Origin of the sequence: Bifidobacterium [indicum] DSM 20214 = LMG 11587 (genome assembly GCF_000706765.1) — a bacterium.
Lineage (GTDB): Bacteria > Actinomycetota > Actinomycetes > Actinomycetales > Bifidobacteriaceae > Bombiscardovia > Bombiscardovia coryneformis.
In genome coordinates this window covers 1,095,758-1,153,428 of the sequence record NZ_CP006018.1, presented here as the reverse complement: position 1 = coordinate 1,153,428, position 57,671 = coordinate 1,095,758, and the positions used below count along the sequence as shown (strand labels likewise).

At 61.2% G+C, this 57,671-nt stretch carries 42 protein-coding genes, 1 pseudogene and 2 riboswitches (2 of these 45 running past the window's edge); of the genes and pseudogenes, 26 read left to right on the top strand and 17 right to left on the bottom strand.

Annotation, left to right across the window (positions count from 1 at the left end; all coding sequences use genetic code 11):
• From BINDI_RS04500 to BINDI_RS04485, 4 genes are all read right to left on the bottom strand, one after another.
• A protein-coding gene (locus tag BINDI_RS04500; protein WP_146208235.1) for a hypothetical protein crosses the window boundary here: on the bottom strand, positions 1-268 show its 5' portion. The gene continues 206 nt to the left of window position 1, outside the view; 268 of the gene's 474 nt are visible here — the first part of the coding sequence; it begins with the start codon at positions 266-268; the stop codon falls past the left edge of the window.
• A 53-nt stretch (positions 269-321) separates the two neighbouring features.
• Entirely contained in the window at positions 322-1,287 is a 966-nt protein-coding gene (locus tag BINDI_RS04495; protein WP_033490382.1) for a DUF58 domain-containing protein, read from the bottom strand.
• Positions 1,284-2,357 (bottom strand): AAA family ATPase, encoded by a 1,074-nt coding sequence (locus BINDI_RS04490; RefSeq protein ID WP_033490381.1) that lies wholly within the window; start codon positions 2,355-2,357, stop codon positions 1,284-1,286. The genes BINDI_RS04495 and BINDI_RS04490 overlap by 4 nt, the downstream gene beginning before the upstream one ends.
• Before the next feature lie 75 nt (positions 2,358-2,432).
• Entirely contained in the window at positions 2,433-3,221 is a 789-nt protein-coding gene (locus BINDI_RS04485; RefSeq protein WP_081830794.1) for a uracil-DNA glycosylase, read from the bottom strand.
• A gap of 120 nt (positions 3,222-3,341) precedes the next feature.
• Here BINDI_RS04485 and BINDI_RS04480 point away from each other — a divergent pair, with 120 nt between their 5' ends.
• Positions 3,342-3,968, top strand: coding sequence for a LytR C-terminal domain-containing protein (locus BINDI_RS04480; RefSeq protein WP_052108797.1), 627 nt, complete (start codon positions 3,342-3,344; stop codon positions 3,966-3,968).
• Positions 3,969-4,097: 129 nt separating this feature from the next.
• Here BINDI_RS04480 and BINDI_RS07775 read toward each other — a convergent pair whose 3' ends face one another.
• Positions 4,098-4,379, bottom strand: a complete 282-nt coding sequence (locus BINDI_RS07775) for a hypothetical protein (protein ID WP_052357155.1) — start codon at positions 4,377-4,379, stop codon at positions 4,098-4,100.
• Between the two features lie 244 nt (positions 4,380-4,623).
• Between BINDI_RS07775 and groL the strand changes: the two genes are divergently transcribed.
• On the top strand, positions 4,624-6,240 hold the full coding sequence (groL, locus tag BINDI_RS04470) for a chaperonin GroEL (protein WP_033490376.1): 1,617 nt from the start codon (positions 4,624-4,626) through the stop codon (positions 6,238-6,240).
• A gap of 282 nt (positions 6,241-6,522) precedes the next feature.
• Here the strand turns inward: groL and BINDI_RS04465 are convergent, their stop codons facing one another.
• Positions 6,523-6,816: a WXG100 family type VII secretion target gene (locus BINDI_RS04465; RefSeq protein WP_033490374.1), complete on the bottom strand. Its 294-nt coding sequence runs from the start codon at positions 6,814-6,816 to the stop codon at positions 6,523-6,525.
• 71 nt (positions 6,817-6,887) lie between these two features.
• Here BINDI_RS04465 and BINDI_RS04460 point away from each other — a divergent pair, with 71 nt between their 5' ends.
• The 6 genes and pseudogenes from BINDI_RS04460 (at position 6,888) to BINDI_RS04435 (ending at position 14,982) form a co-directional block, all read left to right on the top strand.
• Positions 6,888-7,817, top strand: a complete 930-nt coding sequence (locus BINDI_RS04460; RefSeq protein WP_052108794.1) for a TPM domain-containing protein — start codon at positions 6,888-6,890, stop codon at positions 7,815-7,817.
• 79 nt (positions 7,818-7,896) lie between these two features.
• Positions 7,897-8,653: pseudogene (locus tag BINDI_RS04455) on the top strand (response regulator transcription factor).
• 18 nt (positions 8,654-8,671) lie between these two features.
• Positions 8,672-10,642 (top strand): sensor histidine kinase, encoded by a 1,971-nt coding sequence (locus BINDI_RS04450; RefSeq protein WP_081830793.1) that lies wholly within the window; start codon positions 8,672-8,674, stop codon positions 10,640-10,642.
• A 96-nt stretch (positions 10,643-10,738) separates the two neighbouring features.
• The gene (locus BINDI_RS04445; protein WP_033490372.1) at positions 10,739-11,128 is read left to right on the top strand and encodes a cold-shock protein; all 390 of its coding nucleotides are present in this window, start codon (positions 10,739-10,741) and stop codon (positions 11,126-11,128) included.
• 70 nt (positions 11,129-11,198) lie between these two features.
• Positions 11,199-12,200 (top strand): DUF3027 domain-containing protein, encoded by a 1,002-nt coding sequence (locus BINDI_RS04440; protein WP_033490371.1) that lies wholly within the window; start codon positions 11,199-11,201, stop codon positions 12,198-12,200.
• A gap of 136 nt (positions 12,201-12,336) precedes the next feature.
• A complete protein-coding gene (locus BINDI_RS04435) occupies positions 12,337-14,982 on the top strand; it encodes an ATP-dependent Clp protease ATP-binding subunit (RefSeq protein ID WP_033490370.1) in 2,646 nt (881 codons plus the stop codon).
• A gap of 136 nt (positions 14,983-15,118) precedes the next feature.
• Here BINDI_RS04435 and BINDI_RS04430 read toward each other — a convergent pair whose 3' ends face one another.
• On the bottom strand, positions 15,119-17,590 hold the full coding sequence (locus tag BINDI_RS04430; RefSeq protein WP_052108792.1) for an energy-coupling factor transporter ATPase: 2,472 nt from the start codon (positions 17,588-17,590) through the stop codon (positions 15,119-15,121).
• 50 nt (positions 17,591-17,640) lie between these two features.
• Positions 17,641-18,273, bottom strand: a complete 633-nt coding sequence (locus BINDI_RS04425; protein WP_033490369.1) for an ECF transporter S component — start codon at positions 18,271-18,273, stop codon at positions 17,641-17,643.
• Positions 18,258-18,392, bottom strand: a riboswitch (FMN riboswitch). It overlaps the preceding gene by 16 nt.
• A 156-nt stretch (positions 18,393-18,548) precedes the next feature.
• Here BINDI_RS04425 and BINDI_RS04420 point away from each other — a divergent pair.
• Complete coding sequence (locus tag BINDI_RS04420; protein ID WP_033490368.1) at positions 18,549-19,547, top strand: glycosyltransferase; 999 nt, start codon at positions 18,549-18,551, stop codon at positions 19,545-19,547.
• Between the two features lie 29 nt (positions 19,548-19,576).
• Here BINDI_RS04420 and BINDI_RS04415 read toward each other — a convergent pair whose 3' ends face one another.
• Together BINDI_RS04415 and BINDI_RS04410 are read right to left on the bottom strand one after the other, a co-directional pair.
• Entirely contained in the window at positions 19,577-20,347 is a 771-nt protein-coding gene (locus tag BINDI_RS04415; protein ID WP_033490367.1) for a histidine phosphatase family protein, read from the bottom strand.
• A 55-nt stretch (positions 20,348-20,402) separates the two neighbouring features.
• Entirely contained in the window at positions 20,403-21,182 is a 780-nt protein-coding gene (locus tag BINDI_RS04410) for a nitroreductase family protein (protein WP_033490931.1), read from the bottom strand.
• Between the two features lie 160 nt (positions 21,183-21,342).
• On the opposite strand from BINDI_RS04410, the gene ppgK reads away from it, so the two are divergent.
• The 4 genes from ppgK to BINDI_RS04390 all read left to right on the top strand — a co-directional run bounded on the left by ppgK (position 21,343) and on the right by BINDI_RS04390 (position 27,209).
• The gene (gene ppgK, locus BINDI_RS04405) at positions 21,343-22,113 is read left to right on the top strand and encodes a polyphosphate--glucose phosphotransferase (protein ID WP_033490366.1); all 771 of its coding nucleotides are present in this window, start codon (positions 21,343-21,345) and stop codon (positions 22,111-22,113) included.
• A gap of 26 nt (positions 22,114-22,139) precedes the next feature.
• Positions 22,140-23,438, top strand: a complete 1,299-nt coding sequence (locus tag BINDI_RS04400) for a pyridoxal phosphate-dependent aminotransferase (RefSeq protein WP_033490930.1) — start codon at positions 22,140-22,142, stop codon at positions 23,436-23,438.
• A gap of 143 nt (positions 23,439-23,581) precedes the next feature.
• Positions 23,582-24,904 (top strand): MFS transporter, encoded by a 1,323-nt coding sequence (locus BINDI_RS04395; protein WP_033490364.1) that lies wholly within the window; start codon positions 23,582-23,584, stop codon positions 24,902-24,904.
• 49 nt (positions 24,905-24,953) lie between these two features.
• The gene (locus tag BINDI_RS04390; protein WP_033490362.1) at positions 24,954-27,209 is read left to right on the top strand and encodes an exo-alpha-(1->6)-L-arabinopyranosidase; all 2,256 of its coding nucleotides are present in this window, start codon (positions 24,954-24,956) and stop codon (positions 27,207-27,209) included.
• Between the two features lie 130 nt (positions 27,210-27,339).
• On the opposite strand, the gene BINDI_RS04385 is transcribed toward BINDI_RS04390, so the two are convergent.
• The gene (locus tag BINDI_RS04385; protein ID WP_052108791.1) at positions 27,340-29,655 is read right to left on the bottom strand and encodes a hypothetical protein; all 2,316 of its coding nucleotides are present in this window, start codon (positions 29,653-29,655) and stop codon (positions 27,340-27,342) included.
• 248 nt (positions 29,656-29,903) lie between these two features.
• Here BINDI_RS04385 and BINDI_RS04380 point away from each other — a divergent pair, with 248 nt between their 5' ends.
• The 3 genes from BINDI_RS04380 to BINDI_RS04370 all read left to right on the top strand — a co-directional run bounded on the left by BINDI_RS04380 (position 29,904) and on the right by BINDI_RS04370 (position 37,067).
• Complete coding sequence (locus tag BINDI_RS04380) at positions 29,904-33,218, top strand: tetratricopeptide repeat protein (RefSeq protein ID WP_437123909.1); 3,315 nt, start codon at positions 29,904-29,906, stop codon at positions 33,216-33,218.
• On the top strand, positions 33,211-35,808 hold the full coding sequence (gene ligA, locus BINDI_RS04375; RefSeq protein ID WP_033490359.1) for an NAD-dependent DNA ligase LigA: 2,598 nt from the start codon (positions 33,211-33,213) through the stop codon (positions 35,806-35,808). The genes BINDI_RS04380 and ligA overlap by 8 nt, the downstream gene beginning before the upstream one ends.
• 71 nt (positions 35,809-35,879) lie before the next feature.
• Positions 35,880-37,067 (top strand): Mrp/NBP35 family ATP-binding protein, encoded by a 1,188-nt coding sequence (locus tag BINDI_RS04370; RefSeq protein WP_081830876.1) that lies wholly within the window; start codon positions 35,880-35,882, stop codon positions 37,065-37,067.
• Positions 37,068-37,188: 121 nt separating this feature from the next.
• Here BINDI_RS04370 and BINDI_RS04365 read toward each other — a convergent pair whose 3' ends face one another.
• The 5 genes from BINDI_RS04365 to BINDI_RS04345 form a co-directional block, all read right to left on the bottom strand.
• Positions 37,189-38,514, bottom strand: a complete 1,326-nt coding sequence (locus BINDI_RS04365) for an MFS transporter (RefSeq protein WP_033490357.1) — start codon at positions 38,512-38,514, stop codon at positions 37,189-37,191.
• 174 nt (positions 38,515-38,688) lie between these two features.
• Complete coding sequence (glnA, locus tag BINDI_RS04360; protein WP_033490355.1) at positions 38,689-40,125, bottom strand: type I glutamate--ammonia ligase; 1,437 nt, start codon at positions 40,123-40,125, stop codon at positions 38,689-38,691.
• 191 nt (positions 40,126-40,316) lie between these two features.
• Complete coding sequence (locus BINDI_RS04355; protein ID WP_033490353.1) at positions 40,317-41,048, bottom strand: DUF4191 domain-containing protein; 732 nt, start codon at positions 41,046-41,048, stop codon at positions 40,317-40,319.
• A 37-nt stretch (positions 41,049-41,085) separates the two neighbouring features.
• Entirely contained in the window at positions 41,086-42,573 is a 1,488-nt protein-coding gene (locus BINDI_RS04350) for a dihydrolipoyl dehydrogenase family protein (RefSeq protein ID WP_081830791.1), read from the bottom strand.
• 189 nt (positions 42,574-42,762) lie between these two features.
• Positions 42,763-43,401: a DUF3043 domain-containing protein gene (locus BINDI_RS04345; protein ID WP_033490351.1), complete on the bottom strand. Its 639-nt coding sequence runs from the start codon at positions 43,399-43,401 to the stop codon at positions 42,763-42,765.
• A gap of 53 nt (positions 43,402-43,454) precedes the next feature.
• Between BINDI_RS04345 and BINDI_RS04340 the strand changes: the two genes are divergently transcribed.
• The 3 genes from BINDI_RS04340 (at position 43,455) to BINDI_RS04330 (ending at position 48,300) form a co-directional block, all read left to right on the top strand.
• A complete protein-coding gene (locus BINDI_RS04340) occupies positions 43,455-44,822 on the top strand; it encodes a dipeptidase (protein ID WP_033490349.1) in 1,368 nt (455 codons plus the stop codon).
• Between the two features lie 19 nt (positions 44,823-44,841).
• Positions 44,842-44,960: riboswitch (TPP riboswitch) on the top strand.
• 50 nt (positions 44,961-45,010) lie between these two features.
• Complete coding sequence (locus BINDI_RS04335; protein ID WP_081830790.1) at positions 45,011-45,697, top strand: ECF transporter S component; 687 nt, start codon at positions 45,011-45,013, stop codon at positions 45,695-45,697.
• Positions 45,694-48,300, top strand: a complete 2,607-nt coding sequence (locus BINDI_RS04330) for an ATP-binding cassette domain-containing protein (protein WP_148301982.1) — start codon at positions 45,694-45,696, stop codon at positions 48,298-48,300. The genes BINDI_RS04335 and BINDI_RS04330 overlap by 4 nt, the downstream gene beginning before the upstream one ends.
• 185 nt (positions 48,301-48,485) lie before the next feature.
• Here the strand turns inward: BINDI_RS04330 and BINDI_RS04325 are convergent, their stop codons facing one another.
• Positions 48,486-49,106, bottom strand: a complete 621-nt coding sequence (locus BINDI_RS04325) for a superoxide dismutase (RefSeq protein WP_033490347.1) — start codon at positions 49,104-49,106, stop codon at positions 48,486-48,488.
• Positions 49,107-49,287: 181 nt separating this feature from the next.
• On the opposite strand from BINDI_RS04325, the gene BINDI_RS04320 reads away from it, so the two are divergent.
• The 7 genes from BINDI_RS04320 to argB form a co-directional block, all read left to right on the top strand.
• Positions 49,288-50,226 (top strand): TrmH family RNA methyltransferase, encoded by a 939-nt coding sequence (locus tag BINDI_RS04320; RefSeq protein WP_033490345.1) that lies wholly within the window; start codon positions 49,288-49,290, stop codon positions 50,224-50,226.
• Positions 50,227-50,285: 59 nt separating this feature from the next.
• Positions 50,286-51,350 carry a phenylalanine--tRNA ligase subunit alpha gene (gene pheS / locus BINDI_RS04315; RefSeq protein ID WP_033490923.1) on the top strand — a complete coding sequence of 355 codons (1,065 nt, stop codon included), beginning with the start codon at positions 50,286-50,288 and terminating at the stop codon, positions 51,348-51,350.
• Positions 51,351-51,356: 6 nt separating this feature from the next.
• Complete coding sequence (gene pheT, locus BINDI_RS04310) at positions 51,357-53,963, top strand: phenylalanine--tRNA ligase subunit beta (protein ID WP_148301981.1); 2,607 nt, start codon at positions 51,357-51,359, stop codon at positions 53,961-53,963.
• Positions 53,964-53,987: 24 nt separating this feature from the next.
• Complete coding sequence (locus BINDI_RS04305) at positions 53,988-54,629, top strand: MFS transporter (protein ID WP_052108788.1); 642 nt, start codon at positions 53,988-53,990, stop codon at positions 54,627-54,629.
• Positions 54,630-54,819: 190 nt separating this feature from the next.
• Positions 54,820-55,896 carry an N-acetyl-gamma-glutamyl-phosphate reductase gene (gene argC / locus BINDI_RS04300; RefSeq protein WP_033490343.1) on the top strand — a complete coding sequence of 359 codons (1,077 nt, stop codon included), beginning with the start codon at positions 54,820-54,822 and terminating at the stop codon, positions 55,894-55,896.
• Complete coding sequence (argJ, locus tag BINDI_RS04295) at positions 55,893-57,062, top strand: bifunctional glutamate N-acetyltransferase/amino-acid acetyltransferase ArgJ (protein ID WP_033490341.1); 1,170 nt, start codon at positions 55,893-55,895, stop codon at positions 57,060-57,062. The genes argC and argJ overlap by 4 nt, the downstream gene beginning before the upstream one ends.
• A 50-nt stretch (positions 57,063-57,112) precedes the next feature.
• Positions 57,113-57,671 carry the 5' portion of an acetylglutamate kinase gene (argB, locus tag BINDI_RS04290; protein WP_033490339.1) on the top strand. It continues 398 nt past the right edge of the window, so 559 of the gene's 957 nt are visible here — the first part of the coding sequence; the start codon lies at positions 57,113-57,115; its stop codon lies off the right edge, out of view.

Here is a 57,671-nt window from a genome sequence, read left to right as displayed (position 1 = left end):
GGCTCCATGCCTGGGAGGCGAACCGGCGGGCTATCCCCGCCAGATCCTTCAAGGCCTGATCCCGTGTTGACTTGCCGGCCTTGTAATCGGTGACGACCTGATCGATTCGGGCCAGGCAGTCCTCCTTGGGGCTGACCTGCACAAGGCTGCTCCTGGATTTTTCCTGTACCTGGCGGAATCGGGGGAGGAATATGGCCAGGGCAATCGTCAGAACGGCAAGGAAGATGCAGATCAGAGTAAGTCCGAGGAGCCATCCGGGCTGTTCCATGGAGGGAAGGGGTTCAAGTTTCTGAGCTGATATCGGTTGGTTCTGCATGGGTGTCACCGGCCCGTCCTCCCAAGTCCTGAAACCAAGCCGGGCCGTCCTGGGGGATTCCCCATGGAAGACGCGGGCAAGGCAACCGACAAAAGATGGATGAACTGATCGAACATGGTCTGACTGGATTCGGCCCTGACCAGTGTGGAACCACTCCGGGCCAGTTCTTGCTTCAGGGCGGCGGCCATGTATTCCCGGTGCACCGCCACCTCCTGCCCGGTACGCTCGGTCTGCAGGAAGGCCGGGACCTTTCGGCCGGTCTGGGCCTCATAGACCGGGCCCGGCCCGCCCTCCGCGCGTAGGGGGTTGAGGAGGCGTACGGAGACCAGGTTGAGCGGGTGGGTCTGGGCCAATCGGTGAATCATGTCCAGATGGTCCCCGTTCAGGGCGGTCTCGTCCGTGGCCAGGACCAGGAGGGAGTGCCTGTCCTGGAGCCTGTTGGCATAGTCCAGGAGAGCCTCGATGTTCCTGCCCGTGCTTTGGCGGTTCAGGAGGGTTCGGTCAAGGGTCTGCTCGAACTGGGCGAATCCTCCGTGGCAGGGTATACGGGTGATGGTGGAGCTGTCGGCCAGGACCAGGCTTACCTCGTCGGATCGTCTCAGCGAGAGTGCCGCAAACATGCAGAGCGCATTGGCTGCGACCTGTATCGCCTGCTCGCCACTGGGGCAGGTGCCGGTCATCTCCCGTCCGACGTCGAGGAGGAGCCAGACCTTGCTGGTCAGCTGTCGCTCCTTGTCGACCACCATGGGCCTGCCTATCTTGGCTGAGGATTTCCAGTCGATCAGCCGGGTTTCATCGCCGGGCTCATAGGCCCGGATTCCGGCCGTATCATACCCATTTCCACGCAACCCCGAGGGGTGTTCCCCCTCGAGGATTCCCATGGCCTTGCGTACGGTGGGTAGGCTCAAGCTGGACCCCAGTGCTTCGATTCGCCGTCTGACCGGGTCCTGGTGTCCGCGGTCACCGATCATGGCACAGGCACCGTTTCCAGGATGGTGTCGATGATGTCATCGCTGCTGATTCCATCGGCCATGGCCTCGAAGGTAAGCAGGATGCGATGGCGGAGGACCTGGTGGGCGAAGCCCTTCAGATCCTCGGGAACGACAAAGTCGCGACCGCTGATCAGGGCCTGGGCCTGTCCGATGCGGATCAGGGCGATTGAGGCTCGGGGGCTGGCACCGAGGCGGACCTTTGAAGAGAGTCCCTGGATGGGCTTGGGGCCGCTGCCTCGACTGGTCGCCACCAGATCGACCGCGTACTGCATGATTGGCTCGGCCACGTGGACACGACGGGCGCTACGACGGAGGAACTCCACGTCGGCGATGGTCAGCCTGCCCTGCTCGTCAGCCAGGGGCATGTCTGTTCCCCTGGAGGTCAGGAGCTGAAGCATCCGTGTTTCCTGGTCCTTGTCGGGGTAGGTCATGACGGCTTTCAGCATGAACCGGTCCATCTGGGCTTCGGGCAGGTTGTATGTGCCCTCCTCCTCGATGGGGTTCTGGGTGGCGATGACCATGAAAGGTTGGGGGAGGGCGATCCGCTGACCGCCGATGGTCGTGGCCCCTTCGGCCATGGCCTCCAGCATTGCCGACTGGGTCTTGGCGTTGGACCGGTTGATTTCGTCCAGCAGGACGAAATTGGCGTGGATGGGTCCCAGCTGGGTGGAGAAGCGCTGATTGGAGAAGTCGTAGACCTGGGTGCCCACCAGATCCGAGGGCATCAGGTCGGGTGTGCACTGGACCCGCTTGAAACTACCCGAGACCGAGGTTGCCAGGGTCTGAGCGGCCGTTGTCTTGGCTAGTCCGGGTACGGACTCGATCAGAATGTGACCCGAGGCGACCAGGGTGGCGATCATGGCCTCACGCAATCCCTCTTGCCCGACCAGGTTCTTGGCGAACCGGGTTCGAATCCGGTCAACCAGCTGCCGGGAGCGTTGCAGGTCGTCACCGCTTACCAGTGGTGTGGCCTGACGCGGTTGAGGCTGCGGCTGGGGTTTAGGCGATTGTTGTGTGCCTGCACTTGGTCTTGGTGGGAATAAAGACATAGGTGCCATGGTAACGGTCTTTCCTGACGAGGGCCGAAAGCCGCATGGAAAGACTCCTGGCCGGGCAGGGTTTGGTCAGGTCAGGGACCAGTCAATCGGACTGGTCCCCATGCTCTCAAGGGCTTGGTTGGCCTTGGAGAAGGGTTTGGATCCGAAGAACCCGTACCGTGCGGACATGGGGCTGGGATGGGGCGATTTGATGATGGCCGCCTTGGTCAGGAGGGGTTCCAGGCTTTGCGCCTGCCTGCCCCAGAGGATGGCCACAAGAGGAAGGGGTCGCCCCTGGGCATCCTGCCGGTCGTTCAGGGCCCTGATGGCCTCATCGGTGATTTCCTCCCAACCCTTGTTGCGGTGGCTGGCGGGTTTGCCCACCTGAACGGTCAGGCATCGGTTCAGGAGCATGACACCCCGTTGGGTCCAAGGGGTCAGATCTCCATTGGAGGGGGTGGGCAGACCCAGGTCGTCGGTCAGCTCCGTATAAATATTGCGCAGTGAACCGGGAATGGGACTGACTGCCGGGTCCACGCAGAAACTGAGACCGACAGGATTGCCGGGGGTGGGGTAGGGGTCCTGGCCGACTATCAGAACCTTGATGGAGTCAAAGGGGATCGTGAATGCACGGAGGATGTTCCTGCTTGCCGGCAGGTATTGGTGCCCCTGTGCCAGTTCCTGGCGCAGGAAATCACCCATGTAGTGGATGTTCGGTTCCACGGGGGCCAGAGCCTTGGCCCAGCCCGGATCGACCAGCTCGCCCAGGGGCTTGCGGCGGGTGTTCCCCTGTCCTTCCTTGACGGCCTGGCGGGTATCTGGCGAACTGGGGACCGACTCGCCCGAAGGGGTTGGAGATGACTGGTCTGTGCTCATGTGGACACTATAACGCGCCTGGGAATCGTATGGACAGGTGGGGTATGCAGGGTCATGACCTGGCTGCTCGCTAAGCTTACATATAATAGTGCCGGTTTCAGGCGAGCAGAGGAGTGTTTCATGGCTAGCATTCAGGCGGGTCAGACCGACAAGTCCCCACAGGGTCAGGATGAATTCGACAATCCGCCCAAGGGGCCTGTGGGTGTGCATCGCGGTCCCAAGTCCCTGTGGATCAGGGCACTGCCATACCTGATTGTGATTCTTCTTGCCGTCGTGTGCGGTGTGGGCGTCTGGGCGGGTGTCAGTGGGTTCCTTCCCTGGCAGCAGCAGAAGCCTGCAACGACCTCTCAGGCCATCAAGAAGCCTTCCATCAGCAGGAAATCGACCTCCACACCGAGCAAGAAGGCAAAGGAAGCCACGCCTGCCCCGTCTTCACCGGTTCAGGAGCCCAGCCAGACGCCCTCCACGCCGGCCCCGGTGATTGACAAGAACACCCGGGTGCTGATTGTCAACGGCACGGGTGTCAGCGGCTATGCGGGGAGCAAGCGCCAGATTCTGGTCAATGCAGGGTATGGTGCGGTCACCGCAAGCAATCCGACAGGAAGTCTGCCCTCGGCCGACGTGGTCTGGTACCAGAACGAGGCCGACAGGGCAACCGCTCAGGATGTGGCTGCCCAGCTGGGTATCGCCCGGGTCGAGCAGCTGGCCGAGGCCGGAAGCCCCGTCGAGGTTGTCCTGATGCGGTAGGTGACCAGCCCTTGCCGTCCGCAGGGTATGGGTTCTCCCGGGCGAGGGTGTCTCACAGTTTGGTACTGCGTGTTTTGCTTTTCTTCCGAGGTTTGCCGTACAATAATTTTGCCGACCAGACAGATGCGGTCAGTCTCGTATCTGCTGTGACGCGGCACCTATGTTAAGGAAGTTAGTTATGGCACAAGGCACTGTGAGAAATTCTTCAGCGCTGGCAAGGGTTACGGATTCATCAACCCCGACGATGGCGGGGAAGATGTCTTCGTCCACTATTCGGCTATTCAGTCGGATGGTTTCAAGACCCTTGATGAGGGAGATAAGGTCGAATATCAGGTTGAGCAGGGCCCGAAGGGCCTTCAGGCAACCGAGGTCGCCAAGATCTGATTGTCGTTCTGAATTCGTCTTTTTCATAAAGGCCCTGGTCTGACTGGGGTCTTTTTTTATGCCGATATTACGGTGGTGGATTCCGGTCGGAGAAGGTGCATTTCTAGCCAGAAGCATATTTGACTATCCGTGTTGGCAGTCGGCGGGTTCGAGTGCTAATCTGCTGAATTAGCACTCGAGGTGTGGGAGTGATAACGAGGCAGCTGACGGTTTCGTCCATTCCGCATCGACGGTGGGTCATATACCTCAAGCCATTACGGAGGAAGCAACGATGGCAAAGATCATTGAGTATGACGAGGAAGCTCGTCAGGGAATGCTGGCCGGTCTGGACAAGCTGGCCGACACCGTCAAGGTCACCCTGGGACCCAAGGGCCGTAACGTGGTTCTGGACAAGTCCTACGGCGCACCGACAATCACCAACGATGGTGTCTCCATCGCCAAGGAGATCGACCTGGAGGATCCTTACGAGCGCATCGGCGCCGAACTGGTCAAGGAAGTTGCCAAGAAGACCGATGACGTTGCAGGTGATGGCACCACCACCGCTACCGTTCTGGCCCAGTCCCTGGTCCACGAGGGTCTGAAGAACGTGGCCGCCGGATCCAACCCGATTGCCCTCCGTCGTGGCATCGAGAAGACCGCTGACGCCATCGTCAAGGAACTGATCGCCCAGTCCAAGGATGTCGAGACCAAGGACCAGATTGCGGCCACCGCAACCATTTCCGCCGGCGACCCCGAGATTGGTGCTGAGATTGCCGAGGCCCTCGACAAGGTGGGCCAGGATGGTGTGGTCACCGTCGAGGACAACAACCGCTTCGGTCTGGACCTGGAGTTCACCGAGGGTATGCGTTTCGACAAGGGGTACATCGCCCCCTACTTCGTCACCAACAATGACGAGCAGACGGCCGTTCTGGACGACCCCTACATTCTGCTGACCTCGGGTAAGGTCTCCAGCCAGCAGGACGTGGTGCACATCGCCGAGCTGGTCATGAAGACCGGCAAGCCCCTGCTGATTGTTGCCGAGGACGTCGATGGTGAGGCTCTGCCCACTCTGATCCTCAACAAGATCCGCGGAACCTTCAACTCCTGCGCTGTCAAGGCTCCCGGCTTTGGCGACCGTCGTAAGGCCATGCTGCAGGATATGGCCATCCTGACGGGCGCACAGGTCGTCTCCGAGGAGCTGGGCCTGAAGCTCGACTCCATCGATATGAGCGTCCTGGGCACCGCCAAGAAGGTCATCGTCTCCAAGGACGAGACCACCATCGTTTCCGGTGGCGGTTCCAAGGACGAGGTGTCCGCCCGCGTGGCCCAGATCCGTTCCGAGATTGAGAACACCGATTCCGATTACGACCGCGAGAAGCTCCAGGAGCGTCTGGCCAAGCTGGCCGGCGGCGTCGCCGTTATCAAGGTCGGTGCGGCAACCGAGGTTGAGGCCAAGGAGCGCAAGCACCGCATCGAAGATGCCGTCCGCAACGCCAAGGCCGCCATCGAGGAGGGCCTGCTGCCCGGCGGTGGTGTCGCTCTGGTCCAGGCTGCTGCCAAGGCCGAGAAGACCGTCAAGCTCGAGGGCGACGAGGCCACCGGTGCCTCCATCGTCTTCCGTGCCATCGAGGCTCCGATCAAGCAGATTGCCGAGAACAGCGGTGTCTCCGGTGACGTAGTCATCAACGAGGTTCGTTCCCTGCCTGCCGGACAGGGCTTCAATGCGGCCAACAACGAGTACCAGGATCTCCTGGAGGCCGGTGTCGCCGACCCCGTCAAGGTGACCCGTTCCGCCCTCCAGAACGCCGCTTCGATCGCCGGGCTCTTCCTGACCACCGAGGCCGTTGTCGCCAACAAGCCTGAGCCCCCGGCACCCGCTGCCCAGCCTCAGGCCGACATGGGCTACTGATAGTCCTCGGGACTTCCTGGCCCTGACCTGACGGCAAGGCCAGGAAGTCCGGATTATCGATACACAACAGACCGCCGCTCCCTTGCAAAAGGGGGCGGCGGTCTGTTGTGTATCGTTGAGCTTCGCTGGGTGATTCGCCTCGACCCATTTCCCGCCGAGTTGGATGTGTCGTGACTTCATTGACGACATGAAGGTTGCCGATAGAACTCAGGGCAGGCGGAGCGTTGAGATCCTGATATCGGATATGCCAGGGCCAGCAAAAGCCAAGGGGTCCTGATCCTTTCAGGAGCTGGCAAAGAGTCGGGTGGCCTGGTCCTCGGTGTCTGCGTAGAGGCTGGATGCTTGGGCCAGGGCCGCTTGAATCCCCTCAAGGGATTCCTCCATCTGTTGTTGGGAGGCTCTCCACTGTTCGGCTACCGTACTGAACTGAGTGGCAGCCCCGCCCCTCCAGACGTTCTGTAGGTTGCCCAGATTGGTATACATACCTGATACTGCATCGCGAATGGAGCCAATCGATGAACTGACCGCTCCGGCGGCGGATTGCATCTCTTCCGAGTCGACTTGAAACTGTGGCATGACTGTCCTTTCCATAGGTAAGTGGTGACGCCTGCAAGACAACGCAAGGAAGAACCACTACTCTGTAACCTATGGCAGTTCAGCACGAAGAATATCTCTCACCCGGCCATGTGGTCGAACGTGGTATCGGCAACATCCTGGATTCACGAAGGGGGCGACCTGCTCGATGTGCTTGCCGGTTTGCCCTCCTTCTCGTCGTGGCCTTGCTTATCTTCCCTCTGGTCGGAGGGGTGGAAGCCGGAGCCGAGGAAGGTCAGACGGACTCAGGGGAGGGGACCGTTTCGGAGCAGATAACCGATACCCAGAACCTTCTTGGCTCCGATGTCGGTTCGGTCACCGATGCCATCAAGTCGACGAAGGAGGAAACAGGGGTATCCGTTCGCCTTCTCTATCTGCCCAGCTTCTATCAGAAAATGAAGCCGGAGGATTGGGCCAAGCAGGTGCTGGCATCCATGAAACCGGCCCCCAACACGGTCCTCCTGGCCGTAGCGTCCCAGGACGGCAAGTTGGTCGTGGCCGTCTCCAACAACTCAGATGAGTGGCTGCGTGACCAGAAGACCGTCGATCAACTCTCCCAGGATGCCCTCGGTCCGATCAGCAAGGCCGGCAATCCCGACTGGGTCGGTTCGGCCAAGGCCCTGATGGATGGAATCTCACGAATCGATGCGCAGCGCAAGCAGCAGCGACAGGTCACCATCATCCTTGTTGTTCTCGCGGTTGTCGTGGTTCTGGGGGTTGGTGCATTCCTGCTGATTCGGAAGAGGCGGAAAAAGTCCGGGAGCGTCGTTGAAGCAAAGCCAGACGTTGATACGGGAAAGAAAGCTGCGAATGACGCAGGTAAAGAGACCGTGTCCAAGGCCGGAACTGAGCGTGATGGCGGGACCGATACCGGGGCCGACACCCCTGACGGCATGAAGAGCGTTGATGCCGGTGATTCGGCCGATGCCAGATTTGCGCCTCGCCGGGAGGACGAGGACAAAACCCGGCCCGGAGCCAAGTAACAGGTCCGCTTCCACGGGTCTTGATGAGGTTTCAGCAGGTTTTCAGATAACCTTCAGGAAAGGGCGGCAATCTTAGGGCATGAGCAAACCAACCGAAGCACGCCTGGTCGTTGTAGATGACGAGCCTTCCATCAGGGATCTTCTGGTGGCCTCCCTCCACTTTGCTGGATTTGAGGTGACCACTGCGGCATCGGGTTCCGAAGCCATCGAGGTCATAGAGAAAACCAAGCCGGACCTGATTGTTCTGGACGTGATGTTGCCCGACATCGATGGTTTCACGGTTACCTCCCGCATTCGCCAGGAGGGGATCGACGCGCCGGTCCTCTTCCTCACCGCCCGGGACGACACCCAGGACAAGGTCATGGGGCTGACCGTGGGCGGGGACGACTACGTCACCAAGCCCTTTAGTCTGGAAGAGGTCGTTGCCAGGATCAAGGCCATCCTTCGCCGCACCAGGGAGCATGAGGAGGATGACCCCATGATCAGGGTGGGAGATCTGGAGATCAATGAGGACTCCCACGATGTGACCCGCGCAGGTCAGCCCATCGGCCTGAGTCCCACCGAGTACAAGTTGCTGCGCTATCTGATGGACAACGAAGGAAGGGTCCTGAGCAAGGCGCAGAATTCTGGATCATGTATGGCAGTATGACTGGGGCGGTGACGCAGCCATCGTCGAGTCCTACATCTCCTACCTGCGCAAGAAGGTGGACGGCATCAAGGTCAAGGATCAGGATGGTCGCCTCCGCAAGGTGACCCCGCTGATTGAAACCAAGCGCGGCATCGGCTATATGATTCGCAGTCCCAAGGATTCAACCTCGCCTCTGACAGGGGACTGAGGCCGAACGGCGGCAGGTATGAAGTCATCAACGTACAGAGCACCCGTCAGACCCGAGGGCGGACAGCAGGGGCAGAGGCGACCACGCCATGATTCACTCCTGGCGGGCATACCCCTGAGTACCAAGTTGGTGGCCTCCATGCTGATTCTTCTCATCGTGGGTACGGTCGGCATCTCGGTGGCCATCTGCCAGATGGCCGATGATTACCTGATGAAGAAGACCGATACCCAGCTGATTCGCCAGGCCAACCTGGGCATTAGGAATGCCACACTTCTCAAGCAGGAGGACCTGAGCAAGAGTGGTCTCGGCCCAACCGATTACTTCCTGCAGATTCGTGACGACCAACTGCAGATCATCGCCGATGACCTCAACCCAATGCAGTTCAACGGGGTTGTTTCCCGGCCCAGGCTGCCTGCCAATGGCACCATGGGGTCGATACCCCTGGGGCAGCCGACCACGGTCCCCGCTTATGTAAAGGTGAATTCGAAGGCATCGCCGGATCGGGATTCCCTCAAACGGGCCGGGGCCTCATGGCGGGTCGTGGCCATGCAGTGGAGACTGCACAGCGACCTGGAGGACACCGATATCAGCGGGGTGCTCTACATCGGTCTGTCCATGAGCGACCAGAATGAGGCCCTTCATGCCCTGACCACCTTCTGCCTGGTCATGTCGGTGATTGTCGTTCTCCTCGGTGGGGTCGTGTCCGCCCTGCTCATCCAATCCACCCTCGTGCCTCTCAAACGTATAGAGAAGACGGCTGCCATGATTGCCGCGGGCAACCTGCATCAGCGCATTCCCAGCTTCCCCGAGAACACCGAAGTCGGATCCCTGGCCGCGTCCCTGAATGTCATGCTGGCCCGGATAGAGCAATCCTTCAATGAGCAGAAGCGGACCACCGAGAAGATGAAACGCTTCGTCTCCGATGCCAGCCACGAGCTGAGAACACCCCTGGCCGCCATCCATGGATATGCCGAACTGTATCGGATGCAGCGCGCCTACCCTGGGGCCCTGGAAAGGGCCGATGAATCAATCAGACATATCGAGGACTCCAGCAGCCGGATGACCGACCTGGTCTCCGACCTCCTCTCCCTGGCCAGACTGGACGAGGGTAGGGGTATCAACACCAACCTTCCGGTCGATATGACCGGCCTGGTGCGGGACTCGGTGGATGATCTGCATGCTCTGGACCCGGAGCGTCAGATCATCTGTGGAACCGTCACGGTGGTGACCGATACTCGCGAGGACCCGTCTTCGCCTCCCGCTCCCAAGGGGCGGGGATCGGCCAAGGGCAAAGGGCGCGCCCGCACAAAGCCGGTCGGTCGTGTCGGGGTGGTCACCTCTCTGTCCCTTCAGGAGGGTCCACTGCCGGGGGTTGAGATTGTGGGAGATCCCAGTCGCCTGCGTCAGGTGGCGACCAACATCGTAGGAAACATCCATCGATACACACCCTCCGATTCGCCGGTCCAGGTATCGATGGGGCTCCTCAACGCGGCCATACCCCCTGAGGCCATGGCCAGGCTGGGGTCTGATGAAACAGGCATGGCGCATTTCCTCGATGCTGTGCAGGTGGCTCAGAACAGTCGTGTGGGCACTCCCTATCTGGTTCTGCGCTTCATCGACCATGGGCCGGGTGTGCCAGCGGAATCCAGGGCGAGGCTCTTCGAACGCTTTTATACGGCAGATCCCTCCCGCGCCAGGGAAAAAGGAGGGACCGGCCTGGGGCTGGCCATCGTCCAGTCCATCGTCAAGGCACATCATGGGCTGATATGCGTGGAGGAGACCCCGGGTGGCGGGCTGACCTTCACCATGGTGATTCCGCAGGGCCAGGTTGAGTCTCTTCGGCAGAACCCGGGTTCGGCCGAGCCGGACAGGTCGGGACGACAGAGCCCGCACTCGCAGGAGTCGGTACGGACCTCTCAGGGGTTGAGGACTCATCCTGAGCCGCCGAAACAGCAGGTTGGAAGCTCGGGCTGTACGCCTTTGACGTGATGGCCCCACATGCACAGGGCATTGGGCTAGACTGGACAGGTATGCAGCAAGGCCGGTAAAACGGCTCGGAATCATCCAGTGAGGAAGTGCCAGACTATGCCCAGTGGGAAAGTGCGTTGGTTTGATGCCAATCGTGGGTTCGGTTTCATCACGGGCGATGAGGGTCAGGACGTTTTCCTTCCTGCCTCAGCCCTTCCTGCCGGCATCTCCACGGTTCGAAAAGGTGCCCGTGTGGACTTCTCTGTTGCCGAGGGGCGCAAGGGGCCCCAGGCCTTGGACCTGAAACTGGTGGGTTCCACACCCTCGATCGTCAAGGCCACCCGGCCCGCCCCGGATGACATGGCCGCCATAGTCGAGGACCTGATCAAGCTGTTGGATTCCGCGGGCAATGGTCTGCGACGACATCATTATCCCGCCCCTGCGGAGTCGAAGAAGCTGGCCACCCTGCTCAGGGCGGTGGCGGACGACTTCGACGTACCTGCGTGAATCACGGCGGGGCAGGAAGAGACATGGGGCGGCCTGGTGCCGGGCCCATCAGAGTATGAAGGTGTGATACATGGCTGAAGTGGATTTTGACCCCGAGGAACTGGCCAGGAGCGTGGCTTTGAGTGTGGCCTCCAAGAGTTCCGAGGTGGGCGATTTCATCACCAGCACCATGCTTGAGGACGGTGTGTACGACTACCGGTTCGACTCCCATATCACCGGGTATGAGGGTTGGCAGTGGTCGGTGACCCTCTATCATGACCAGGATGCCGATACCTGGACCGTTGATGAGTCCTCCCTCATTCCCTCGGCCGAAGCCCTGCAACCGCCCAAGTGGATTCCCTGGAAGGATCGGCTGCTTCCCTCCGACCTGAGCGTGACCGATGCCATGGGGACCGACCCGGATGACCCGAGACTTGTCAAGGGATACGAGGCTCTCCAGGTCGAGGAGCCCTCTGACCGGGAGACGGAATCGGACCCTGAATCGAATCCGGGTCAGGAGACCGCTACCAAGAATGATGAGGGCGGGTCAGGTGCCGTTTTCCGTATCGACGATGAATCCGGCACCGGTCAGTCAACGGCGGAAGGTGAGCCGGATCTGGACGGTGAAGGCAATCCACAGACCTCTCAAGAGGATTTGGAAGAGGTCGTCGACGAGTTGATCCTGAGCCGCCGTCACGTCATGACCGCCGAGGCGCGAGCAGCGACAGCCAAGCGTTGGTATGAGGGGCAGCATGGCCCCAAGTCCCTGTCGACAAGGACGGCCAAGGGCAATGCCTGTGAAACCTGTGGGTTCCTGATTCCCCTCAAGGGGGAGCTGGGCACCATGTTTGCCGTCTGTGCCAATCGGTGGAGCCCCGATGACGGGCGGGTGGTGTCCCTGGACCATGGCTGTGGGGAACACTCGGAGATTCTGCCCCAGGAGGATACCCACCTATGGGTCCAGTCCGAGCCTGCCTTTGATGACCTTCATATTGATGTGGTCCGCCAGAAGCCCCGTGAGGAGCGGCCCGAGGTGGAGCTGATGGAGGAGCTGACCGCCGAAGAGGATGAGGCCGAGTCCGGACTGGAATAGGAATCCCTGGTTGGAACACCTGGGTTAAGGCCTGATATTCCAACGCTTTGCGTTGAGAGCGCAATCAGGGGCAGGCCGAGAATAAACGTCACCGCGAATCTGTAGAGTGAAATACAGATCAAAGGGAAGGACAAGTATGTTCGAACGGTTTACCGACCGTGCGCGGCGGGTGATTGTGCTGGCGCAGGAAGAGGCCCGCACCCTTCAGCACAATTACATCGGCACCGAGCACCTCCTGCTGGGCCTGATCCGCGAGGGGGACGGTGTTGCCGCAAAGGCCCTGGCTTCCAAGGGTGTTGAACTGGAAGCGACCCGCAAGCAGGTCGAGGAAATGATTGGCAAGGGCAATGCCGCTCCCAATGGGCATATTCCCTTTACACCACATGCCAAGCAGGTTTTGGAGCTCTCACTCAGGGAGGCTCTGCAGCTGGGACACTCCTACATCGGTACCGAGCACATTCTGCTGGGCCTTATTCGAGAGGGCGAGGGCGTCGGCACCCAGGTCCTGATCAAGATGGGCGTGGACCTGGGTGACCTGCGGACAGCCACGATTGACATGATTCGCGGCAACCACGAGGGCGGGGAGTCCGGCAAGGGCGACCTGGCCAACGCTGGTGGGGTGCAGAACAAGGGCGGGCAGACCGGTTCCGCCATCCTTGACCAGTTTGGGCGAAACCTGACCCAGGAAGCCGCCGAGGGCAAACTTGACCCGGTCATTGGGCGTGCCAACGAGATAGAGCGGGTCATGGTGGTCCTGTCCAGGCGCACCAAGAACAACCCGGTCCTGATTGGCGAGCCCGGTGTGGGCAAGACGGCCGTGGTCGAAGGTCTCGCGCAGAAGATTCATGAGGGTGACGTTCCGGAGACCCTGAGGGGCAAGCAGGTATATTCTCTTGATCTCGGCTCCATGGTGGCCGGTTCCCGATACCGGGGTGATTTCGAAGAGCGGCTGAAGAAGGTCCTCAAGGAGATCAAGACCCGCGGCGACATCATCCTTTTCATCGACGAGATTCACACCATCGTCGGTGCCGGCTCCGCGGACGGTGCCCTGGGTGCCTCCGATATGCTCAAGCCCCTGTTGGCCCGTGGCGAGCTCCAGACCATAGGTGCCACCACCACCGACGAGTACCGCAAGTACATTGAGAAGGACGCGGCCCTGGAGAGGCGGTTCCAGCCCATCCAGGTCTCCGAGCCGACCATCGCCCAGACCATTGAGATACTCAAGGGTCTGCGTGGTCGCTACGAGCACCACCACCACGTCACCATCACCGACAAGGCCCTGCAGTCGGCTGCGGAACTGTCCTCCAGGTATATCCAGGACCGTAACCTGCCCGACAAGGCCATTGACCTGATTGATGAGGCCGGTGCCCGGCTTCGTATCAAGCGTCTGACCGCACCGCCTGAGCTCAAGGAACTGGATGCCAAGGTCGATAAGGTCTCTGCCCAGAAGGATCAGGCCATAAAGGACCAGGACTTCGAAAAGGCCGCTGAACTGCGCGACAGCCAGGAAAAGCTTGAGGCCGAGCGCAAGGAGAAGGAGAAGGCCTGGCGCCAGGGCGAGTCCGATGTCAAGATGGTTGTGGATGAGGATGTCATCGCCGAGGTGGTCTCTTCGACCACAGGAATTCCGGTCTTCAAACTCACCCAGGCCGAGTCCAAGAAGCTTCTGGGCATGGAGAAGGAGCTCCACAAGCGGATCATCGGTCAGGATGAGGCCGTTTCCGCCCTGTCGCGCTCCATCCGTCGCACCCGAGTCGGCCTCAAGGATCCCAAGCGTCCCGCCGGTTCCTTCATCTTCGCCGGCCCGACCGGTGTGGGCAAGACCGAGCTGGCCAAGTCCCTCGCCCGGTTCCTCTTCGACGATGAGGACGCCTTGATTCGCGTCGACATGTCGGAGTTCTCGGAGAAGTACGCGGCTTCCAGGCTCTTCGGTGCCCCTCCGGGGTACGTCGGATACGAGGAGGGTGGCGAACTGACCGAGAAGGTCCGTCGCAAGCCCTTCTCCGTGGTCCTCTTCGATGAGATCGAAAAGGCCCACCCGGACATCTTCAACACCCTCCTCCAGGTCCTGGATGACGGGCACCTGACCGATGGGCAGGGACGGACGGTGGACTTCAAGAACACCATCATCATCCTGACCACCAACCTGGGTACCCGTGACATCGCCAAGGCGGCCAACACCGGCTTCAACGCTTCGGGCAACACCGAGACCTCATATCAGCGGATGAAGGACCAGGTGACCAGTGAGCTCAAGCAGCAGTTCAGGCCCGAGTTCCTGAACCGTCTGGACGATATCATCGTCTTCCAGCAGCTGACCGAGCCCCAGGTGCGCCAGATCGTGGATTTGGATGTCAACCAGCTCAATGACCGTCTCTTCGAGCGTCATATGTCGCTGGATCTGAGCGCCAAGGCCAAGGATCTTCTGGCGGAGAAGGGCTTCGACCCGCTCCTCGGTGCCCGGCCCCTGCGTCGTGTCATCCAGCGTGACATAGAGGATGCCATCTCTGAGAAGATCCTCATGGGCGAACTCAAAGACAATGAGTCGGTCCGTGTGGATGCCGAAGGTGAGGGTATCCTGGGCGAGTTCACCTTCAAGGGTGTGCCCTTCGAAGGTGGGGACGAGGATGCATCAGGGGAGCGGGAGCCAGAGCTGGTACGTGCTCAGGTTTCCACCTCGACCGAGGATGATTCGGACTCTGACCTTGCCCAGCCGGAACAGGCGGACAGTGAATCATCCGAGCTTCCGGGTTCCGGGTCTGATGGAACCCCTGCACAGGAATGACATGAGTTCCCACTGAAACCGTGCTGTCATACGGCAGCAAGCAGATTGTAATAAGGAAGGGACGGAGCCGTAACGGTTCCGTCCCTTTTTACGTGGTGCTTAGCCTACGGCCACGCTGGAGGTTCGCAGGTGCCTGTCAGAGGAAAATCAGGACCACCAGGAGAGCGAGGTAGACGGCGACCAGAGTGATGAACCCGTAATCGATGCCCTGCATCCGGGAGACCCGGTAGTGGGTGCGACCCCTTCCTCCATGGTAGGAGCGGGCATCCAGTGCCTGTCCCAGATTGTCTGCATGGCGCAGGGCGGCGGCGAAGACCGGTATGATGATGGCGGCCATGGCCCGAGCCCGTCGGGAGGGGCTGCCGCTTTCGATGCTTCCACCTCTGGCGGCCTGGGCTTCACGGATGGACTGCATCTCCCGAACCAGCGTCGGGATGAACCGCAGAGCCAGGGAGAGGACCAGGGATATCTCGCTGGTATGGACTCCGAGCCTGCCCAGGGGCGAGAGGAGGGACTCGAAGGCGTCGGTCATCTGTGTCGGCGTTGTGGTCATGAGCAGGAGGGCCCCCAGAAGGAGGACAAGGCCAAACCGGCAGGTATATACCAGAGCGGCCCATAGCCCCTGGTCGGTGATGATCAATGGTCCCCATCGGGTCAGGGCGGTGCCGTCTCGGGTAACCAGGAGATTCAGCAGGGCAACCAGTACCAGGAGGGCCAGGAGTCCACTGACCGATTTCATCAGTTTCAGCGGCGATATTCGCGCTGCCATGATGATTGCCAGAGTGACCAACACCCCCAGGATGAGCTGCGGCCCAGTGCCGATGAAGAAGGAGGTGACCATGAGCATCAGGAAGCAGACCATCTTGGCTCGGGGATCCAGGCGAGCAATCAGGGAAGGCCCGTCCGCCTGGTCTTCTGCCTTGCTCTCGGATGCTGGTTCTTCGATTTGTTCGGTCCCGGAGTCCTCCTCGTGGTTTCCCGAAGAGCTGATATGGGCCCGTAGGTCGTGGTAATCCTTGAGAACCTTCCCCACGTTGCCGTGCGAGACCATGTGTCCCTGGTTCATGAGGAGGGCCTGGTCGGCCAGGCGGATGACCTCTTCTTCATCATGGGTGATGAGAATGATCGTCACACCCTCACCTTGGAGGCGCTCCAACACGGTCATGATGGTTTCGGACGCCTTGGGATCCAGACCGGCCGTCACCTCGTCCAGTACCAGAATCTTCGGAGATGTGGCCAGAACGCCAGCCAAGGCGACCAGGCGCTGCTGACCACCGGAAAGGTCGAAGGGGGAGCGGTCGGACAGCTCCCCCAATCCCAACAGGGTGAGAACCTGTTTCACGCGTAGGGCGGTATCGCCCTTGTCGAAACCGAGATTGCCGGGGCCATAGGCCACATCCTGCGCCACGGTTTCGGCGAAGAGCTGGTGTTCGGGCTTCTGCATCACATATCCCACCCGCTGTCGCAGCATGCCGAGCCGACGGTTGCGGGCCCGTCGCGGGGTGTGTCCCCCAACGGTCAGCGGTATTCCCGCTACTGAGAGATTCCCCTCGGTCGGGCGAATCAGTGCACAGATCAACCGGGCAAGGGTTGATTTGCCGGAACCGTTGGGGCCTAGTATGGCCAGGGTCCGCCCCTTTTCCAGTCTCAAGTCGAGATGATCCACCACCTGGCGTCTTCCCTCACCGAACCTGTAGGAAAGGCCCTTGGCCTCCACAGCGGGTTCCTCTTCGTCGGAGGTGTCGTGCCGGTGCTCGGTGCGCTGGCCCAAACCGACTCCGGATGTGTTGGCATCCCAATCGTCCGTATGCCTACCTGCCCCTGATGCGGGGGAGTCGGTGTTGAGTTGCCGGTACAGGGTGGGCAGCGCCTGGTCGGGAGGACCGTCGGCGATGATGCGACCCTGATCGAGGACAATCACCCTGCTGGCAGTGCCGGCCTCGTCGAGATGATGGGTGATGTGAACCACCGTCTTACCCTGCTCGGCCATGGTGGCCATGATGGCGGAGATTCTGCTTCGACCGGACGAGTCCAGCATGGCGCCCGGCTCGTCCATCACCAACATGTCAGGGTCCATGGCCAGGGCACCGGCAATGGAGACCCGCTGCTGCTGGCCGCCGGACATCCTGGTCGGGTCAGACCGTTCGCGGCCGGACAGATCGACCTCCTTGAGAGACCTCACGACGGACGCCTGCATGGCAGGTCGTGCCATGCCCTGATTCTCCGGTCCGAAGGCAACGTCATCCTCAGTGACGGTGGTGACTATCTGATCCTCCGGATTCTGGAACACCATCCCGATGCTTTCCCTGACCTGACGGTAGGCATCGGTGTCCACCCGTTCGGCCCAGGGGCGGGCGGAGTCGAATACAACCTGCCCTCTCAGCTCGATGCGTCCCCGGTCAGGTGCCAGGGCGCCGGCCAGCAGGAGGGCAAGGGTTGACTTGCCTGACCCATTGGCCCCGACGACGGCAACCCGTTCTCCTCGATGGATGGTCAGGCTCACATGGTCGAGTACCCAGGTTCGACCCTGGTCATAGCTGAAAGAGACCTCGTCCAGGACGGCCAAGGGTTCGTCGTCCCGAATCGTCTGTACCGGTTTATAACTCACGGTTCGTCCAATCCCTGCTGAGGAAGCTGTTCCGGAACTGTCGGGGATGTTCAGTGGTTGACCAGGACTGAGATGGGCTTGTAGATCAGGAAGGTGATGACCCCGTGGATTGCGAACTTCATGAGGTTGAAGGGCAGGAGGATGGGGATGATCATGCCCAGAACCTGCTGGAAGCTCATGTGGGCGTATATGGGGGTGATGATCACATTGCAGAGTATGGCGGCAGCCAGACCCGCCACCGATCCGACCAGAATGCCGATGACCGCACCCTTTCGAGTGCGGATCCGCTTGTAGATGAAGGCCGCCGGCAGCCCCAGAGCCAGGGCGACGATGATGGCGATCAGGGCCCCGAAGGGATTACTGAAGATGTGGGGCACGAATCCGAGAGTGCCGACGACGGCGGCCGCCAAGGGACCGAAAGCAAATCCTGCCACCAGGACCACGATTCCGGAAGGGTCATACTTCAGAAAGGGGGCAGCAGGGAAAATCGGAATGGAAACATAACTCAGGACGATGGTCAAGGCCACGAAGAGGGCGTATACGGCGATGCGCTTGGTTGACCAACGTCCTCCTCGTCCTGCCGTCGTTGAGTGGGATTCGAAGGACCCACCGCGATTCGCATCGTGGTGTTCCTGGTTTTCGGTATGCGAAGGCATGCTCATATAGAGCCTCGTTTCTTTCATCCGGACTGTAACCGTTGGCTTCGGACTCTCACCGATATCCACCGCTCGCGCGGGTCGCGGGCTCCCGGATTGCAACCGGATACCGCCAGTAAGGACTCTCACCTTCCCTGAAACTTGACGGTTTCAATCTAGCAGTGGGCCATATGGAGGTCAAACCTCTGTATCCAATGACACATCGGCCCAATACGGATCGATACCCACACTGCGGGGAGTACATCCTGCGGATGTTCCGCCGCGCTCGCCTGTTCGGTCTCCGGAGGTGCAACAATGGAGGCATGGAAAAAGTGATAGACAAGGTCGCCATGGTCGTCGTGACCTACAAACGGCAGGAACTCCTGTCCAATCTTTTCGAGTCCATCCTTAGCCAGACCGTCGCCCCCTGGCGGATTGTTGTGGTGGACAATGAGAATTCAGACCGGACCCGGCAGATGGTTGAGGCATTCTCCGAGCAGATCGATCGACTCTGGGGGAAGACCGTCGTGGACGGTCAGGGCGGTGAGCACCGGGTGGTCTACCTTCCTCAGGAGCACAATGGTGGTGGTGCCGGTGGGTACTCGGCCGGTGTGGGCAAGGCCTACCGTCTTGGCGCACAGTGGTTCTGGGTCATGGATGACGATGTGGCCGTGGAACCTGAGGGGCTGGAGCGCCTGTCCAAGTGGACCGACCGTTTCCAGGTCATCCAGGGGTCCCGCCTGGACTACGACGGTGGACCCTTCTACTGGCAGTACCATTTCATCGTTCCCATGGGCATTCCGGACCCCGTTGCCCCGGCCGCCTTCGATTCATCGGGATACAGGCCGATGAACACCATGTGCTTTGAGGGTGCCCTCTTCTCGCGCACGGTGGTTGAGCAGATCGGACTGCCCGACCCCAGGTTCTTCATCTACTGGGATGACACGGTGTACGGGTATCTGGCCAGCAAGGTGACCAGGGCGGTACAGGTCAGTGACGTGGTCATGCGGCGGACCAGAAACATCGACAATTGGGACATGGGCGGTATCCGTCAGCTGAATTCCACCTCGGACATCAACCGCTATCACATCATGCGAAACCGCGGGTACATGGCCCGGTACTTCATGCTCCACGGTGACTACCGCCCTCTGGCTTTCGCCCTGGGAACCATGGCGACGGCCGCAAAAGAGGTCATCCGCCTCCTGGCTGTGGACCGGGGGCACCTCATGACCGGCATTCCCAAAATCATCCAGGGGTGGGTGGATTCGCGCAAGATCCTCCACGATCCGGATTGGAAGCCCATGGAGCCGCTCCAGAAGTAACCTGCCGGAGTCGGGGGAGAGCGGTTTGCCTACTCTTCCCCGCCGGCCTGGAAATACTCCATGGAGGCCAGCGGCCCGGCCAGGCTGAACCTGCCGTTGGCATAGGCGACCTTGGTGACCGAGGTGTTGGCCATGTCGGGTACGTCGATGTCGTCTCCCAGGGTGATCAGGAACTGTTGGAGGGACATGCCGGAGCTGACGACCAGCACGTTGCCTCCGCCGCGGGCCAGTGCATCCTCGCCGATGCCGGTCAGGGCCCTCTTCATGCGGGTCAGAACCTGCTCGGTGGTCTCGGCCCTGTCCTCCGGAGCCAGATCGGTGCCCAGCGGATTTTCCAGGTCCAGTCGGTGGAAGGCGTCCTGCATGTAGGCCGATATCATCCGACCCTTGGCCTCGCGCAGCTGGTCGCGGCTCTCATACCCCATGTAGTTGCAGACGGTCGTCAGGGTCTCGATTTCGTCGCGGCCCTCATAGCTGCCGAAATTGTCCTCGCGCAGGTCGGGATCCACCTGGATTCGAAGATCCTTCTGGCCGGAAGCGTCCAGGGCCTCGCGGGCTGTGTCGTAATGGCGGGTCAGATTGCCGCACCAGGCGGAAACAAAGTGTATTCCCCGTAGTCCCCGCCCGAACCGGCGGACACCCTCCCTGCCCTCCTTGGTCAGGGGGAAGTCAGACCACCCCTGCATCAGGCGCATGCTGTTTGCTGTGGTCCTGCCGTGCCGGGTCAGGAAGAGGGTCACCCGGCCGGTGGAATCGGGGTCAAGGTTGTTCGATACTGCTGATGATGCTCCATTGGTCATGGCGCACAACCCTACACGGTGGTCCTGCCACAATTCCCATGCAGGGGCTGGAGATTCAGGCCCTGATGAAGTGGCCTTCGTTGCCCCATACCCAGGTGCCGCCACCGGCCCCGATCTGGAAGTTGAGCTTTGCTATGCCCAGGTCGACTGGCGAGCCGGTCTCCGCGGAATCATCCAGGCGGGCAACGGCATCGCCCGAGTCTCGGTCCCAGGTGAAGAGGATGGGTTGACCATTCATGCTCGATGGAGCCTTGGCGGCCGCGTTCACCCCGGACTTGAACCAGTCGGGGGCCGAAGTCCTGTCTTCCTGGCTCATGGGGGCCGTCAGTTCCTCATAGGATTTGGACGACCTGTGCCTGGCCTGGCGTTGGCATAACTGGCTGTAATCCTGATTTCCATAGTCAGCCTCTGTGACCGAGTTGCCTATGGTGATGCCCAGGTAGAGATCCTGACTGGGTGTTACGCGGCAGTGTCGCTGCGCCGCCTCGCTGTCCCAGCTCCCCGCCACCCAACCGGTTCCCAGTCCGTACAGGGTGGCAGTCAGGACCAGACGCTGACCGTAGAAACCCGCTTTTTCCACGCTCTCCAGGTCGCCCCTAGGGCCGACCAGGGCCAGATAGTTGGCGGCGTTGGCGAAGTGCCCTGAGGTATTGACTTCCGAGAATACGTCGGGTGCATCGGTCACCAACTGGATATCCAGGCCGCTCAGCATGTTGATCGCGCTCAGAGTGCTGGATAGCTGTCGGATTGTGTCCGCGTCGATGGGGGAGGGGTCGTAGTGCCTGGTGGTGATGCGTACATTCAGTGCGTCGATGAGCTGGGTGTGTTCTGTCATATTGCCCATTATCCACCTATATACTGCTCAATGAGGGTTAATGGTTCTACCTGCACCCGGGTGCAATCCATCGGGGTCGGGGGAATCAAGTCATGCTATGGGGTACAATTCCTACGTGCCGGTTCGTCATCCTAACTAGTCAGCACCTGAAGGAGCAGCAATGATTGATACAGCGCAGGCTTTTGGAGTGGATATCGGCGGATCCGGCATCAAGGCTGCCCCGGTTGATCTTACCGTTGGCGACTTTGCCGAGCCCCGCAAGAAGATTCTCACTCCGGAGCACTCCACCCCTGAGGCGGTGGGCGCGGTGGTCAAACAGCTCCTGGACCAGTTCGAAGTCACTGATGATATCCCCGTGGGCGTGGCCTTCCCCGCCCCGGTCAAGCCCGGACAACCGCTGAACTTCATGGCCAACCTGGATCAGTCCTGGGTGGGTGCCGACGTGGAGGCTGTCTTCTCTGAGGCCTGCGGGAGGCCCATCACCGTGGTCAACGATGCGGATGCGGCTGGCCTTGCCGAGGTGCAGTACGGCGCCGCCAAGGGGCAGAAGGGTCTGGTCATTGCCACCACCCTGGGCACCGGCATCGGTACGGCACTTATATACAACGGTGTGCTTATTCCCAACAGCGAGCTGGGTCACCTGGATCTGGACGGTAAGGACGCCGAGAAGTATGCGGCCTCCTCGGTCCGTGACCGCAAGAAGCTCAGTTACAAGAAGTGGGCGAATCGCCTGACCAAGTACTACCGTCTGCTTGAGCACTACCTCAACCCCGACTTCTTCGTTGTGGGTGGCGGCGTGAGCAGGATGAGCGAGAAGTTCCTGCCCCACATCGAGATCGAAACGCCTATCGTGGCCGCCAAGCTGCGCAATCAGGCAGGCATCGTTGGTGCCGCATACCTGGCTGATCTCCAGCAGAAGCATCTGGGGTGACCTCGAGGGACGAAAACGACGGTGCGGTGCGTTTCTCCCATCGCACTGGTCCTGAGCATCCCAACCCCATAGCCCTGGCCGAAGCACGGTCCAGGGCTATGGGGATTCGCTTGGGAGGGCTCAACGACTCCAACCCGACAAGGTTCGGACTGTCTCCGGATTTCCTGCCGCAGACGTACCAGGCACAGCCCAGGGGCCCCCTCCAGGCCCGTATTGATCTGGCCTCCTTCCTTACTTCACGCAGTTCGGGTGAGGCTTGCGGCAGAGACGGGTCAGCCGGATTGCCATCCGAACAACCCTGGGCAGCCCCGATGTCATCGGTGGCGACGTATGCCGATTCAGGGCCTTTGAGGCTTTCATCTTCTCGTTCGAGTTCTCTCGAGCAGCTGCTTGTGAATCCCGACGATCTTTATCTGCTCTCCTCTACCTCCCAGGCTTATTCCTGGCTGATGAAGCTCCTGTGCGACCCCGGAGACATCATCCTGGAACCCCGGCCGGGATACCCGCTGATCGAGTCCATCGCCGGCCTCGAATGCGTGAGGACCATGCCTTACCGTCTTTCCTATGACGGGTCTTGGGCCCTGGACCTGGCAAGCGTCAGGCAGGCTCTGGAGGGGCCTGCGGGGGAGAGGATTCGGGCCATTGTCCTCATCAATCCCAATAACCCCACCGGGTCGTATGTGCATCCTGAGGAACGTGGAGCCATCCTTGACCTCTGCAGTGAGCATGGGGTGGCCGTCATCGCCGACGAGGTCTTCTATGACTATCCTCTGGATTCCTTGCCCGGACGGGCCCGGCTGGCGGGAGAGGACCATGTCCTGACGTTTGCCTTGGATGGGTTCTCCAAGAGTCTGGCCGCTCCCCATGCCAAGGTAGGGTGGATTCAGGTTTCAGGGCCGGAAAGCCAGGTGGCCGAAGCCAAGCGTCGCCTGGATTTAATTGCCGATGACTACCTGCCCATGAGTCAACTGATTACCGACCGGATGGGGACCATGCTCGATGCCGTCCCCGTCCAGACGCGCCGCGTGGGCGATCGGATCCGAGGCAACCTGGACCAGGTGCGCGGCCTTCTGAGCGAGGGGGATTCGTGTATATCCCTGCTCAGGCCCGAGGCCGGATGGAACGTCCTCTTACGGTTCCCCGCCGTCATCGACGAGGATGAGCTGATTCTTCATCTGATTCGCTCTTACGGGTTGACCGGCCAGCCTGGGTACTTCTTCGACATGCCGAGCAACGGATATCTTGCTCTTTCTCTTCTTCCGAGAGCCGCGGAATTCCAACGGAATATCCAGGCAGTGAGTTCAGCTATCAGCGAATTGCTGTAAATAGTCCCGCCGGTTGTTGACTTCGCTCTCTCGATAGTGTGAGATTGAAGAGTTGACTATTTCCGAAAGGGGAAAGGCAAGTAAGGGCTCAAAGTTGAGCCGTGATGATTGCAATGTAGCAAAATAACAAGGGGTATCGAATCATGCACAATTCAATACAAGGGGATGAGGATTTCCTGACACCGTCTGCTGATGCAGTGGTCGGTGCGACCATTGATCCGACACTGGCGCCGGATTCAGGTAGGAAACTCACCACCTCGGAGAAGGGTCGCTTCGCCGTCGGATTTGCCCTCATATCCATATTGTGGGCCACACCCTTCGCCATGGGATCCGGAGTGCTTCTACCTCAAATCTTCAACACGATTCCGGGAGTCAGTGCCGAGGCCGCCCTTGGCACCATGAACTCCATCGGCTGTGTTTTCGCCCTGATAGCGAATATCCTCTTCGGGGCCCTGTCTGACATGTCCCGGTTCAAACTGGGCAAGCGCACACCCTGGATTGTTCTGGGCGGCATCATCGGAGCGGTCGGATTCTTCATCGTCTTCCAGTCCCATACCCTCTGGCCCATTATCGTGGGCTGGTGCATAGTCCAGGTCGGTATCAACTGCCTGATTGCGCCGGCTGTGGCCGTTCTCTCGGACAGGATTCCAGAAGCAACCAGGGCAACCTTCTCCTCCCTCTACGGTGCCAGCATGGTCGTGGGCACCCAGCTGGGCAACTTCATCGGCAGCTACTTCCTGAAGAATGCCTCCACCGGATTCGCCATCGGGATGGTCGTCTTCTTCTTCTCGGGCATCGTAACGGTTCTGGTCTGGCCGCGTGAGGCGTCGGCAGCCAGCAACAGGGCGGAACGCTCCTGGGCCGACGTAGCCAGGTCCTTCATTCCGCCGACCAAGAACTGCCGTGACTTCTACCTGGCCCTATTCGGCCGTCTCGTCTTCGTTCTTGGTTGCTATATGATCATCGGGTACCAGCTCTACATTTTGCAGAAGTACTGCAATATGAGTGATGACGTGGCCTCTTCGACCATGAAGGTTCTTGCCGTCATCACCACAATCACGACTATCCTGGCGGCAGCCGTATCCGGGCCGCTCTCGGACTACCTGCAACGACGCAAAATCATCGTGGCTGCCAGCAGTGTTGTCATCGCCGTAGGCATGCTCTTCCCGATCTTCATGCCTAACGCCATGGGCATGTACATCTACGGTGCTCTTGCCGGCCTGGGCAACGGTTGCTATATGTCAGTCGATCAGGCCTTGAACGTTGATGTGCTGCCCAACGGGGAAGAGGCAGGTAAGGACCTGGGCATCCTCAACCTGTCGAACACGATCGGGCAGGTGCTTGCTCCGGTCTGCACCACGGCCGTCATCGGCATCTTCGGCGGGTATCGGATGGTCTTCCCCGGAGCCATCATCTGCCTCCTCCTGGGTACCGTTTTCATCATGATGATTCGTAAGGTGAAATAAGCTGGGCACATCATCGCCGAACTGCCGCAGTCTGAAAGGAAGAACCACTATGACCACTGACAAGCATCTACAAGCCAAGGATCTGGATATCGAAAAGGAGGCCTCGCTGACCTCCGGCTCGGACGCCTGGCACCTGCAAGGAGTACCGGACCAGGGCTATCCGGAGTACATGATCACGGATGGGCCCTACGGGTTGCGCAAGGCCACAGGATCGGATGTATACGGTTCCGTCCCCGCCACCTGCTTCCCGCCGACCGCCGGCCTGGCCTCATCCTGGAACCCGGATTTGACCTATCAGGTCGGGCAGGCCATGGGTGAGGAGTGCATCCAGGAGGAAGTGGCCGTTATCCTCGGCCCTGGCATCAACATCAAGCGCAGTCCGCTTGGGGGCCGCAACTTCGAGTACTATTCGGAGGACCCGGTCCTGGCCGGTCATCAGGCCGCAGGCCTGGTCGATGGGGTCCAATCCAAGGGCGTGGGCACCTCCTTGAAGCACTTCGCTGCCAACAACCAGGAGACCGATCGTCTCAGGGTCAGCTCCGACATCGATGAGCGCACCTTGCGCGAGATATACCTGCCCGCCTTCGAGTATGTAGTCAAGCACGCCAAGCCCTGGACCATCATGTGCGCCTACAACAAGCTCAACGGGGTGTATGGATCGGAGAACCGCTGGCTGCTGACCGACGTGCTGCGCGGTGAGTGGGGTTATCAGGGTCTGGTCATGTCGGACTGGGGCGCCGTGCATGACAGGGCCGCGGCCCTTCGTGCCGGTCTCAACCTTGAGATGCCGCCATCCGCCAGCGACCATGAGGTTGTCGAGGCGGTCAGGGCCGGAAACCTGGATAAGGATCAGCTCGACAGGATGGCCCAAGGGGTTCTGGATCTCATCGAGAAGGCCAAGCCCGCCATGTCGCAGAAGGGCTACCGGTATGACGTGGAGGCCCATGACCAGGTGGCCCGCCAGGCCGCCCAGGAATCCATCGTCATGCTCAAGAACGAGGATGGTGTGCTTCCCCTGGCTCCGGGCGAAAAGGTCGCTCTGATCGGCGAATTCGCCCGCACCCCGCGCTACCAGGGTGGCGGTTCCTCCCACATCACCCCCACCAAGGTCACTACGGCCCTTGACTCCTTCAAGGAGACGGGCATGGATGTGGACTTCGTTCCAGGGTTCACCCTGGATGAGGCTCCCCAGGATCAGTCTCTGACCGACCAGGCCGTCAAGGCCGCGGCGGATGCCGATAAGGTGGTTCTCTTCCTTGGCTTGCCCGAGGACGCCGAGTCCGAAGGGTTCGACCGCACTGATATTGATTTGCCGACCAAGCAGCTCGATCTTCTCAGGGCTGTGAGTCAGGTCAATGACCAGGTGGTTGTGGTCCTTTCCAACGGTTCGGTGGTCTCCGTAGTGGACTGGCTTCCCCAGGCCAAGGCGGTTCTGGAATCCTGGCTCCTGGGTCAGGCAGGCGGACAGGCCGTCGTTGACATTCTGACTGGTGGGGCCAACCCCTCCGGCAGGCTGCCGGAGACCATTCCCGTGCGTCTTGAGGACAATCCCTCCATCACCTCCTTCCCCGGCGAGGAGGGACACTCGCGCTATGGGGAGGGTATCTATGTGGGCTATCGCTACTACGACACCTTCAATAAGCCGGTTGCATTCCCCTTCGGTTTCGGTCTTTCCTACTCGACCTTCGAAATTTCGAATGTCCGCGTGGAGAAGACCGGCCCCAATGCGGTCCGGGTCGACCTGACCGTGACCAATACCTCGGGTATCGATGGGGCTGAGACCGTCCAGGTCTATGTGGCTCCTTGCGCCTCCAAGGTGGGTCGCCCCTCCCACGAGCTCAAGTCCTTCGCCAAGGTCTTCCTCAAGGCGGGCGAATCCCAGGAAATCAGTTTGGACCTGGATGAGCGTGACTTCGCTTACTGGTCGACCGCCATGAATGAGTGGCATGTGGAGGCCGGCACCTATGGCATCGAAGTGGGTACCTCCTCCAGGGACCTGGTTTCCAAGCTGGACGTGGACCTTGACGGGGATGGGCTTTTTGTCAGGCTCAACTCCAACTCCACCATGGAGGAATGGCGTGAGGATCAGGTCGGTGGGCCGATCATGAAGTCCCACGTTGAGGGTGGAAAGGTTCCCCTTCCCAATGATCCCAATACGGCCAAGCTCTTCGACAGCATGCCGCTGGCTTCGGTCATCACCCTCTCCGGAGGGGATGGCAACAGCGTGGTCGCCGATATGATTACCGACTACCAGAAGGCAATCGAACAGCAAGGGCTGACCGGGGCTTCTAGGGGGAGCGAGTAAGGACCGGACAGATTCGGTTAACCGATAAGAGGTAGGGGCCGGCATCCATCCCATATGAGGTGGATGCCGGCCCCTCTGTATGCTTCACCATCCAGCATGGCAGCTCATGGAGCATGCCGTTCTCGTCGGGCTACAGGTAGGTGAACCAGACTTCGATGGTGGAGAATATCGAGGTCTCGAAATGGGAGAGGAGGACCAGAACATATCCGGTCATCAGCAGGACGGATACCAGGCAGGACAAGGTCAGAAGGAATGATACCGGTTTTCCGGCCGGTCCATCCGTCCGATCGGTGTACCCTGCCGTTCCGTTCAGTTTCCTCAGGGTATCCTGACCAGACCGGTCGCAGGAGGATATGACCAGGACCGCCACCAGGGCCAGCAGCCAGGCGAAATCAATCATGTACCGGTCGGAGAATCCACCCAGGTAGGCATCCATAATCATGACCAGAAGAGCCGAGGGAATGGACAGAAGGGTCAGCCCGTACAGGTTCCGGTCCTTCAGATTTCGGCGCACCCGGGTTGAGCAGAGGAGAATCAGGCAGACCAGGATCACCGGTGTGGTGACCAGGAGCCCTCCGATGCCCGGTTCGGTGTAGTGCCATACATTCAGGGGTGCGGGTGAGGTTCTCAGGAAGGGGAAGGAGGCCTTGGTGGACAGCGGCTGGAATAGGTAGTAACCAAAAAGCCGGGGGAGGCTGCCAAGGTCGGGATGATATCGGGTCAGGTCCACAACGGTCATCTGGTATCTGTTGCCGAAATCCAGGGCGGAACCGAACCGCCAGTGGTTGTACCAGAGTAGAGGGGCTGCCACGATGAGCAGAGGAAGCAGGGCGGTACCGAGCAGGGTGGCGGAAACGGCTGGTGAGGGCCCGACTCCTTCCTTGGCTGAAGAGGTCCCTGTCCGAGGGTGGAGGGAGCTCGCCATATCCTTGATTTCCTGGGAGAAGATGGGGATGGCCAGGAGACCGGCCACTATGAAAGTGGGCCGGCACCCCAGGGTGGCCGCCATGCAGAGCGATCCCAGGAATACACGTGGTTTTGACAGTGTCCAACCCGGCTCCGGAGCTCCAGGGGTATGGAGCCATCCGCCACCATCCGCCAGAGTCCACCTCCGGGTTCCTCCTGTCGAGTGGACCCTGCGGGCTCCGAGCCAGATCCATAGGCCGGTCATTACAAAGAGCAAACCTGCAGCAAAGGGCACCGTGTAGAAATTCTTCCTGCACCAGAGGTAGGCGATGTTCGACCCGGTCAGGATCGCTATCAGGGACAGGATGGTCGAGGCCAGACTGATACCCGGGAAGTGCCGGTCCAGGAGGCGGATGACCGCCAGGACCATCGCGACCGTGGCCAGAAGGGTCAGGATGGAGGCCGCGGCTGATGTGGGCAGGGCGTACCCGCCAGGATGGAAGAGGGAGGTCAGGGCCCGATAAGGCATGAAGAGGAGGACGGCGGGGAGGACTCCGAAGTAGGAGTACCAGTGACCCTTCCAATAGACATAGTCCCAGTAAATGGGTTTCTGGTCCTGGGCCAACAGATTGTTCCTGGTGACGATGTCATAAGGGTTCTCGGCCGCGGCCAGGCCTGGTGCCTGGTCGAGATCCAACCAGGGGCGACCCTGGAGGAGGGCCTGGGCCACATGGTCGTATTGGTTGAAGTCGTAGGTGTAGGAATCTGGATTGTGGAAGTCCCCGGGCACGAAGGTCGACAGGTCGTTCAGTATGGAGCAGATTGCCCAAACGGTCAGCGGAGCCAGGGCCAGGGTCAGGGCCAGCCGCTGTCCCCGCGATTTCGTATCCAGTGGTGTCCTCCAGAGGCGTGATCCGGGCAGGAAGGCCGCAACCAGGAGGATTAGGGCCGCCATGGCGATCAGGCGCACAGGATTGATGCTCAGAGGAACCCTGACGTCGGGAATCAAGGTCCTGATGGACAGGCGCGTTTCTGCCGGTTCTTCTACCCAGAGCCGCAATGCGGTCAGTGACTCTCCTGTCTGTGGTGGTTCGGCCGTGTTCCTCAGGTAAAGCGATCTGGCTGATCGGTACGCCACCATACTGCTGTCGCCTCTGGCCCACCCTGCCGAGGGGGAGTACCTGGCATCCAGTCGGACATGGACCCTTCCGGGGTCATGTCCTTCGCGGTGATTGCCGTCTTTTGGTTTGATTGTCTCTATTTTGACGAACTTCGACCCACGGGTGGGAGCGGGAATCTGAATCCAAGCCCCGACAGGGTCCGTGACCATCAGACCCCCACCTGGAAGGGACTCCAGACCCGGACCGAGTTCGGGTTCGGTGTCTGCCTGCCGGGATGTTTCAGGGGTCTGCCCTCCCAGGGATTGCCAGTGGGACAGGTTGAACACCCCAACCTCCAAGACCAGGACGAGGAGGATGCCCAGGCAGAGGGCAAGACGGCCTGATGCCCTCAGTCGAGGTATGGCGGGGGTTCGTTTCACCCCTTTATTCTATAAGCGACATGTCTGGATGAATTGGGACAATTGTGAACATGTCCAAGAGCGTGAACAAGTCTGACGGCCTGGGGGATTTTTCTAGGAAGGCGCGTTCCCTGTGGTCGACCCTGGCGGGGAAGGCCGAGGACTTCCTGGACGGGGATACGGCCGATCACGAGCAGCCGCTGAATGACCTTGTCAAAAAAGCGGCACAGGTTTATGCCCAGACAGGAAAGCGCCCTGATGACCAGTTCATGCACGATCTGCTGACTTCAACCAGCCACCAGCTGGGCCCCATGGTCAAGCGTCATCTTTTCCCCGAAATCCAAGGGGTGCCCGAGGGATTGACCCTGGGCTGGGTCCAGTGGCCCGGGACGCGGGGGAGGTTCTTCTCGCTCGGGGTCTTCACCGATCGTTCCCACTTCGCCCAGATCGCCTTGGCCGATGACCATGGCCGGGTCTTCGTCGGCCAGCAGAGGCAGATGGATGTACAGAACCAGCAGGCGGCCTTCATGCTGGGAAAGGAACAGGAGATCTCCCTGCCCTACGGACGCCGATTCGGTCGCCAGGAAGGTGACGGTCAGGTCCCCACCGTCCGCGCCATTCAGGGCGGCATCGTGGGAAGGGACCAGACCGGCAACCTCTGCTGGCTGGCTTCCTGGCTTCGGTATGACGGCCGGTACACCCTGGAACAGCTCCGACCCCAGCTACCGCCCGACCTCCGATTCAACCTGGAGTACCGGGATGCTGTGGCCATCTCCTTTTTTGCGGCCTACATGCTGCCCCATATCCAGGGGGTTTTCACTGGGTTCGGCTCCGGCAACATCTTCCACAGACTCAATCGAGAGGCTCCCATGGGGGCCATCCGCCGCAGCGTTCAGGACATGGTCCGGGCCAGGTCCAGTGGTCAGCGCGTCTCGGGCCTGGAAGACCTCTTCGCCGACCTGATGCAGGAATCGGGTGCCCTGGGGGAAGTTCCCGGTCTGGAGGCCGTCCATGGGGCCGAGCCGCTCCACCTCTACGCCTCCTCATATTCAGGAGCCTACTTCCTGACCTGGGATACCGGGTTGGAATTTTCGGCCGCCCTTCGGGCCTTGCAGATTGAGGGGAACCTGAACCGATTCGCCTCTGTCAGTGCCTGGTTGGAACGCAACGCGGACCTGGGCATCTATCCTACCGAGGACACGGTGACCAGGGTTCAGGCCGCCCGGTTGGATCAGGCCCTCTTGGATGATCCGGCCATTGCCGCCCTGCTCAGGTCGGGCGACCTGGACCGGGACTTCGACCCCATCCACGATGATGGGCGGACCGCACTGAATGCCATCCTGTCCAAGGCGGCGGCCACGGCCGAGAAGGTCCGTCAGGAGGCCCCACGGGCCCTGCCCGTTCGGACCGACCAGGGTGAGGTCACCTCGTCGGAGTGGGTCTACCGCCAGACCTTCTCCCTGTTGATGCGCAGTCTGCGTCTGCCTTTCCGCTTCGACGTCGAGTTCCGTTCGAACCTCGAAGAGGGGGAGGTGGCCATTGCCTTCACGTCGGCGGGGCGGGCCATGATGCCATCCAGCCGGTACGATGATGACCGCCATGCTTGGGTTGACCTGGACGATGACCAGAGGGCGGCCATGAGCGCTGACTACAACCTCAGGGTGGGACTGATTATGGCCGCCCTGGCCTTCGGAGTGGATTCCTCGGTGCGACAGGTCAGTCTTCAGATTGATTCGGTTGGTCTGGAGGAGGCTGTTGATGAGCAGAATTCCGCCATTCGCACCATGATGGGGCAGGCCTTGGAGGCCTTTGAGAGGATGCGGTCGGGCGATATGGGGACGACAGGGTCCAAGGCCGATCCCAAAGACGGCGACATTCACGGTGATCCAACTCATCCGATCGTCACCGATGCGGTATCACCCCAGGAGGAGGTCCCTGAGACCTCGGACCAATCCGAAACGGAATCGTCTGAGGATGAGGGAGGAACCGGAGATGATCGGTCTGGGCATGACGGCGGTCCGGTTGCCGAGGACACGCCGAGCGATCGTCCGATCAACACGGAGGACGAGAGTGAGATCAACCAGGAGTTCAAGGACCTGATCAAGGGGGTGGACCTGGATGAGGTGGCCTTCGCCATGCCTTCCAGCCAGAACCCCGCCCAGGATTCGGATGACGGTGCAGGTGTGGATGCCTCCGGCGACACGTCCGGCCGTCCTCGCAGCGAGGGCAACGAACAGAACCCGTTGAGTGCTCTGCAGAGCAATCCTACGGTACGCAACCTGGTCACCGTCACGTTCAGCAGGGAACTCTTCCTTTCCCGTGTCAGGCAGGCGGGGGTCACCGATCCCAAGGCCGTCTTCAGCTTCTTCGACGCTGCGATGGAGGTCACCCCCGCAGGTGGCCTGGCCCCGGTTGATGCGGATTTCGACATGCGGGACGATCGATTTTCACCCCGGGCCTCCCAGGAGGAACCCGAGTTCTCCGATACGGTCTTCACGCCCCAGGCCGCCGAGGTCCTCGGTGCCGACCATGCATCTGGCCTGTCCATCCAGCGGGCCGATCTCCTCCAGCATGCACTCGGTCTCTTCCATGCACTCAGTGGCAACCAGAACATGTCCTCAGCCGAAAAGGCCCAGGAAGCCACGCGAATCATCAAGGAGATCGCGGACCCGGAATTGGACCAGCTGGCCCCCCAGGTGGCTTCCGCAATGATAGACGAGACCAAGGTTCCGGATTTCGACTTCGCCCTTTCCTCCCAGCTCGACAAGGAGCGGATTCGGGCCAGGGACCTCCTCTTCTCGGGTGCCGCCCCCCAGGCCATTCAGGTGGAGCAGGATGCCATCGACCGTATGGATGCCTTCTTTTCGACCGATGGTCGCGTGCCGCGTTACTTCAATTCCTACGCGGAGCGGGTGGTCTATAACCGGCTCTTCGCCACGCCGGGGGAGCAGACCCTGCTGATTCCCGACAACCTCTTCTACGCCCACCTGGAGATCGCGGACGTCCTCTCCCAGCTCAAGGAGGACCAGGCGGCCCTGCAACATCTGAATGCCATGGTGGCGTATGCCCCCGCCTATCCACTCTCCCACCTGAAGTTGGCTGTCATGCTGGCCAACCAGGAGGACTGGGACTCGGCCCGGGCGGCAACCCTGAACGCCCTGAGGGTGGCCCTGGACAGGGACGACGCCTCTTTCGCCTACTATCGTCTGGCCTACGCCGCCTGGATGCGCGACGAATTCGACGTGGCTGCCGCCGCCTATATCATGAGTGAGCATATCAGCCCTGACAGGATTTCCGCCCTGAAGGAGGAGCTGTCCGAACTGAGGAGTCGTGCCCAGTCCCAGTGCATGGTCCTGCCGGATGACTTCAGCTCCGCCCGGACGGTTCTGTCCGAGCATGGGCTGCCGATATGGCCCCATACCGAGGTTGCGGGCATAGTGCGGGATGCGGCACGCATCTGCGTTGATGGAGGTATGTTCGTTCCGGCCCGAACCCTCTCAATGGCGGCCGCGAGGATGAACGACGACGATAATGAGGGTGTTGACGTGGTACAGGCACAATTCATGAGGTCACTTAATGCGTAGCGAAGAAGACGAATATACGGGCGGTGGAACCGGGTACGAGGGTGCCTCGGAAGAGAGGCCGGCAATCGGGAGTGACCGCTGGATAGCATCACTGCAACCCGATGATGCCGATGCCATGCGGCTGGGTGAGCTGGATGCCGGTTCCCTGAGCGCCGAGGCGGCCCAGCGTCTCTGGTCCAAGCTGGCGGCCTGGGTCGAGTCGGACCAGGTGGCCTATTACATCGATGATGCTCCGGTCTCTTCCGATGCGGCCTACGATGCCAGGATGCGCTGTCTCCAGGAATTGGAGTCAAGCTTCCCCAGCCTGGACACCCCCCAGTCTCCCACCCACCGGGTAGGCGGAACCTTCTCCAACGATTTCACCTCCGTTCGTCATCCCTCCCGGATGCTCAGCCTGGACGACGTATTCAGCATCAACGAACTCCGCCAGTGGTACGACGGAATCCGCAAGGATCTGGATTGGCCCGAAGACAAGGCACTCGCCATGACCAGCGAGGTCAAGATCGACGGGCTGGCCCTGAACCTCCTCTACCACAATGGGGTTCTGGAGCAGGGGCTGACCCGGGGAGACGGGGTGACAGGCGAGGACATCACCCTGAACGTCCGAACCATTCAGACCATTCCGCAGAACCTGTCGGGGCCGGCCGAGGACATCCCCGAGTTTGTGGAGGTCCGTGGCGAGGTCTTCATGCGGTTCGACGATTTCCAGGCCCTGAATGAGCAGCAGGCAAAGGAGGGCAAACCTCCCTTTGCCAATCCGCGCAACGCCGCCGCCGGGTCGCTGCGGCAGAAGGACCCCCGCATTACGGCAACCCGCCGACTGAGCTTCTACGCCCATGGTATGGGCTCCCTGCGGTGGGGGGCGGCCCACCCCAAGGGGTCACATGATGAGGTCATCGACCAGTCCCAGGCCTATGGGCTCTACAAGCAGTGGGGGATTCCGGTTTCACCCCACAACAGGGTCGTTGCCTCCTTCGATCAGATTCTTGACATGATCGACTACTACGGACAGCACCGCAACGACATCGAGCATGCCCTGGACGGCATCGTGGTCAAGCTTCAGGACAGGGACCTTCAGCGCAGGCTGGGTACCACCTCCCGTGCACCCCGCTGGGCCGTCGCCTACAAGTATCCGCCCGAGGAAGTCAATACGAGACTTCTGGATATCACCGTCCAGGTGGGCAGGACCGGGCGAATCACCCCGGTGGCCATCCTGACCCCTGTCTCCGTGGCCGGTTCCACGGTCTCCCGAACCACCCTCCATAACGCCTCTGAGGTCAAGCGTAAGGGGATTCTGATTGGCGACACGGTCGTGGTCCGTAAGGCCGGTGACGTGATTCCCGAGCTGGTCGGTCCCGTCATGGAGGCCAGGAAGGGACGGGAAAAGGACCTGAAATCCTTCGTCATGCCCGAGACCTGCCCTAGCTGTGGGGCCCGCCTGGCCCCGGCCAAGGAGGGGGACGTGGATATCCGCTGCCCCAACGTGGAGTCATGCCCCGCCCAGCTGACTGAGCGTGTCATCCATATGGCCTCCCGGAAGGCGCTGGATATCGAGCACCTGGGGGAGCAGAGCGCCATCGCCCTGACCAACCCCGATGAGAACCGCCCTGACTCCGTCGATGTCTATGCTCCCGGATTGCGTGAGGTCCTGGTGGACCAGGGCGGGCAGGCGGCGCCCTATCAGCCCGCACCCGATCTGGAGCTTCCTCCCCGGCAGAGCCCGGTTCTGACCAGTGAGGCTGGCCTGTTCGACCTGAAGGTCGATGACCTGCGCCACGTACATGTCTGGCGTGAGGTTCCCCTGATGGAGCAGGTCGAGGTGGAGGGGAAGGACGGACCCGCCACCAGCAAGCGTCGTGTCGGAGGCAGTGGTCTCTGGTACCGGGTGCCTGCCTTCTACAACCTCCCCAAGAGCGATCAGGCCGCCCAAGGTGACAGGGCCATGAACAGCCACGAGGTCCAGGCGGAGGATGCCGCCCTGGGCAAGGCCGGTGCAGAACCTTCCCGAACCACTTTGCAGATGCTTCAGGAAATCGACAAGGCCAGACATGCCGACCTGTGGCGGGTCCTGGTCGCCTTGTCCATACGGCACCTCGGCCCCACCTCGGCACGGGCCATAGCCACCCGCTTCCCCTCCCTGGATGCCATTGAGCATGCCGGGATCGATGAACTGTCGGAGCTGGACGGGGTCGGCCCCGAGATCGCCTCCTCCATAGTCGATTGGTTCTCCGGCGCCCGCCAGCCGGGTGACTGGCGTGGGAAGATTCTGGATGCCTGGAAAGCGGATGGTGTGGGGTCCCATGTGGAGCGCAGCACCAAGCCCCAGACCCTGAAGGGTATGACGGTTGTGGTGACCGGAAGTCTGGAGGACTTCTCCCGGGACTCGGCCAAGGAGGCCATAGTCGAGCGCGGGGGCAAGGCCTCGGGGTCGGTCAGCAAGAAGACCACCTATGTTGTGGTCGGGGACAGCCCCGGTTCCAAGGCGGAGAAGGCCGAGAGCCTTGGTGTGCCCATCCTTGATGAGGCGGCCTTCCACCGTCTCCTGGATACAGGCAGTCCCGATGGGCAGGCTGACCAGGCCGAGGGCTGACCAGGCTCTTCGCAATATCCGACCAGTCCCGCTCTGGAGGTGCGCCCTGGTCTCGGGCTATGGTGGGCGGCATGGGTCAAGAGCAGTTTGGAACGGAAAACGGTGGTAGCGGAGTGAACGACCAGACGGATTGGGAGGATTTCCCTCGCCGCATCAAGGGCGAGGTCTTCGAACGTCTAAGCAAGGTCATCGACCCCGAACTGGGCCGATCCATCACGGACCTGGGCATGATAACCGACATCGTGGTGGTACCACGCCGTGATACCACCGAGGCCGACTACGATGTGACGGTCAGGGTGGAGCTGACCATCAAGGGATGCCCCCTCTCCCAAACCATCACCAACCAGATCAACGGGGCCGTTTCCTCCTACCCCCGGGCCAGGCTGCACTCCCGGATTGATGTAGCATCCATGAGCAAGGAGAAACTGAATAACCTCGTTGCGGATCTCAAGGCGGCCAGGCGAAGCAACCCCTTCACCAAGCCGGGTATCAAGACCCGAATTTTCGCCATTGCCTCGGGGAAGGGCGGTGTGGGCAAGTCCTCGGTCACGGTCAACCTGGCAGCCACCCTGGCAGCTCTGGGGTACGACACCGCCGCCATTGATGCGGATATCTATGGGTTCTCCCTGCCCAACCTCTTCGGTGTGGACACCCAGCCCACGAATCTGAACGGGATGCTCATGCCTGTCACGGCTTGGGGTGTCAAACTGATATCCATCGGCATGTTCGCAGGGTCCGACCGGGCCATCCTCTGGCGGGGTCCACGGCTGCAACGTTCCTTGGAACAGTTCCTCTCGGATGTCTGGTGGGGTGACCCGGATGTGCTCCTGCTGGACCTTGCTCCCGGGACCGGGGATATGGCGCTTTCGGTGGCCCAGGCCTTGCCCAACAGCGAGCTGGTGGTCGTCACCACCCCCCAGCCCAGTGCCTCTGATGTGGCGGTCAGGTCCGGTCTGGTGGCGCTTCAGGTGCCCACCAGGGTCCGTGGGGTCGTGGAGAACATGTCCTGGTACGACCATCAGGATGAACACCTGGAGATATTCGGCAGTGGCGGTGGGCAACGGGTCTCCGACCAACTGACCGAGGCCCTGGGGTACCAGGTTCCCCTCCTTGCCCAGCTGCCCCTGCAGCCAGAGGTTCGGACCGTGGGAGAATCCGGCCGGCCTGCCGTGCTCAAGCCGGATGGCTCACTGGATGATTCCGACCTGGCGCGCCGCTTTGTGGACCTGGCCAAGACCCTGATGTCCGCCACTTCCTGATGGATCGGCCGGCATGACGCCCGGTTGCAATCGGTTTGCAATCCAGGCCAGGAAGGTCTACATGAGGTCTTCGGCCGTCAGACAGCGGGAATCGAAGACGGGTGAATATAGGGATTATTGACTAAGCGCGACGTTCACCCGAGGGGATGAAGAGGAGCCAGGGCAGACTGACCACAATCAAGCCGATGGCGCACATGGCAAGGAGTGGTATGGTCTCATGGCCGGCCAGTATGTATGACGCGAACATGGGGCCGAAGATGTAGCCCAGCGATGCCGCCGTATTGAGCAGACCGAACATCCTGCCGCTGTAGGCGGGCCCAGCCAGTTCTGCGGCAACCACGGGCTGGGATATCCCCATCATGACCTCGCCCAGTCCGAAGACGATGATTCCCAGGGAGGCCACGGTCAGGGCTCCGAAGGTGGTGGTCAATCTCAGGCCCAGGACGATGATGATCCAGGCGGCGGCCCAGAAGACCGGGACCGTGCGCAGGATTCGTACATGGTTGTGGTCCTTCAGCCTGGGGAGGAGGATGATGTTCAGGATGACTACCGAGAAGGTGTTGACCACATCGACCACGGAGAGCGACCACCGGGGGATGTGCTGATCGGATATGAGCGTGGTGACGAGGCCGGCGTCGAACTGGGAGTATCCGAAAAGGTCCATGAAGAAGCTCCCGCAGACCAGGAGTCCCATGGTCACCAGTACGTAGGTCAGGGACCTGGTCGAGCCGCCATAGGTGCCGCTTTGGGCACTCTCAGCTGTGCTGCCGTCTTCTGCGCTCGCGGAGGCAGGTGAGTCCTTCTCGTCCTCTTCCTGGAATTCGACCTTGAGCCGGGCTGTCAGCGCGCGCAGGTCGTAGTGCCGCTCAATGACGAGCAGGGTCAGGCTGAGCAGGGCGAACCCCAGTGCGCGGCCGCCGAATCCCCACCGGTAGAGGTAGTCCTGGCCGCCTGCCGCCAGGAGTCCGCCGACCGCAGCTCCCAGGCCGATACCCAGGTTCACTTCAGCCTGGTTGATTCCGTAGACGATTCGATGCTGTTCACGTGTCGATATCTGCGTCAGGATGCTGGACCAGGAGGTCTGCATGCCCATCCCCAGACCGGAGACGAAGGCTCCGACGGCCCCCATCGTGAAGTCATGGGCCAGGGTGAAAATCAGTGGCCCTATCACGGAGAAGATCATCGCCGTGTGCATGGCCAGCCAGGAGGATCGACGGTCGGAGACCCAACCGATGATCGGGTTGGAAATCAGCGAGCCGATGGAGCTGATGGTGACCAGCAGGGCAGCCTCGCTCATGGTGGCTCCCAGCGAGTGGGTGGCGAAAAGGAGTTCGATGGGCATGACCAGGCCGATGCCGAAGGAACACATCAGGTCGACTATCAGCATGGTCCGGAGGTAGTCCGGAAGACTCATGAACTCGCGCACCCAGCGCACCGCCACCTCCATCGGTCATGGATTTCTTCTCACTTCAATCTCATCATTGGGGAGGGACCAGGTGTGTTGGGTCGCATCGCCTATGCGGAAAAACAAGCCCCCGACCGGGCGCCAAGGCGTCGGGCCGGGGGCTTGAACCCATACCGGAAGAACCGAGTCTTTATCGATTTGTCCGGCGCATAGGGGTCAGATATGGAAGTAGAGCTCGTACTCCAGGGGGGTGGGGGCCAGGCGGGCCTGGGCCAGCTCACCGCGCTTGAGGTCCAGCCAGGTCTCGATCAGATCGTCGGTGAAGACGTCTCCCTCGCTCAGGAAGTCGTGGTCCTCTTCCAGGGCGTTCAGGGCCTCTTCCAGGGAACCGGGGACCTGCTTGATCTGGTCGTGCTCCTCCGGGGGCAGCTCGTAGAGATCCTTGTCCACGGGTGCCGGAGGCTCTGTGTGGTTGAGGATTCCGTCCAGTCCGGCCATGAGCTGGGCTGAGAATGCCAGGAAGGGATTGCAGGAGGGATCCGGTGCACGGAACTCGATGCGCTTGGCGGCGGGCGAGGTGCCGGCCAGCGGAATACGGATGGCGGCGGAGCGGTTCCTGGCCGAGTAGACCAGGTTGACCGGTGCCTCGTATCCGGGCACAAGACGCTTGTAGGAATTCATCGAGGGGTTGGTGAAGGCCAGGACCGCCGAGGCGTGCTTGATCAGACCGCCCACATACCAACGGGCGATGTCGGAAAGGCCGCCGTAACCCTTCTCATCGTAGAAGAGCGGCTTGCCGTCCTTCCAGAGGGACTGGTGGCAGTGCATGCCCGTGCCGTTGTCGCCTGCAATGGGCTTGGGCATGAAGGTTGCAGCCTTGCCTGCCAGGGCAGCGGTCTCGTGGACCACGTACTTGTACTTCATCAGGTCGTCGCCCGCATGCAGGAGGGTGTTGAAGCGGTAATTGATCTCCTGCTGTCCGGCACCGCCGACCTCGTGGTGGGAACGCTCCAGGATCAGGCCCACCTTCTGCAGGTTGGCAACCATGTCATCGCGCAGGTCCTGGTAGTGGTCGATGGGGGGGACTGGGAAATAGCCCTTCTTGATACGGTTCTTGAAACCGATGTTGGGGGAGCCGTCCTCCTCGACATCCACCCCGGTATTCCAAGGGGCCTCGATGGTGTCAACCTCGTAGAAGGAGCGTTGCATGCTGTTCTCGAAGCGGACCTTGTCGAAGATGAAGAACTCGGCCTCGGGGGCGAAGGAAGCGGTGTCGGCGATTCCGGTCGACTTCAGGTAGGCCTCTGCCTTGGCTGCAATCTGCCTGGGGTCGCGGGAATAAGGCTCATCGGTCAGCGGGTCGACGATGGAGAAGGCAACATCCAGGGTCTTGTGCTTGCGGAACGGATCCAGGTAGGCGGTCTCCGGATCGGGAATCAGCTTCATATCCGACTCATTGATGGCCTGGAAGCCCTGTACGGAAGAGCCGTCGAAGGCCATGCCGTCCGTGAATGCGTCATTGAGGAACTCGCTTGCCGGGACGGTGAAGTGCTGCTGAACCCCGATCAGGTCGGTAAACCTGACGGAGACATACTCCACGCCCTCCTGGTTGATCAAAGCTTCGCAATCGGCCTTTGACTTCAGTTCTGTCACTGAACCGCTCCTTTCATGAGAACCGTTATGGTCATACAGTCTAAAAGACCCGAGTTTTCGCCAACCCGCAACTTAAGTTACGGGGTTGTTTCGTACTGCCGAAGCGGTAACACGGGCGTGAAGAGTCCTGATACGGAAAAACCCCGACACTAAGCCTGGAGGTTCGGTGTCGGGGTGGAAGCATGGGCGAATCAGCGGCCGCGCATGGCCTTGCGGCTGACGTGGACCTTGGTGGGGTCGATGCCCTTCGGCATGCCCAAGGCGCTCTGCCGCTTCTGGAGGGTGATCAGACGCTCGTTGAGGATGGCCAACTCGTCCGCAGTCATCTTGACCTTCTTCTTGATGACCTCTTTCTGGAGCCTGTTCAGGGGCACCTGGTTGGGACCCTGGCCGACGCTGATCTTGTAGATCGGGATGTCCGAACCCTTGGTGATGCGGCGAATCTTGTCCTCTTCGCGTTTCATGGCCTTGGTGACCCTGGCATAGTCGCCTTCGCCAACCAGATAGACACCGGTCCGACCGGTGCCGCGCCAGATGGCATCCTTGGTCTTGGCGTCAATCCAGACGGGATCCTGGGGGAACCTGAACCCGGCCTTGGAGATGTTGCTCAGCACTGCGGCCGCAGCGCCGGGGCGACCCTCCATCTTGGCGTATCCTACCTTGTCGGAGCGCCTGGTCAGGGTCATGGTTCCCAGGAGGAGACCCACCATGATGCCCAGGAGGACGAACAGTATCCAGCTCAGCCAGCCGACATGGAAGATGAAGCAGACCGCAACAGCCATCACGATGGGCACCAGGATGGCCACCAGAAGGAACCAAGGCAGGGCCTTGTCCTCTGCATGGGTGAATTGGTAGATTTTCCAGATTTGGGAAAACGTGCCATTCTTCTTTTTCGGCTTCTTGGCCTTGTCCTCTTGTGCCATATGATCCTCACTCGGAAACGTTCACTGGTTGACCAGTCTACCGCAAGTTCAGGGGGCGCCCATCGGCTTTGAGCAGAGCCTCACCAATCGCCTCGCTAAAGGTCGGATGGGGGTGAATCAGGCCCGCCGCCCTGTCCAGTGGAACCCTGTTGCCCACCAGCTGCTGAACCTCGGCGATGTTCTCCGATGCCTGTGGGGAGACCATCTCCAGTCCCACCACGATTCGGGTGTCCAGATCGGAGGAGAGGCAGGCCGTAACCAGGCTCAAAGTGCCCTGATACCCGCTCATTCTCATTCGGGAATTGGCCTGCATGGGGTATATGGTCTCCTCCACCTGGTTCAGGGTGGGGTCGTCCTGTGCCTCCTGCTTGGTGTATCCCACGGCGGCCGCCTGGGGGGAGGAATAGACCACCCGGGGAATGGTGGATTCCTTGACGGGTTCGGGATCCAAGCCTGCCGCGGCCTCGGCCAGCGTGATGCCCTGCTGGAAGGCCCGGTGGGCCAGATGGTTACCTGGGGTGATGTCACCCAAAGCCCAGACACGTTCCCGGCTGGTCCGGCCCTGGGAATCGGTCAGAATCTGCCCGGCATCATCGGTGTCGATTCCAAGTCCTTCCATCCAATCCTGGTCGGTCTGGGGATCCCTGCCGATGGCTGCCAGAACCAGGTCGGTCTCCAGGGAAGACGTCTCAACCCCACCTTGGGTGGGGCCATAGGTGACGGTCAGGGGTTTGTCGGGAGATGATTCGGTGATGGCCTGGCAGGTGGAATCGGTTATGACGTTGATGCCCTGCCGCTTCAGTTCACGCGTCATGACCAGTCCGGTACGGCGCCCCCAATGGGAGAGGACCCGGTCACGCCTGATCATCAGCGTCACCTCCGTTCCGGCCTGATGCCATATGGTGGCGAATTCCAAGGCCACATCCCCGGATCCGATGACCAGGGCCCGTTTGCGGAAGGGCTTGAGGCGAAGTGCCCGGTCGGAATCGATGACACGATCGCTGAACGGTATGCCGGGCAGGGCACGTGAGCGGGAACCCATGGCCAGAACCGTGTCGCAGGTGGTCAACCGGCGGACGGTGCCGTCAGGGGTCCTGACCGAAACCAGTCCATCGCCGACGATGGAGCCCTCTCCTTGAATAAGGTCCACTTTTCGCTGGGACAACAGCTGGGTAAGTCCACTGGTCATGGCTTCGACCATCTCATCCTGGTAGGCGGCCAGGCGTTGGTAGTCGATGCCCTTTGCCTGCATCTGGATTCCCATGGCTTCACCAAGGGATGCCTGCTCCAGTACCTGTGTGGCCGTCAGTAGGGCCTTGGTGGGTATGCATCCCCGGTTCAGACAGGTCCCACCGGGTACGGGATCACGCTCGATCAGCGCTACCCGGGCGCCGAGCTCGGCCGAGCGCAGGGCCGCGGAGTATCCACCCGGTCCCGAGCCGATGATGATGACGTCATATTGACGTTTGGAACTGTCCAGGGGGTCCGACGAAGCGGGGTCAATGCCATCCTCTGTGTGTTTCATAGTTGCCCATGCTAGCGAAGAGAGGAGGAGCAGGCTTGAGTGTTTGCACACTGTGAACGCTTCCCAACGTCCGATTTCGCTCCTTGATTCTTCCGAATCCGGTTGGGAAAAGGAAAGCCGCCCTGCCCCGGACGGGGAGGACGGCAGTGCTTGCTTGCAGGGTCTCTTTCGCGACCGAAGATGTTGCTTTTACTTGGGCCAGTTGCCGCGCTTGGGAGAGGTCGGCTTGGGGACCCGCCAGCGCCGTACCATCATGGCCCGCTGCCAGGCATAGCTGGCCGAGCGGGAGCCTTTGGCCACGGAACGTTCGCCGAACTTCTCGATCAGCTTCACCTTGAGCCTGCGCCACATCAGCCAGGTATCGATGATGCCGACGATGATGAAGGCGTAGACGACCACAATCAGCATCATGTAGATGCTGTTGGCGGTCACCGGATCGACCACGGAAGTGGCGAACATGGATGCAAACATCCCTACGAGCATGACGATGATGGCCGGGAAGGTCCATTCAAGCAGGTTGAACCGGGCATCCACGTAGTCGCGGATGTAGATTCGCCAGGGGAGCCTTTCCGACTTGGGCATGTGGGCGACATCGCCGGTCCTCATGGCCTCATACTGGGCATCCTCCCTGGCCCTGATGCGGGCCTTGGCGGCCTTACGGCTTGCCTTGCGGTCCTTGGGGACCAGAGGACGGAGAGTCTGGGCCTCTGCCACCTTGCGTTTGGGGGTTGGACGCCCCTTGCCGCCGGTACGGTCCTGAATCTCCTTGGTGTCCGATTCCTGGTCCTGTACCTTCTTGTCCTTGCCTTTGAAGGGGTTCCATGTCATGCGAACAGGTTACGGTGACGCCTAGACTCATCAGCATTTTCAGGAGGTTGAACATGACAGGTTTGGGCTTGGAAGAGATTCAGGGCCGGGTAGGGGCCGACTGGGCCAGGATTATCGATCTGCTCAAGGGGAAAATAGCCCTGGGTTCGGTTTCCGCCAAGGGAATCACGGGGGAACATATGCGCAACTCGGCTGAATTCGTGGCCGAGGAGCTGACGAAGGTGGGCATCGATGCCAGGGTGGTGCAGTCCACCAATGCGGATGGCACGCCTGGTGCCTTCGAAGTGATCGGTTCCAGAATCGTCGACGAAACCGCTCCTACGGTCCTTCTCTATGCCCATCACGATGTCCAGCCCGTTCCCGACCCGACGGCATGGGAAACCGACCCCTTCACCGGTGTGGAGCGTGATGGGAGGCTTTACGGACGTGGATCGGCCGATGACGGTGGCGGCATCGCCATCCACTCCGGTGCCCTGCATGCCCTGGGCGACGACCTCAAGGTCAATATCAAGGTCTTCATCGAGGGGGAGGAGGAGATGGGCTCGCCCAGCTTCATCCCCTTCATTGAAGCCCACAAGGAGGAGTTCGACTCCGACCTGATCATCGTGGCCGACTCCGGCAACTGGTCCGACCGGATTCCCAGCCTGACCACCTCACTGCGGGGCAATACGGATCTGGATGTCACGGTCAAGGTCCTGGAACACCCGGTCCATTCCGGGCAGTTCGGCGGTCCCATCCTGGACTCCAACACCCTGGCGGCCATGCTGATCGCCTCCATGTACAACGACAAGGGCGAGCTGGCGGTCCCCGGTATTGAGGGAGGACAGCCCGTAGGTGGGCTCCAGCGCGACCTGGATCCCGACCAGGTGCGTAAGGATGCCGGAGTGGTGGACTCCTACCGTCTGGCGGGCACCGACTCCCTGGCTTCCAGGCTCTGGACCAAGCCCTCGGCGTCGATTATCGGATTCGATGCCCACCCTGTCGAAGGATCCTTCAATGTCCTGGCGGATCAGACCCGCTTCCGCATCTCGCTGAGAACAGCCCCCACTCAGCGTCCGGAGGAGGCTCAGAAGGCCCTGGTCGATTTCCTGCGCTCGCATGCCCCCCTGGGTGCCCAGGTCGAGTTCTCCTGCGGAGAGAACGGGATGGGATGGGCCATGGATCCCGACAGTCAGGTGGTCAGGAACGCCGAGGAGGCCATGCGCCAGGCCTTCGGATGCGACCCGGTCAACAAGGGCGAGGGTGGCTCAATCCCGTTCATACCGGAGCTCAAGCGTCTCTTCCCCAAGGCCCAGGTTCTGGTCACAGGGCCGGAGGATCCCAAGGGCAACGCCCACAGTCCGAATGAGTCCATCTCCCTCTATGGTCTGGAACGCAACATCGTCACTGAGGCGCTGCTCCTGGACAGCCTGGGGAATTGACCAAGGCTGGTCCTAAAGTAGGTGGTGACACGGGGGCCGCATGCTGCAGAGCAGCGTGTGGCTGAGAGGAGGCTCAGCCTCGACCGGACGAACGTTTACCGGGTAATGCCGGCGCACGGATGTCACTCAACCCGTGCCTTGAACAGGATGCGCACCCAAGGGTGTGCTTACGGAAAGGCACAGTAATCATGAACAGTCAGAATCAGACCCCATTCCAAGGCGAGGATGACAGATCCAGAGGTGACGGGGAAGTCACCCATATCAGGCACTCCAATCGTTGGCGGGTGGTAGATATCGCCGTGGCTTCGGTCATCGGTGTGGCCAGCGCATTCATCTACTGGGTGGTGGCCATCGTCACGTCGGTGCCCTGGTCTCTCCTCGATGGTGTTATCCCGGGCCTGGGCGGAATCCTCAATGGTCTGTATCTCTTTGCGGCCCCTCTCGCCATTCTCATCGTGCGTCGACCCGGAGCGGCCATCTATGCCGAGGTCGTCGCCGCCGTTCTGGAATCCCTCCTGGGCAGCCAATGGGTTCCGGTCGAAACCTTCCTGATAGGACTTCTCCAGGGTGCCATGGCCGAGCTGGTCTTCGCCCTGTGCCGGTATCGCCGCTGGAATCTGCCCACGGTCACCCTGTCGGGGATGGCTGCCGGGCTGGGCTGCTGGGTATACACCTTCTGCACCCATCTCCAAGCCATCAGTCTGACCGGCCCTTATGGTCTGATCTACCTGGTGGCCACCCTGGTCTCCGGTGCCCTCCTGGCGGGGGTTCTGGTCTGGTATCTCTATCTGGCCATAGCCAGGACCGGTGCCCTCGATCGCTTCGAGTCGGGCCGCCTGCCCAGGAACGGAAGCCGTAAAGGAACCAAGGCGTGACCCAAGCCGATTCAGCACAGCCCAGGGATGGATCGGATCTGACCAGACCGGCAGGTCTGGACCTGGATCACTGGGGGTATCGTCACGCCTATCGGAGTCATTTTGCGGTCCGTGACCTCTCCCTGTCCATCCCTGCCGGGCAGCGTGTGCTCCTCCTGGGGGCCTCCGGCATAGGAAAGTCCACAATCCTCGAGGGCATCGCCGGGATTCTGGGTGACCAGGAAGGAGCCCTCAGAGTCCAGAACGCCGGTGCCTCTGGCGGTCAGCCCGTCGAGGTGGAGGACGCCGATGGGGGAGTGACCAGGGGGAGGATACTGGTCGATGGTCAACCAGCCGGTGTGGTCGGCGGCCGCGTGGGGCTTGTTTTGCAGGATCCCGATGCTCAGGCCATCTTCCAGCGGCTTGGCGATAACGTCGCCTTCGGTCCCGAGAATATGGCGGTCCCCAGGGAGGAGATATGGCGGAGGGTCGAGGAGTCCCTGTGTGCCGTGGGACTGCAGGACCTGCAACTGACCAGGTCCACCATGCATATCAGTGGTGGACAGATGCAGCGCCTGGCACTTGCCGGAGCCCTGGCCATGGAACCGGGTCTTCTGCTTCTTGACGAGCCCACGGCCAACCTGGATCCTGACGGGGTCCATCAGATTGTCGGAGCGGTTCGACAGGTTCTCGACCGCCGTCATTCCACAATGATTCTGGTGGAGCACCGGGCGCAGCCCTGGATGGAAATGATCGACAGGGTCATCGTGCTGGGGCTGGGGCCTGTGGAAGGTCAGGAAGGCAGGGCAGGGGGGGACGGTTTCCGTCGCACCATCGTTATGGCCGATGGCACGCCCGAGCAGGTCTTCTCCGACAGAAGTCTCGACCTGGCCGCTTTGGGGATATGGGTGCCCGACCCCTATAAGGGGCCGGCGGACCAGGTGGACCGCATTTCGAGCCGGCCCCGGTTGGGTGAAGACCCGCGTTCCACCTCCGGCGACCCGATTCTTGAGACGGTCGATCTTGCCGTCGGGCGAGACGGCAGGGCCATCGCCTCCGGTATCAATCTGGCCTTTCATACGGGGGAGGTAACGGCCCTGGTCGGAGCCAACGGGGCTGGTAAATCAACCCTGTCCATGACTCTGGCAGGTCTTATGGAACCCGTCTCCGGTCGTGTGGTCGCCTCGGCCGAGCTGGTCGGAGGTGACGGTCCCGACCAGCCGATGGCGGACGGATCCGCTCCGTCGGCTTGGAAATCCACCGACCTGGCCTCACGTATTTCCTATGTCTTCCAGAATCCGGAGCATCAGTTCGCCCGGGGCTCTGTGCTTGAAGAGGTCATGGTGGCCCCGCTCAGAACCGGAGCCACCGAGGAAGAGGCCAGGGAACGGGCCCGAAGTCTTCTGAAGCGGTTCAACCTGAACCAATACGCCAGTGCCAATCCCTATACCCTCTCAGGGGGGGAGAAGCGCCGATTGACGGTGGCTGCCGCTCTGGCGGCGGCCCCCCGCGTGCTGATACTCGATGAACCGACCTTCGGGCAGGACAGGGTCACTTGGACCAGTATGGCCCAGTTGATCGATTCCCTGCGCGCCGACGGGATCTGCATCATCGTGGTCACTCATGATATGGACCTGGTCAAGGCCCTGGGTGCCCGTGTGGTACGCCTGGTGCCGGGCGAATCGGTCGGGAGGTCTTCGCGGGCAACGGTCTGTGCATCGGCGCGGCGGGAAGTCGGGCAAACACCGGTGACCGCTGCCGCACAGGCGAAGACCGCCCCTGAGGGTGGGCGGGACGTGCCGGATACGGTCGTCCTGCCGGTTGCGGCCATGAATCAACGCGACGAGCCTCCGAGAATGTCAAGCCGCTCGGCCTATATCGCCTCCATCAATCCGGCTTTTCGCCTGCTGGGGGCCTTCCTGACCGCCCTTCCCCTCCTGATCAGTCTGGATTGGGTCTCCGCCACGGTGGCTCTGGGACTTGAGCTGATTCTCCTCATGGCGGCCGGCTTCACCCCGTGGAGGATTGTCAGGTCCGCCTGGCCCATCTTCCTGGGGGCTCCGGGGTCGGCCCTGGCCATCATCCTGTATGGGAAGGCCGGAGGAGCCACGTACTGGACCTGGGGGATGATTCACGTCACCCAGCGTTCGGTGGACCTGGCCCTTGCCACTGCCCTGCGCATCCTCGCCATCGGAATACCCGCCATCATCACTGTCCTGGGCATTGATGCCACTGATCTGGCCGATGCCTTCAGTCAGGTTCTCCACCTGCCTGAGCGGTTCGTGTACGGGGGGTTGGCGGGGCTGCGACTCTTCTCGGTCCTGCGGGATGACTGGACCGCTCTTGCGGCTTCAAGGCGGAGCAGGGGGTTGGGTGATGAGAACAGGTTCAAGGCCTTCTTCCCGCAGGCCTTCGCCCTTCTGGTCCTGTCCATCAGGCGCTCGACCACCCTGGCTACGGCCATGGAAGCCAGAGGGTTCGGTGGACGTGTGGAACGCACCCATGCCCGGATTTCGAAAGTCAGCCTCAGGGATTGGTGCTACCTATCGATCTGCCTTGCCGTTCCGGTGGTGGCCCTGACCGTGGCCGGATTGACGGGTGCCATCTCCTACTTCGGCAATTGACGGTAGTCCGCTCCCCGTTCCGGCGGTGTCGATCCGGTAGTTCTCAGACTCCTGGACAGCACACATGAGCGGTCATATATGAAAAGAGATCCGGATACCGCTTCCGCCCGCCATACTCGGCGGTTCTGCGTAAGGGTATCCGGATCTCTTCCCTGTTCACGCCCAGGGCGGCACGGGGAGGAAGGTTACTTGACCAGGTTGGTGTTCAGGTTGCGAACCTCGTCGAAGCGCTTGGAGGCATCCTCCCAGTTGACGATGTGCCACCAGGCCTTGACATAGTCTGCCCTGACATTCAGGTAATCCAGGTAGTAGGCGTGCTCCCAGAGATCCAGAAGAATCAGCGGGAAGATGGTGACGGGCAGGTTGCCCTGGTGGTCGTACATCTGCAGGGTGACCAGGCGCTCACCCAGGGAATCCCATGCCAGGACGGCCCAGCCGGAACCCTGGATGCCAGCGCACATGGACTCGAAGTACCGCTGGAAGCCCTCGAAGGAACCGAACTGGTCCTCGATGGCCGCCTTGAGTTCGCCTGTGGGTTCCTGTCCGATGGACGGGGCCATGTTCTTCCAGAAGATGGTGTGGTTCTTGTGACCGGCCAGGTTGAAGGCCAGATTCTTCTCCAGGAGGTTGGACTGTGCCACATTGCCGGACTCGGCAGCGTCGTGAATTTGTTCCAGTGCCTGGTTGGCGCCGTTGACATACGCCTGATGGTGCTTGTCATGGTGGAGTTCCATGATCTTGCCGGACACGTAGGGCTCGAGGGCCGAATAGTCATAAGGTAGTTCAGGAAGTGTATATACGGGCATGGTGTCTCCTTACATTCGCCTCCGCAGGGCATCAACCCTTGATGGAAAACCCGAACGGCAGGCTCGGAATACCAAGTCGATTTGGCTTGTCTACTCAGAATATCCCCGGGGAAGCAGTGTGCCAAGGCATTTGCAGGGGTCAGTTCAGTGAACTTGATTACAGAGAGTTAGAGTGGTGGGTATGCCCCTGACAGAAACCCTGATGGATAACCCGCGTTCGCAGCGCATACGCCGGCTTGCCGAGCTCAAGGAAAGAAGGGCCCGGCAGCGTCATGAGCGCTTTTTGATCGAAGGACCGCAAAGCGTCCGGGAGGCAGTGGATTGCCGATCCGACCTGGTCACGGACCTCTATGTGCAGACCGGGGATGCATCGGGCCAGGAGGGTATCGGGTTTCTGAATCCGGTCGTGGCAGCCATTGCCGAGAATGCCCTGCAGCACGACAACATATACGTACACCCGGTAACGGAGCGTGTCATGAAGGCTATCAGCACGGATGCCCAGGGGATTGTCGCCCAGGGTGATACCCGGGGGATGGCGGTCGACCATGCCGATCTGATGGTGCCAGGCGATGACGGTGAGCGGCAGGACACGGGAGCCCCGGACCTCATTGCCGCCTTCTGGCAGGTGCGTGACCCAGGCAATGCGGGGACCGTCATCAGAACGGCCGATGCTGCAGGTTGCAGGGCCCTGGTCCTGGTGGACGACTGTGTGGACCCCCTCAACCCAAAGGTGCTCAGGTCCACTGCGGGTTCGGCCTTCCACATTCCGATTCTGACCATGGGGACCGATGACTTCCTTGACTGGGTGCATGGCCGGGGAGATGGAATCACTGCCGCGGATGTCTACGGCACGCCTGATCGCAAGCCCACCGATCTGCCGGACCTGCTGGCCCGGGAAGGTGCGCAATCCGGATCCGGCAGCACGACCGGAGGGCCAGCCCGGGGCAGGGTCGTTCTATTCGGGAACGAGGCTCGCGGGCTACCTCCGGAGCTTCTGCAGCGGGTGGATTCCATCGTTTCCATACCGATTTATGGCCGGGCGGAATCACTCAACCTGGCCACCTCAGCGGCGGTCCTTCTTTATGGCCTGGCCATGTCGAGTCGTATTGAAAGAATGTAAAGGTTATAAAGACCGATATAACACTGTTTTCAGGCTCTTACAAGGTGAAAGGTCCCAAGGTGGCAGAGGTAGAGTTCGACCCTACAGCAGTGACGGATGAGGTCAGCGAGGGTATTGGGAAGATACGGGAGGCCTCCGATCTGGAGGAGCTGAAGGCGCTCAGGTCCCGCTACTCGGGTGCCGACTCCGCCATGGTCAGGGCCAGCAAGGCCATCGGTGTCCTGCCCGCAGACCAGAAAAAGACGGCCGGGCAGCTCGTGGGCAAGCTCAAGGCCGATTTCGGTAAGGCCTACGGCCTCAAGGAAGGTCAGTTGCGCCAGGAGGAGGAGGCCCGTCGTCTACGGGCCGAGCGGGTTGACATGACCCTTCCGGTCGAGCGCAAGCCCCAGGGCGCACGTCATCCCCTCTCCAAGCTGATGGAGGACGTGGAGGACTTCTTCGTCTCCATGGGCTGGCGCATCGCCCAGGGGCCTGAGCTGGAGGCCGAGTGGTACAACTTCGATGCCCTGAACTTCGGCCCCGATCACCCGGCCCGCCAGATGCAGGACACCTTCTATGTCAAGGGAAACCAGGCCAAGGACGCCGCTGGCTTCGTCGGGTCCAACATGGTCATGCGCACCCATACCTCCCCGGACCAGGCACGATCCCTGATCACCCGTGGCGTACCGCTCTATGTGGCCTGCACGGGCAGGGTCTTCCGCACCGATGAACTGGATGCCACCCATACCCCCGTCTTCCACCAGTGCGAGGCCCTTGCCGTCGATGAGCATCTGACCATGGCCGACCTCAAGGGGACCCTGGACAAGTTGGCCGTGGCCATGTTCGGTCCCGAGGCCCGGACGAGGCTGCGTCCCTCCTACTTCCCCTTCACCGAGCCCAGTGCTGAAATGGACCTTTGGTTCCCCGACAAGAAGGGTGGACCCGGATGGATTGAGTGGGGCGGCTGCGGTATGGTCAACCCCAATGTCCTGCGTTCCGCCGGTGTGGATCCCGAGAAGTACTCGGGGTTCGCCTTCGGCGTGGGTATGGAGCGGACCCTCCTGCTCCGCCATGACATCAACGACATGCACGACCTGGTCGAGGGTGACGTGCGGTTCAGCCAGCAGTTTGAGATGGGGGAGTGACCCGATATGCCGATGGTAGATATTGACTGGCTCAAGGAACATGTCGAGGTTCCCGGTGATCTGACCTATCCGCAACTGGCCAAGGACCTGGTCCGGGTTGGTCTTGAGGAGGAGGAGATCCACCAGTCCACGGTGACCGGACCCATCGTGGTCGGTTACGTGGTCGATGCCACCCCCGAACCCCAGAAGAACGGCAAGGTCATCAACTGGTGCCATGTCGACGTGGGTGAGGCCTACAACGTCGTTGATGAAGACGGGAAGAAGGTTCCGCGGGGCATTGTCTGCGGTGCCCCCAACATGGCCGCCGGTGAAAAGGTCGTCGTGACCCTGCCGGGTGCGGTCCTTCCCGGTGATTTCAGGATCGAGCCGCGGAAGACGTATGGCCACATCTCGGATGGCATGTGTGCCTCGGAGCGCGAGTTGGGTCTCGGCTCGGACCACAACGGCATCATCCTCCTGCGGCAGTATGGGTTCACCGACCAGGAGTACGAGGACCTCAAACCGGGCGATGATGCCATGGCCCTGCTCCACATGGACAATCCGGTTCTGGAGATCAATATCACCCCAGACCGGGGTTATGCCTTCTCCTACCGTGGAGTGGCTCGCGAGTATCATCACTCAACCGGTGCCGCCTATACGGATCCGGTCATGGAATTGAACAAGGCCCTGCCTCAGGCGGTCGACCAGGGTGACCAGGGAGCCGTCGAGGTGCGGATCGAGGATGACGGTCCCATTCACGGTGTGCCGGGATGCGACCGCTACTACGTTCGTCCGGTCCAGGGCTACCGAGCCGGATCCGCCACCCCCGCTTGGATGCGTAGGCGGTTGACCAGGGCCGGGATGCGCTCCATTTCACTTCCCGTGGATGTGACCAATTACGTCATGCTGGACCTGGGCCAGCCCCTGCATGCCTATGATGCGGACAAGATCGAAGGTCCTATTGTGGTTCGCAGGGCCAGGCAGGGAGAACGTTTGACCACCCTCGACGGCAAGGACCGTGAGCTGAGCACCGAGGACCTGCTGATTACCGATTCGCCCAAGGGCGAGGCCGGTTCCCGAATCCTTGGACTGGCCGGTGTCATGGGCGGTCTCTACGGGGAGGTGACCGACCAGACGCAGAACATCCTGATCGAATCGGCCCACTTCGACCAGGTGACCATCGCCCGGTCGGCCCGTCGTCACAAGCTGCCCTCCGAGGCTTCCAAGCGCTTCGAACGTGGGGTGGACCCCCAGATGCAGCCTGCTGCTGCGCAGATGGCGGCCGGGCTTTTGCAGGAATTCGGAGGCGCCAGGATTGACGCCAGGCCCGTGGATGTGAATCGGACCGGTTCCGCGCCGGCGATTGATTTCGATCCTGCCCAGGTGGCCCGACTGACGGATCTGGATACGGACCGTGACCAGATCGCCGCCATTCTGGAGGATATCGGCTGTCGGGTCGAGTCTGTCGATGACCGGGCCCTGTCCGTTACGCCGCCCTCATGGAGGCCCGACCTGGGCGAGGCATGCGACCTTGTTGAAGAGGTGGCCCGTCTGGTCGGTTATGACAGGATTCCGACCAACATCCCCTCTGCCAAGGTCACGGGTGAAGTGGGTCTGACGGGCCGTCAGCTCCGGAAGCGCTGGGTGGCCGATACCCTGGCTGAATATGGGCTGACCGAGGTACTGGACTATCCATTCGTCGGTAGGCAGGACCTGACGGCCTTCGGCTACGATCCCGACCAGGAGGAGGCGGTCAGTGTCGAACTGGCCAATCCCATGGCCGCTGACCGTCCATTCCTGAGGCGATTCCTCATGCTGCCCCTGGCCAATACCGTGGCCCGGAACCTGCGGCGGGGCAACACCAACGTCTCGCTCTTCGAGGTTGGATACACCTTCACCCGCGACCCCAAGGCTCCGGCTGTGCCGACCCTGCCTGGGGGCACCCGTCCCAGTGACGAGCAGCTGGCCGGTTTGGATGCCGGACTGCCAGTGCAGCGGCTGCACGTAGCCGCCTTGCTGACGGGTCTGGCCCAGGAGGATGGGTGGCTCAAGGACAGGCGCCAGGTGGACTGGACCGACGGTGTCGAATCGGCCCGCCGAGTCCTGGACCGTCTTGGTGCCCGGTACCACCTGGAGCAGCCGGATGCCGACCAGGTCCCCGTCCAGTGGCATCCTGGCCGCGCCGCGCGGGTGGTGCTTGATGATGGAACGCTCGTGGGCATGGTCGGAGAACTCCACCCGCATGTCATTGCGGCCCTGGACTTCCCCGATCACTCCGCGGCCTTCGAGCTGGACCTGGATGAGATCTTCGATCATCTGGACTTCGAACCACTTCAGGCCAAGCCCATTTCGACCTTCCCGCCGGTCCGTCAGGACCTGGCCTTCACGGTCCCCGAATCGGTCACGGCCGATCAACTGACTTCCGCCATCAGAGAAGCCGCGGGGACTAGTCTTGAGTCCATTGAGCTCTTCGATGTCTTTACCGGCGACCAAATCGGTCAGGATGCCAAGTCCCTGGCCTTCGCGGTCACCTTCAGGGCTCCGGACAAGACCCTGACATCGGAGGACAGCGAGGCGCTGAGGGGTGCCATCGTGGCGAAAGCCTCGGAGCTTGGCGCGCAGTTGCGCGCCTGAGCCTGAGCACGGATAAGAGGGGACATGATGGACATGGAAGACCAGCAGGGAAGTCAGAACTTCCGCGAAGCCGGTCAGACCGACCAGACCCAGCCCCAGTACGGGCAGCGTGTGGAGCCGGCATACGGCGCACGTGCCGACCAGTACCCGGGCTGGAACCCTTATGTCTTCGGGAAGCCCGACCCTGAACCCGATAAGTCTGAAAGCGGGTCTCCATCGGGTGCGGGTCGTCAGCCATCCGTCGGACAGGGGGTACCCGGGTATCCCACGATGAATGGCCAGGGCAATCCCGGGAATGGGCCCAGACATGTGGTCAACGGTATCGATCTTGATGATCCTGCCCAGAATCCCAGCTATGGTCATTGGGACCCGTACGCCATTATTTCCTTCGTCATGGCCCTGTTCCTGCCGGTTCCACTGTTGTCGGCCGTCTTGGGGGGAATCTCCATCTACCGGACGCGGGTTCTGCATATGAAGGGATTCGGTCTGGCTCTTGCCGCCATCATCCTCAACGTGCTGTATACCCTGGGTTGGCTGTGGATGGTTGTTTCCGGGGTTTCCGTGGATGATCTGACCAGGCAGATGCTTCAGTCGGCCATACCGTCCCTGCCAGGTGATTCCGGTGGTACCGTCGGAACCGGCGGCGCAGACGGGGTGAGCGCCTGAAGGGCCGGAGGCGTATCGACACGGTGCGGCCTTAAGCAGGTTGTTCGTGATGATGAGGACCGTTCGAACGCAATGTTCGGGCGGTCCTTTCGTATTCCTCCGATTTCAAGGGCGACACGCCGAACTGCATAAATATGCAATAACGTGCATGAATATGTAGTATGGTTGGTGATCGGTGAGGGGGGCGGATATGAAGGAATACTCGGTGGCGGTGGCTGGAGCCACGGGCTATGCCGGAACCGAAGCGGTCCGGTTGCTCTGTGGTCATCCTGCATTCAGGGTCGATACCCTGACCGGGGCATCCTCGGTGGGGGACTCCTTCGCATCCCACTCGCCCCATATCCCGGCCCTGGCTGATATGCCCATACAGGAGACCCGGGCCGACGTTCTCAACGGGCACGACATCATCATCATGGCCCTGCCACACGGACGCTCAGGAGCCCTGGCCGAGGATTTGGATCCTGAAGCCCTGGTGGTGGATTTGGGGGCTGACCATCGACTGGAAAGCAGTGGGGACTGGAATGACTACTATGGTGGCCCCTTCCATGATCACTGGTCATACGGCCTTCCTGAACTCATGCTCGGCGGAGGCGTGAAGCAGCGTGATCGTCTGGCCGGGACCCACCGGATTGCCGGCCCTGGATGCAACGTAACCGCAGTGACCCTGGCCATACAGCCTGCCGTATCGGCCGGGCTGGTTCGGACCGATGACCTGGTTGCCGATCTGGTTGTGGCCTATTCCGGAGCGGGGAAGACCCCGGGCAGGGTCGATCTTCTGGCCGCGCAGGCGCTTAATTCAGCCCATCCCTACGGGGTCGGCGGGGCGCATCGGCATATTCCCGAGATAATTCAGAACCTCAGACATGCCGCAGGTTCCGATGGTGTCCGGACCGAATTCAAGCTAGGGTTCACCCCGATTCTGGTGCCCATGTCGCGGGGGATACTCGCCACGGTATCGGCCCCTCTGACCGAGAGGGGGTCATCCCTGTCGGAGGAGGAAGTCCGATCCATCTGGATTGAAGCCTATGCGGGAGAGCCCTTCGTCCAGCTCCTGCCTGAGGGGGTCCTGCCTTCGACGGCGGATGTGCTGGGATCCAATGCGGCCCAGATACAGGTTGTGCTGGATAAGCGGGCGCAACGACTGATCGCTTTTGCTTCCATTGACAACCTGACCCGGGGAACCGCCGGTCAAGCCTTGCAATCCATGAATCTGGCCCTGGGCCTACCTGAACAGACGGGATTGACGACCATAGGAGTGGCACCATGAGCGTGACGTATGCGGCAGGATTCCAGGCAGGGACCGCCAAGGCCCATCGGACAGGCGGATCGGAACGGAAGAACCTGACCATGATTGTGAATCAGGGGCCCATGGATACGGCGGTGGGAGTCTTCACGCCGAACCGTTTCCGGGCGGCACCGGTCATCTGGACCGAACGCATCCTGACCGACGGCCATGCGGGGGCTGTGGTCATCAACTCGGGGAACGCCAATGCCTGCACAGGGCAGGAGGGGCTTGAACAGACCAGGAACACAGCCATCAAGGCTGCCGGCCTGTTGGGGCTGGAACCGGAACGGGTGGCGATTTGCTCCACCGGCATCATCGGTCATCTGCTCCATTTGGATGCCATCCTCTCCGGAGTGGACCAGGCCCATGCCGACCTGGCCGGGGATGATCATGCCGGCGCCGATGCAGCCAAGGCCATCATGACCACCGACACCACCAGCAAGACCGTCACCCTCGACGGGGCGGGCTACCGGCTGGGCGGCATGGTCAAGGGGTCGGGGATGATAGCTCCGCAGCTGGCCACGATGATCTGCCTGATTACCACCGACGCCGTCCTCGATCCAGGCCAGGCGCGGACCGCCCTCAGACGGGCCTGCGATACCAGCTTCAACCGGATAGACGTGGACGGGTGCATGTCCACCAACGACACCGTTCTCCTCATGGCATCCGGCGCTTCGGGCGTCCGGCCCGACATGGAGGAGTTCCAGGCCCTTCTCGACCACGCTTGCTCCGACCTGGCCCGTCAGATCATCGGTGACGGAGAGGGCGCCCATCACCAGATACGTATCCGTGTCCAGGGGGCCGACGATGAGTATGGAGCCCTTGCCTGCGCCCGGGCTGTGGCGGGGTCCAACCTGCTGAAGTGTGCCGTTGCCGGAAACGATCCGAACTGGGGCAGGGTGGTCTCCTCCCTGGGTACCGTTCCCGAATCCGAGGCGGCCTACGATCCGGCGCGGGTCAGTGTGGACTTCAACGGCATCAGGGTATGTGACGGGGGCAAGCCGGGTCAGGACCCCGACCTGGTGGATCTGACCCTCCCCGAGGTCCACATCGATATCGACCTGCACCAGGGGTCGGCCCAGGCCGATGTGTGGACCGATGACCTGACACACGATTATGTTGCCATCAATGCCGACTACACCAGCTGATGGTGGAGGGCGGAACCTTGGGGACGATCACCGAATCGAAGGAGGGGGCGATGGGTGGACTGCCGGATTTGCAGACCGGAATCCATGCCGATCTGGATGATGACCGGAAGGCGGAGGTCCTGATAGAGGCCCTGCCCTGGCTGGAGGAGTTCAGTGGCCAGCGGATTGTTGTCAAATACGGCGGGAACGCCATGGTGGACGAGCACCTGAAACGGTGCTTCGCCCAGGACATGGTCTTCCTTCGCCAGGTAGGGATGCATCCCGTGGTCGTCCATGGAGGAGGCCCGCAGATTACCCGGATGCTTGACGCTCTGGGAATCGAATCCGTCTTCCGCGGTGGTCTGCGGGTCACCACCCCTGAGACCATGGAAGTGGTGCGGATGGTCCTGACCGGGCAGGTCTCTCGGGATCTGGTCGGTCTGATAAACACCCACGGTCCCCTTGCGGTGGGACTTTCCGGAGAGGATGCCTCCCTCTTTTCGGCCAGCCGGTGCCGGCCCCTGGTTGACGGTAAGCCCGTCGACGTGGGACTGGTCGGTGAGGTGGTTGGTGTGGATGCCTCCGCCGTAGAGGACCTGATTGAGGCCGGGAGAATTCCCGTGGTCTCTT

Coding starts and splice junctions, on each gene's coding strand:
- BINDI_RS04380 (WP_437123909.1), top strand. CDS start 29,904: ATGCACGATCTGCTGACTTCAACCAGCCACCAGCTGGGCCCCATGGTC.
- BINDI_RS04465 (WP_033490374.1), bottom strand. CDS start 6,816: ATGCCACAGTTTCAAGTCGACTCGGAAGAGATGCAATCCGCCGCCGGA.
- BINDI_RS04420 (WP_033490368.1), top strand. CDS start 18,549: ATGGAAAAAGTGATAGACAAGGTCGCCATGGTCGTCGTGACCTACAAA.
- BINDI_RS04345 (WP_033490351.1), bottom strand. CDS start 43,401: ATGACATGGAACCCCTTCAAAGGCAAGGACAAGAAGGTACAGGACCAG.
- BINDI_RS04390 (WP_033490362.1), top strand. CDS start 24,954: ATGACCACTGACAAGCATCTACAAGCCAAGGATCTGGATATCGAAAAG.
- ligA (WP_033490359.1), top strand. CDS start 33,211: ATGCGTAGCGAAGAAGACGAATATACGGGCGGTGGAACCGGGTACGAG.
- BINDI_RS04335 (WP_081830790.1), top strand. CDS start 45,011: ATGAACAGTCAGAATCAGACCCCATTCCAAGGCGAGGATGACAGATCC.
- BINDI_RS04495 (WP_033490382.1), bottom strand. CDS start 1,287: ATGATCGGTGACCGCGGACACCAGGACCCGGTCAGACGGCGAATCGAA.
- BINDI_RS04490 (WP_033490381.1), bottom strand. CDS start 2,357: ATGTCTTTATTCCCACCAAGACCAAGTGCAGGCACACAACAATCGCCT.
- BINDI_RS04460 (WP_052108794.1), top strand. CDS start 6,888: ATGGCAGTTCAGCACGAAGAATATCTCTCACCCGGCCATGTGGTCGAA.
- BINDI_RS04435 (WP_033490370.1), top strand. CDS start 12,337: ATGTTCGAACGGTTTACCGACCGTGCGCGGCGGGTGATTGTGCTGGCG.
- BINDI_RS04485 (WP_081830794.1), bottom strand. CDS start 3,221: ATGAGCACAGACCAGTCATCTCCAACCCCTTCGGGCGAGTCGGTCCCC.
- argC (WP_033490343.1), top strand. CDS start 54,820: ATGAAGGAATACTCGGTGGCGGTGGCTGGAGCCACGGGCTATGCCGGA.
- pheT (WP_148301981.1), top strand. CDS start 51,357: ATGCCGATGGTAGATATTGACTGGCTCAAGGAACATGTCGAGGTTCCC.
- BINDI_RS04440 (WP_033490371.1), top strand. CDS start 11,199: ATGGCTGAAGTGGATTTTGACCCCGAGGAACTGGCCAGGAGCGTGGCT.
- BINDI_RS04480 (WP_052108797.1), top strand. CDS start 3,342: ATGGCTAGCATTCAGGCGGGTCAGACCGACAAGTCCCCACAGGGTCAG.
- BINDI_RS04320 (WP_033490345.1), top strand. CDS start 49,288: ATGCCCCTGACAGAAACCCTGATGGATAACCCGCGTTCGCAGCGCATA.
- BINDI_RS04365 (WP_033490357.1), bottom strand. CDS start 38,514: ATGGAGGTGGCGGTGCGCTGGGTGCGCGAGTTCATGAGTCTTCCGGAC.
- BINDI_RS04445 (WP_033490372.1), top strand. CDS start 10,739: ATGCCCAGTGGGAAAGTGCGTTGGTTTGATGCCAATCGTGGGTTCGGT.
- BINDI_RS04425 (WP_033490369.1), bottom strand. CDS start 18,273: ATGAAAGAAACGAGGCTCTATATGAGCATGCCTTCGCATACCGAAAAC.
- BINDI_RS04350 (WP_081830791.1), bottom strand. CDS start 42,573: ATGAAACACACAGAGGATGGCATTGACCCCGCTTCGTCGGACCCCCTG.
- BINDI_RS04450 (WP_081830793.1), top strand. CDS start 8,672: ATGAAGTCATCAACGTACAGAGCACCCGTCAGACCCGAGGGCGGACAG.
- BINDI_RS04415 (WP_033490367.1), bottom strand. CDS start 20,347: ATGACCAATGGAGCATCATCAGCAGTATCGAACAACCTTGACCCCGAT.
- BINDI_RS04370 (WP_081830876.1), top strand. CDS start 35,880: ATGGGTCAAGAGCAGTTTGGAACGGAAAACGGTGGTAGCGGAGTGAAC.
- BINDI_RS04395 (WP_033490364.1), top strand. CDS start 23,582: ATGCACAATTCAATACAAGGGGATGAGGATTTCCTGACACCGTCTGCT.
- BINDI_RS04325 (WP_033490347.1), bottom strand. CDS start 49,106: ATGCCCGTATATACACTTCCTGAACTACCTTATGACTATTCGGCCCTC.
- BINDI_RS04305 (WP_052108788.1), top strand. CDS start 53,988: ATGATGGACATGGAAGACCAGCAGGGAAGTCAGAACTTCCGCGAAGCC.
- groL (WP_033490376.1), top strand. CDS start 4,624: ATGGCAAAGATCATTGAGTATGACGAGGAAGCTCGTCAGGGAATGCTG.
- BINDI_RS04410 (WP_033490931.1), bottom strand. CDS start 21,182: ATGACAGAACACACCCAGCTCATCGACGCACTGAATGTACGCATCACC.
- BINDI_RS04355 (WP_033490353.1), bottom strand. CDS start 41,048: ATGGCACAAGAGGACAAGGCCAAGAAGCCGAAAAAGAAGAATGGCACG.
- argJ (WP_033490341.1), top strand. CDS start 55,893: ATGAGCGTGACGTATGCGGCAGGATTCCAGGCAGGGACCGCCAAGGCC.
- BINDI_RS04340 (WP_033490349.1), top strand. CDS start 43,455: ATGACAGGTTTGGGCTTGGAAGAGATTCAGGGCCGGGTAGGGGCCGAC.
- BINDI_RS07775 (WP_052357155.1), bottom strand. CDS start 4,379: ATGAAAAAGACGAATTCAGAACGACAATCAGATCTTGGCGACCTCGGT.
- ppgK (WP_033490366.1), top strand. CDS start 21,343: ATGATTGATACAGCGCAGGCTTTTGGAGTGGATATCGGCGGATCCGGC.